The following is a 57,671-nucleotide window of genomic DNA, read 5'->3' on the forward strand; positions in this document are numbered from 1 at the left end:
CAGCCCGCAGGGCATCTGGCAACGACCACAGCGCGGGTCCACGTGAGGGTCCGCTTCCAGCCGAAGTAGCAGGTCGGTCTCCGACGAGGATTGAGTCTCGATCAAACGAAACCCTATCCAAAATTGGGCAGCGTCAATAGCATCATGCATGAAGGCGGCGGCGGTTGAGCCGCTGTGGGTGTGAGAGCTTTCAGCTTATCCGCCATCCGCCGCCTTCACCCAACCCTTCATCTGTCAACACGATCTTTCCCGCTTACCCGCGAAGAACCTTTATTTCACCCGCAGCGTGTTGTTCGCGCGCTGTGCGTCCGGCAGCGCATGCGTCGGGTCGAGGGTGGCCGTAACCACCTTGCGCGTGCCGGCCACGCGCACCACGTAGCTGCGGTGCTGCTGCCAGGTTTCCACCGGCACGCGGATGTCCTGCTTGCTGCCGTCGTCGTAGGTCACTTCGAGCGTGGCGGGCAGCACCAGCCGGTCGAGGTTGGCCACGGTGACTTCGGCGCCGTGGCTCCAGTTGCCGTCGATCGGCGCCACCTTCTGCACCGCCATGTCGAACGTCCAGTTGTGCTCGTACCAGCCGCGCCAGAACCAGCCGAGGTCCTCGCCGGTGTCGCTTTCCATGAAGCGGAAGAAGTCCGACGGGCTGGGGTGCTTGTACGCCCAGGTGGCGATGTAGCGGCGGAACGCGGGGTCGAAGCGCTCCGGCCCGATGATCTGCTCGCGCAGCAGCACCAGGCCGAACGCGCCCTTGAAGTAGCTGATCGGGTGACGGTACTTCTCGCTCGTCATGTCGGCGCCGTTGAGCAGGGCGGGCGCGGCGGGGTCGGCCAGCACGGCGGCGATCTCGTCGGCCGGGTTGCCGCCGCCGGGCGCGTACTCGCTATCGCGCTTCGGCGCGTATTCGCCGTGGTTGAAGGCGTCGTCCTCGTAGACGTCGATGAAGGTGTTGAAGCCCTCGTCCATCCACGCGTCGCGGCGCTCGTTGCTGCCCACGATCATCGGGAACCAGATGTGCCCGATCTCGTGCGCGATCACCATGTGCAGGTTCTTGCCCTTGGCCAGCTTGTGGTCGAAGGTGATGCCCGGGTATTCCATGCCGCCGGCGGTGCCGGCCTCGTTGATCGCCACCGGCCACGGGTACGGATACCACTGCTTCGAGAAGTATTCGGTGGACGCCTTGAGGTATTCGGTGGCGCGGCCCCACGCCGCATCGCCGCCGCTCTCGGCCGGATAGACCGACATCGCCAGCGCGGTTTTCCCTTCGGGCAGGTTGATCCGCGCGGCGTCCCACACGAATGCCTTCGACGCGCCGAACGCCACGTCGCGGGTGTTGTGCATGCGGAAGTGCCAGGTCAGCGTGCCGCTCTGTTTCGGACGGCTGGACGGCTGGGTGACTTCCTCCGCCGTGCGGATCATCACGGTGGCGTCGCTGTGGCGGGCCCGCTCCAGCCGCTGCCGTTCGGCTTTCGTCAGCACCTCGTCAGGGTTCAGCAGCTCGCCGGAGCCGGCCACGATCATGTCCCACGGCACGGTGACGGCGTAGTCGAAATCGCCGTATTCCAGGTAGAACTCGCTGTTGAGGTAGGGCGCAGTGTCCCACCCGCGCAGGTCGTCGTAGACAGCCATGCGCGGGTACCACTGCGCGATCTCGAAGATCTCGCCGTGCTTGCTGGGGTTGACGTCGGTGCGCCCGCCGAATTCGCCGGGCACGGTGTAGCTCCAGGCGACGTGCAGGCGCAGGCTGCCGCCGTTGCCCTTCAGTGCCGCGGGCAGCTGCACCTGCATGCGCGTGTCGGAAACCAGCCACTGCACCGGCTGCCTGTCCCCGTGCGCGTCTTCCACTTCCACCGAGGCGATCTGGTAGCCATCGGTGAACTCGGTGGGGAACTTGCTGGTGAACGCGCCGCGGGCGTCGCGGCGGTAGCGGTTCTGGTCCAGCTGCAGCCACAGCACGTCGAGCGCGTCGGGGCTGTGGTTGGTGTAGCTGATCACCTCGCTGCCGCGCAGCTGCCGCGTGGCCGGGTCGAGCGTGGCCTCGATCCGATAGTCGGCGCGGTTCTGCCAGAACAGCGGGCCGGGCTTGCCGCTGGCCGAGCGGTAGGCGGTGGCCGGCTGCGGGTAGCTGTACGGGGCGAACGCCTGCAGCGGATCGAAGCGCGCGGCCGCGTCGGTGGCGGCGAATGCGGGTGCCGCCAGCAGCACGGCGGCGGTGATGGCGAGGAACAGCGCGGGTTGGTTCATGCGGTGCCTTGGGGAAGGTGGGGGATCACGGCCGGCCGCCGGCACGCAGCAGCGCCAGCACGTCGTGGCAGGCGCCCATGGTGTGGTAGTCGGTCTTGCCGGCCGGGCTTTTCTCGTCGCTGTACTTGCGATTGTCGCGGGTGAGGATGCGGTACCAGGCGCCGTGGCGGTGGTCGACCAGATGCTGCCACGCGTAGGCCCACAGTTTCCCGTACCAGTCGTCATAGGCCGGCTCGCCGGTGTGCGCATGCAGCCGCGCGGCGGCGGCCAGCGATTCGGCCTGCACCCAGAAGTACTTGTCGTCGTCGCAGACGCTGCCGTCGGGCGCGAAGCCGTAGCAGATGCCGCCGTACTCGCCGTCCCAGGCGCGCGCCAGCGCGGTGTCGAACAGCTGCCGCGCGGTGGGTAGCAGCCAGTCCTCGTCATCGCCGCGCGCGCGCAGCAGCGGATCCATGGTCAGCAGCAGCTTCGCCCACTCGGTCTGGTGGCCGCTCTGGAAGCCCCACGGGCGGAACAGGTGCTTGGGGTCGTCGCGGTGGTAGTCCCAGTCGATGGCCCAGTCGCGGTCGTAGTGCTCCCACACCAGCCCGCCGGCCAGCGCCGCCTGACGGCGGGTCATGCGGTCGGCGAGGGTGTACGCGCGATCGAGATAACGCGGCTCGTGGCTGGCCTGGTAGGCGGCCAGCAGCGCCTCGCACAGGTGCATGTTCGCGTTCTGGCCGCGGTAGTCGCTGAAGTGCCAGTGCGCGTCCGCCTCGTCGCGGTACAGCCCGGCGTCGGCGTCCCAGTAGCGCAGCTCCAGCAGGCTCCAGGTCTCGTCCATCCACGCGGCAGCCTCGGCGATGCCGGCCTTCACCGCGCTGGCGCAGGCCAGCAGCACGAAGGCTGCGCCGTAGGCGTGGTTGCTGCGGTCTTCCGGCTGGCCGTCGCGGATCGTCCAGGCGTAGCCGCCGGTGTACGGGTCGCGATGCACCTCGCGCAGGTAGCGCAGGCCGTGGCGCGCGGCGTCGAGGTACTCGTCGCGCAGCGCCGTGTCGTCGCCGAATTCGATCGCCGCCATCGCGTAGTTGAAGACGAAGCGGGTGCTGCTGACCAGATGCCGGTGCGTGCGGTCGTAGATCGTGCCGTCGTCGCGGAAGTAGTGGAAGAAGCCGCCTTGCGGGTCGATCGCATGCGGGTGGTAGAACGCCATGGTCTGCGCGATGTGCCCGCGCAGGAAAGCGGCGGAGCGGAAGTCGGGAGTAGCGTTCATGCCTGGCGTTCCATGAAGGCCAATACCTCTTCGCCGCGCGGCATCGCGACGAACGAGCCCTGGCGGGTGACGGTGAGTGCGCCGCAGGCGGCGGCGAAGCGCAGCATCGCGTGCAGCCGCGGCAGCGCGACGACCAGGCGGTCGAGCCGGTCCGGGGTGGCTTCCAGCTCGGCCAGGCAGCACAGCAGGCCGCCCATGAAGGCATCGCCGGCCGCGGTGGAGTCGACAGTCTCGACCGCGTAGCACGGCAGCTCGCCTTCGGCTTCGGGGTGGAACCAGCGCAGCGGCCGGGCGCCGTCGGTCACCACCACCAGGCGGGTGCGGCCCAGCCACAGCCGGTCCAGCGCGGCCTGTTCGCCGTCGATCGCCAGCCAGGCGAATTCCTCGGCGGAGAGCTTCACCACGTCGGCCAGGTGCAGCGCCGGCCACAGCAGCGGGTGTGGATCGGCATCGGCCGGCCACAGCGCAGGACGCAGGTTGAGATCGAAGCTGACCAGGGCGCCGGCGCCGTGCGCGCGCTGCATGCCTTCGCGGGTGGTCGCGGCCAGCGCCGGATCCGTCATGCTGTTGGAGCAGACGTGGAACACGGCGACGTCGCGGAAGCCGTCGGCGCGGAAGTGCGCCGGGCGGAACAGCAGGTCGGCGGTGTGGTCGCGGTAGAAGCCGAAGCTGCGCTCGCCGCGCGCGTCCAGCGTGACGAAGGCCAGCGCGCTGTTCGCCGCCTCGGTGCGCACCACGTCGGCGGTGCCGACGCCGGCCTGCTGCAGGCTGTCGAGCAGGAAGTCGCCGAAGCGGTCGCGCGCGAGCATGCCGGCGAAGCGCGCGTGTCCGCCCAGCCGCGCCGCGGCGACCGCCACGTTGGCCGGCGCGCCGCCGGCGAACGGCACGAAGCGCGCCGCGAAGCCGCGCGGGTCGAGGCCGTCGGCATGCAGGTCGATCAGTGCCTCGCCGAAGCACAGAATGGGCCGTGGCGGCATGTCAATGGATTCCGCTGGCGTCCGCTGCCGGCAGGCTGCGGATGCGCGAGCCGCGCAGGCCGTAGAACACGATGTACAGGTAGCACAGCAGCGGCAGGAAGAACGCGTGCTGCAGGCCGATGTGGTCGGCGAACAGGCCCTGTAGCGGCGGCATGATCGCGCCGCCGACGATGGCCATGATCAGCAGGCTGGACGCCTTGCTGGTCATCGGCCCCAGCCGCTCGATGCCCAGCGCGAAGATGGTCGGGAACATGATCGAGTTGAACAGGCCGATCGCGATGATGCTGTACATCGCCAGCGCGCCGCTGCTCGACATGGTGGTCAGCACCAGCAGCGCGTTGATCGTGGCAAACGCGGCCAGCAGCTTGCGCGGCGAGAACTTCGCCATCAGCGCCGAGCCGGCGAAGCGGCCGACCATCGCGCCGCCCCAGTACCAGGATACGTACTTCGCCGCCTGCTGTTCGCTCAGGTGGCCGATCTCCGGCATCGACAGGTAGTTGACCATGAAGCTGCCGATCGACACTTCCGCGCCGACGTAGAAGAAGATGCCGAGCACGCCGAACAGCACGTGCGGGTGGCGCAGCACGTCGGCGAAGCCGTGGCGCGCGTGGTCGCCCTTGTCGGTGGCTTCGCTCAGCGCCGGCAGGCGGAACAGCCACACGAACACCGTCAGCAGGAACAGCACCACCGCCAGGCCGATGTACGGCCCCTGCACCGCCTGCGCCTGCTGGGTGTCGTAGAGCAGGCGCTGCGCCGGTTCCAGCGCGGCTAGCTCGGTCGGACTCTTCACCACGTTGGACAGGATCAGCAATCCGCCGAACCACGGCGCCAGGAAGGTGCCGAACGAGTTCAGCGCCTGCGCCAGGGTCAGCCGGCTGGAGCTGGTCTTCTCCGGGCCGAGCAGGGCCACGTAGGGGTTGGCCGCCACCTGCAGCACGGTGATGCCGGTGGCCAGCACGAACAGCGCGCCGAGGAAGGCCGGGTACAGGTGCAGTCCGGCGGCTGGCCAGAAGCCCAGCGCGCCGACGCCGGCAATCGCCAGCCCGGCCACGATGCCCTTCTTGTAGCCCAGCGCGGCGACCAGTCGGCCGGCCGGCAGCGCCATCAGGAAGTACGCGCCGAAGAAGGTGAACTGCACCAGCATCACCTGCGCGTAGTTGAGCTGGAAGATCGACTTCAGGTGCGGGATCAGGATGTCGTTGAGGCAGGTCAGGAAGCCCCACATGAAGAAGATGGTGGTGAGCACGCCCAGCGCCATCGGGTGGCTGGTGTAAGGCTCGTGGCCGGCGTGCTCCGGCGTGGGCGCGGGCGTGGAAGACGGTGCAGCGGCAAAGGCCATGGCGGTATTCCGGTACGGGGGTGGTCGAGGGTTGGGCGGAATCGGGCGCGGGACACGCCGCGGCGTCAATGTAACCGTTTTCACCGGCATGCCGATCGCGCGCCGCAACATGCCCGCGCGGTGCTATTTTCAGCGCCTTGCCCACCGCCGACCGAGGTAGCCCATGTCCCGCACCATCGCGATGATGCTCGCCCTGCTGGGGTTCATGGCCAGTGCGCCGGCGCTGGCCGCGCGCGGACATGCGGCCGACGTCGACCCGCGCATCGGCACCGGCGGCGATGGCCATACCTTTCCCGGCGCCACCGTGCCGTTCGGCATGATCCAGCTGTCGCCCGACACCGCGATGCCGGATTTCAGGCACGCCTACCACTGGGCTGCCGGCTACCAGTACGGCGACGGCAGCCTGCTGGGTTTCTCGCATACGCATTTCTCCGGCTCCGGCCATTCGGACCTGGGCGACGTGCTGGTGATGCCGATCGCCGGCGACGTGCGGCTGGAACCGGGTGACCCGGCCAAGCCGGGCAGCGGCTACCGCTCGCGCTTCTCGCACGCCAGCGAGGTGGTGCAGGCTGGCTACTACGCGGTGACGCTGAGCGATTACGGCGTGCGCGCCGAACTCACCGCCGGGCGCCGGATCGGCTGGCACCGCTACAGCTTCCCCGCCGGCAAGCCGGCCCACCTGCTGCTGGACCTGCGCCCGAGCATCTACGACTACCCCGGCAAGGTACTGTGGGCCAGTCTGCGCGTGCATGCGGACGGTACCGTCAGCGGCTGCCGCAGCACCCGCGGCTGGGCACCGGGGCGCGAGCTGTGCTTCGCCCTGCGCTTCTCGCAGCCGATGACTTCGCGCGAGCTGTACAACCGCGAGACCGACATCACCTACAAGGGTTTCAAGGGGCCGGGCAACCAGGCCGAGGACCGCGACGCGCAGGGCGGCCGCGCGCTGCTCGGCGTGTTCGATTTCGGCAAGCTGAAGCAGCCGCTGGAGGTGAAGGTGGCGATCTCGCCGGTGAGCGAAGCGAACGCGATTGCCAATCTCGACCAGGACGGCGCCGGCTGGGACTTCGACGCCCGTCGCGCCGAGGCGAAGGCCGCCTGGGACCGGGCGCTGGCGGTGGTCGACGTGGACGCGCCGAAGACCGCGAAGACCCAGTTCTACACCGCGCTGTACCACGCCATGCTGTCGCCCACGCTGAGCATGGACGCCAACGGCGACTACCGCGGGCCGGACCACGCGGTGCACCGGGCCGAAGGCTTCGACTTCTACTCCACCTGGTCGCTGTGGGACGTCTACCGCGCGCAGCAGCCGCTGATGGTCCTGCTGCATTCCGAGCGCAGCACGGATTTCATCCGCTCGCTGATCGCCGCGCGCGAGGCCAGCCCGTTCGGCATCCTGCCGGTGTGGGCGTACCAGGGGCTGGAGACCTGGTGCATGATCGGCTACCACGCGGTGCCGGTGATCGCCGACGCCTACGTCAAGGGCGTGCGCGGCTTCGATGCGGACAAGGCGCTTGAGGCGATGGTGGCCAGCGCGACCTATGCGCCGTACGGCGACCTGGCCGACTACATGAAGCTCGGCTACGTGCCGATCGACAAGGAGCCCGAAGGCGCCTCGAAGACGCTGGAATACGCCTACGACGACTGGTCGCTGGCGCAGATGGCGAAGGCGATGGGCAGGGCCGACATCGCCGCCACCTTCGGCAAGCGGGCGGCGAACTGGCGTCATGCATGGGATCCGCAGACCGGCTTCATGCGCGCGCGGCTGGCCGACGGCACGTTCCGCGAGCCGTTCGATCCGGAGGCCGCCGGTTACGGCAGCGACTACACCGAGGGCAACGCGTGGCAGTACTCGTGGTACGTGCCGCAGGACGTGGCCGGGCTGATCGGCGCGATGGGCGGCGACGCGAAGTTCGTGGCCAGGCTCGATGCGCTGTTCGAGGCGAAGGTCGACCCGTCGCACTTCAAGCATGTCGAGGACATCACCGGGCTGATCGGCTGGTACGCGCACGGCAACGAGCCCAGCCATCACATCGCCTATCTGTACGACTACGCCGGCGCGCCGTGGAAGACGCAAGCCAGGCTGAAGCAGATCATGGACAGCCAGTACGCAGCGCGTCCCGACGGCCTGAGCGGCAACGACGACCTCGGCCAGATGTCGGCCTGGTACGTGTTCACCGCGCTCGGCGTCTACCCGGTGACGCCGGGCAGCGACGAGTACGCGATCGGCCGGCCGTTCGTGGCGCGCGCCGCGCTCCACCTTGGTCACGGCCGCACCTTCACGATCAGCGCGTCGCCGCTGGACGATGCGCACCCCTACGTCGGCGCGGTGACCCTGAACGGCCAGCCGCTGCAGCGCAGCTACCTGCGCCACGGCGAGATCGTGGCCGGCGGCGAACTGCATTTCACCATGCAGGCGCAGCCGAACCGGGAGTGGGGCAGCGCGGCGTCGGCCCGGCCGGCGGCGATGAGCCGCTACGGGCAATGAACGGCGCGTCCGGCGACGCGCGGATGAAACATGCCAGAATGCAGCGCGAACCCTCCATCATGGGCCTGCCGATGCGGCGAGCGACATGACAACCCGGGACATCATGCGCTGGCGTACCGTCGGCCTGTTGCTGGCGATGCTGATCATCGTCGGCCTACCGTACATCGTCACCCTGCAGGGGGCGCGCGACACCGAGCAGGCCACCGAATGGGTGGTGCGCTCGACCGAGGTGAAATCGCTGGCCTACCGGATCGCCTACGTCGTGCACGACAGCGAGGCGGCCACCTACCGGCTGCTGGCGGGCGACGTGAACGACGCCACGCGCGTGCGCGCGGCGCGGGTCGGCCAGGAAGTGCTGCCGCTGCTGCGGCAGTTGCGCCGGATGACGCGCGACAACCCCGACCAGCAGGCCCTGATGGGCTCGCTGGCCAGCAGCGTCAACGGCCGCGTCACCCTGATGAAGCAGGCGCTGGAGCGGCTGCGGCAGGGCAATCCGGACGGCGCCCGGCAGTCGCTGCGCGACGCCGACGACCTGTTCGAGATGAATGCGCAGATCGCCAGCTTCGTGCAGATCGAGGACAACCTGCTGCTGCAACGCCAGACCGCGGCGGCGCAGCAGTCACGCAACGGGCGCATCGTGCTCTCGGTCACCGCGCTGGCGCAGCTCCTGCTGCTGACCATCATCGTGATCACCTCCGAGCGGCAGATCGGCCGGCGCCAGCTGGCCGAGACCCGCGAGGGCCGGGCGGTGCTGCGTTCGCAGCTGATCCTCCAGGCGGTACGCGAGCCGATCGCGCTGTTCGACGAGAACCTGAACAGCCTGCTGGTGAACAACGCCTTCAGCGAGCTGTACGGCATGGATCCCCGGCAGCGTTCGATACCGCTGGTGCAGATCGGCAAAGGTGCATGGAGCGACGGCGTGCTGCTGCAGCGCCTGAACGACGTGCTGTTGCGCGACCGTGAGCTGTGGGATCACGAACTGGTCCAGCGCACCGTCGACGGCATCGACCGGCACGTGGTGATCAACGCGCGCCGGCTGCAGCAGCAGGACGGCGGCACGCCGGCACTGCTGCTGACGGTCAGCGACGTCACCACGCGCGCGCTGGCCGAGCAGCAGGTGAACGAGCTCAACCGCCAGTTGGAAGGCAAGGTGGCGCAGATCTCCGACGTCAACCGCGAGCTGGAGGCGTTCAGCTATTCGGTGTCGCACGACCTGCGCGCGCCGCTGCGCCACATCGCCGGCTTCGCGCGCAAGCTGGAGCAGCACCTGGGCGACCGGATCGACGAGAAATCCGCTCATTACATCGAGGTGATCGCCGGTTCGGCGCAGCGCATGGCCGTGCTGATCGACGACCTGCTGGTGTTTTCGCGGCTCGGCCGCGGCGCGCTGCGGCTGCAGGCGGTGGACATGCAGTCGCTGCTCGACGAGGCGCGCGCGCTGGCCGAATCGGGCGTGTCGGGTCGGCGTATCGTGTGGGACGTCGCACCGTTGCCGATGGTGATCGGCGATGAGAACATGCTGCGCACGGTGTGGCAGAACCTGCTCGGCAATGCGGTGAAGTACACCGGGCATTGCGAGGTGGCGCGTATCGCGGTGAGCGTGCGGCAGGGCCGCAACGGCGACTACGAATTCACGGTAAGCGACAACGGCGCGGGGTTCGACATGCAGTATGCGGACAAGCTGTTCGGCGTGTTCCAGCGCCTGCACCGCGCCTCGGAATTCCCGGGCAACGGCATCGGGCTGGCCAACGTGCGACGGATCGTGGCGCGCCACGGCGGCCGCGTCTGGGCCGAGGCCGAATCTGGCCGGGGCGCCCATTTCCATTTCTCGCTGCCGGCCACCGATGCGGCCGGCACACGCACCTGAGAGCGAAGCATGAACAAGAGGGACCTACGCACCATCCTGCTGGTCGAGGACAGCATGGCCGACGCCGAGATGGCGATGGACGCGCTCGGCGAGGCGCACCTGGCCAACCCGGTGGTGCACGTGGAGGATGGCGTGGAGTGCATGGATTATCTGCACGGTCGCGGCGCGTGGTCCTCGCGTGAGCCGGGCGATCCGGCGGTGGTGCTGCTGGACATCAAGATGCCGCGCATGAGCGGGCTGGACGTGCTGACCGCGATGCGCGGCAACGACAAGTTGCGGCGGATCCCGGTGGTGATCCTGTCCTCCTCGCGCGAGGAGAGCGACCTGGCGCGCAGCTGGGATCTGGGCGCCAACGCCTACGTGATCAAGCCGGTCGACGTGGACCAGTTCTTCGACGCGGTGCGTACGCTGGGGCAGTTCTGGGCGGTGCTGAACCAGGCACCCGAGCCGGAATGAACGAATGGAACGCGGCGGCCGCCCTGAACCTCCGCGGCGGGCGGCGCAAACGCACAGCGCAGCAGGGAACCCTATGCCAAACGGACAAACACGGGCGATGCCGACCATCCGGGTGCTGCAGGTCGAGGACAGCCGGCTCGATGCCGAGCTGGTGCTGACCGAACTCGAGGCCGATCACCTCGCCTGCGAGGTGCGCCTGGTCGACGACGAGCCGGGCTTCCTCGCCGCGCTGGATGACTTCAGGCCGGACATTGTGCTGTCGGACCTCAGCATTCCGGGGTTTTCCGGCCAGCACGCGCTCGAGCTGCTGCGCCAGCGCGACGAGGACCTGCCGTTCATCTTCGTCTCTGCCACGCTGGGCGAGGAGGCGGCGATCGAGGCACTGCGCAACGGCGCCACCGATTACATCCTGAAGCAGAACCCCGCGCGGCTGGCCAGTGCGGTGCGCCGCGCACTGAGCGAGGCCGAGGCGCGCCGGGCCAGCCGCCGCGCCGAGGCGGAGCTGATCCGCGCGCAGCGCTTCGAGAGCCTGGCGATGCTCGCCGGCGGCCTGAGCCACGACCTGCGCAACCTGCTGCAGCCGCTGCTGCTGGCCGGCGACAGCCTGCAGGATTACCAGGATGACCCGCGCCTGGCGCGGCTGGGCAAGCTGGTACGCGACTGCGGCAAGCGCGGCCTGGACATGGTGCACTCGATGCTGTCCTTCGCCAGCGGTGCGCGCCGCGCGGAACAGGTGCGGCTGGGCACGCTGTTCAGCGCGTTCGACCTGCTGATGCAAGGCAGCGTGCCGCACACGATGACGATGGAGCTGGCGATCGACGATCCGGAACTGTCGTTCGACGGCAACCACACCGAGCTGCAGCAGTGCCTGCTGAACCTGTGCCTGAACGCGATCCAGGCGATGCCGGACGGCGGCCACCTGCGCGTCGAGGCCGCGCAGACGGCGTTGCCGGCAGACTTCTTCCTGCCGGGCGAGCAGCCGCGGTCGGGCCGTTACCTGTGTATCAGCGTGGTCGATGACGGTCCCGGCATGGAGCAGGCGGTGCTCGATCAGATATTCGAGCCGTTCTTCACCACCAAGGAAAACGGCACCGGGCTCGGCCTGCTCTCGTGCAAGCGCATCGTCGGCAGCCACGGTGGCGTGATGCGGGTGGACAGCCAGCCGGGCCGCGGCACCCGCTTCGACCTGTATTTTCCGCTGGAGCAGCGCGCCGCCGAGCGCGACCAGGACGACCGCAGCTACCTGGAAGGTGCCGCCGAGCGCGTGCTGGTGGTGGTGGAAGAGGCCGGCCAGCTGTCGTTGCTGGCCGATACGCTGGACGCCTGGGGCTACCAGGCCCACGCCAGCCAGAGCGGTACCGCCGCGCTGCAGTGGATCGAGGCCGCCGGGCTGCCCGACCTGGTGGTGCTGGATGCGGACATGAACCTGTTCACCGGCGCGCGCACGCTGGCGGCGCTGACCGAACAGGGCTACGGCAACGCGGTGATCCTGCTGGCGCGCCCCGGTGCGACACCGGACCTGCACGAGCTGCCGCCGCTGGAGCATCTCTACGTGGTCGACAAGCCGGTGACCACCCAGGTACTGCTGCGCACCTTGCGCAAGGCCAGGCAGGCCGACGGCCGCGGCAGTTGACCGAGTCGTTTCGCGCGGCCGCTCAGGGGGCGACCTTGTTGACGTATTACTTCGATCTGGCCTGGCGCAGTTGCCGGCGCAGCAAGGCGCTGACCGCGCTGGTGGTGCTGCTGATGGGCTGTGGCGTGGCCACCTGCATGGTCTCCTTCGCGGTGTTCCGCGCTGCCGCGGCCGACCCGATCCCGTGGAAATCGCACCAACTGTTCGTGCCGCAGGTCGACAGCTTCGGCCCGGCGCACAACTGGCAGGGCGAGCCGCCGATCCTGCTCAGCTATACCGATGCCGTGGCCTTGCTGCACGCGCGGCAGGCGCGTCGGCAGGTGCTGATCTACGGCGGCAAATGGACGGTGCTGCCGGACGACGCACGGCAGCAGCCGTTCCCGCAGGAAGGCGATGCGGTCAGCAGCGATTTCTTCGCGATGTTCGACGCGCGCTTCCGCTACGGCGGCGGCTGGTCGGTCCATGACGACGAGCAGCGCGCGGCGGTGGTCGTCATCAGCAGCACGCTCAACCGGAAACTGTTCGGCGGCGCCGACAGCGTGGGCCGCGAGATCGAGCTGGACGCGCATGCCTATCGCATCGTCGGCGTGCTGGACGACTGGGAGCCGCGCCCGCGCTTCTTCGACGTGAGCAGCACGTGGTATCCCTTCAGCCGTCCGCGGCAGCTCTACCTGCCGTTCAGCCGTGCCATCGACCTGCAGAAAGCCACCGCCGGCCAGTTCTATTGCAGCACGAATACCGTCGATCCCGACCTGCCGAACTGGGACAGCGTGCTGCACAGCGAGTGCGCGTGGATCGCCGCATGGGTGGAACTGCCAACCCATGCCGATGTCGGCCGTTACCGCGACTGGCTGCGCAACTACGCGGCCGAGCAGCAACGCCTCGGCCGTTTCGGCTGGGCACCGAACGTGCGCCTGTCCGACGTCATGCAGTGGCTGCGCCAGGACAGCTTCAACGTGGTACCGAAGTCGTCGGCGCTGGCGCTGGTCGTTTCGGTGAGCTTCCTGCTGATCTGCCTGGTCAACGTGGTCGGCCTGATGCTGGCCCGCTTCATGCGCCGCGCGCCGGAGATCGGCGTGCGCCGCGCGCTGGGCGCGTCGCGCGGGGCGATCCGCCGCCAGTTCCTGGTCGAGGCGACGGCGATCGGGCTGGCCGGCGGTGCACTGGGGTTGCTGCTGACGGCGCTGGGCATGGCCGGCATCGGCAAGGTGTTCGAGCCGGAGATCGCCAAGCTGGCGCGGCTGGATACGTCGCTGTTGCTGCTGACCGTGCTGGTCGCGGTGGCGACCAGCGTGATCGCCGCGCTGTATCCCACCTGGCGCGCCGCCCAGGTGCAGCCGGCCTGGCAGCTGAAGGTGAACGGATGAACACGGCCATGCAGCTGCGCCCGATCCTCGCCGCGCTGCGCCGGCACAAGATGGCCACGCTGCTGATCGTGCTGCAGATCGCGCTGACCCTGGCGGTGGTCAGCAACGCGTTGTTCATCGTCAAGACGCGAGTGGTGCACCTGTCGCGCCCGAGCGGCACCGACGAGGCACACCTGCTCGCGATCAGCAACCAGTGGATCGGCCAGCCGGACGTGCCGCACATCCATGCGCAGATGCAGGCCGACCTAGCGACCTTGCGCAAGCTGCCGGGCGTGCGCGACGCGTTTGCCAGCCAGGCCTATCCGCTGCAGGAAGGTGGCGGCGGGCTGGTGCGCATCAAGCAGCGGGTCGAGCAGAAGAAGCTGCAGCTGGCGCTGTCCTATTTTGCCGACGAGCACGCGATCGATACGTTCGGCATCGCACTGGTGGCCGGCCGCAACTTCCGCGCCGACGAGATTGGCAGCCTCGGCCCGTACGACAAGCTGGTGCCCGCGGCGATCATCATCACGCGTGACCTGGCCCGCAAGCTTTTTCCGGACGGCGCGGCCGTGGGGCAGCGCGTCTATCTCAGGGACGACGGCCCGAGCACGATCATCGGCGTGGTCGACCGGCTGCAAGGCAGTTACGCCGGCAGCAGCACGCGTTCGATCGACGAAGACACGGTGCTGCTGCCGGCACGTTACGCCAGTGCCGACGACGGGGCGGCCTATGCCGGCGGGGTGGTCTATCTGGTGCGCGCGCAGCCGGGCCGACTGGCCGCGTTGCTGCGCGCGGCGCCGGCGGCGCTGCTGGCGCAGAACCGCATGCGCCTGATCAGCCCGGAAGACGGGGTGGTCACGCTGGCGCAGGCGCGCGAGAAGGCCTATGCCACCGACCGCGGCGTGGCGATCATGATGGGCGCGATGTGCGCCTTGCTGCTGCTGGCGACGGCCGGTGGCATCGTGGGCCTGAGCAGCTTCTGGGTCGGCCAGCGGCGGCGGTCGATCGGCGTGCGCCGTGCGCTGGGTGCGACGCGCGGCGACATCCGGCGCTACTTCCAGGCCGAGAACGCGCTGCTCGTCGGCATCGGCGTGGTGCTGGGCGTGGCGCTCGGCATCGCCGCTAACCTGGCGCTGATGGCGCACTACGAATTGCCGCGGATGCCGCCGTGGCTGCTCGGTGTCGGTGCGCTGCTGCTGTGGCTGCTCGGTCAGCTGGCCGTGCTCGGCCCGGCGCGGCGCGCCGCCGCGGTGCCGCCAGTGGAGGCGACGCGCTCGGTGTGATGACGTGACCTGGTTGGCCGCCGGACATGCGGTTCCAGCCAGTGCTCTTGCTACTCCCCTGCAAGGTAAGGGGAGGTTGGAAGGGGGCTTCTTCCATCAAGATCAAGAGCGACCCCTCCCCAACCCTCCCCTGCAAGCAGGGGAGGGAGTAAAGCCGGCGGCTCAGTCGATGCCGAGCTTCTTCAGCTTGTAGCGCAGCGCGCGGAAGGTGATGCCGAGTTTGCGGGCGGCGGCGGTCTTGTTGTAGCGCGATTCTTCCAGCGCCTTGACGATGGCGGTGCGCTCCAGGTTGCTGATGTAGTCGTCGAGGCCGCCGTCCGCGCCGGCGGCGGCCGCGACGGGTGTCGGCGGCTGTCCCGCTGCGGCCGGCTCGTGGCTGATCCGCGCGCTGCGCTGCGGCAGCATCAGGTCGGCCGCCTCGATGGTGCTGCCGTCGCACATCGCCATCGCGCGTTCGAGGATGTTCTCCAGCTCGCGCACGTTGCCGGGGAAGTCGTACGCCTCCAGCGCCTCGCGCGCGGACGGCGACAACTGGCCCACGCTGTCGCCGCTCTTGCCGGCCAGCGCCTTGAGGATGAATGCGGACAATTGCGGCACGTCGCCGCGGCGTTCGCGCAGCGGCGGCACGCGCAGCTCGATCACGTTGATGCGATAGAACAGGTCCTGGCGGAACTGGCCCTGTTCGACCAGCTGGCCGAGGTTCTTGTGGGTGGCGGAAAGAATGCGCACGTCGACCGGGATCTCGTCGCGGCCGCCGATCGGGCGCACCGCTTTTTCCTGGATCGCGCGCAGCAGCTTCACCTGCATGTGCAGCGGCAGCTCGGCCACCTCGTCGAGGAACAGGGTGCCGCCCTGGGCGGCCTGGAACAGGCCTTCCTTGTCGGTGCTGGCGCCGGTGAAGCTGCCCCTGCGGTGGCCGAAGAACTCGCTTTCCATCAGCTCGGACGGGATCGCGCCGCAGTTGACCGGCACGAACGGGCCGCTGGCGCGCGGACCCTGCTCGTGGATCAGCCGGGCCACCAGCTCCTTGCCCACGCCCGATTCGCCGGCGATGTACACCGGCGCCTGGTTGCGCGCCAGCTTGCCGATGGTGGCGCGCACCTGCTGCATGGCGGTGGAGTCGCCGATCAGGCGGTCGCTGGAGTCGCCGGTCTTCGCCGCGGCGGCGCCGGTGCGCCGTTCCTCGGCGAGGCGCAGCGCGGTGCGCACCAGCCCGCGCAGCATCTGGATGTCGACCGGCTTGGAGACGAAGTCGAACGCGCCGGCCTTCAGCGCGTTCACCGCGGCGTCGACGTTGCCGTAGGCGGTGATCATCGCCACCGGCATGTCGGGATGCTCCGCGGCGATCAGCTCGATGACCTCGTGGCCGCTGCCGTCGGGCAGCCGCATGTCGGTGAAGCAAAGGTCATAACTGCGTTCGGCCAGTGCGCGGCGCGCCTCGGCGACGGTGCCGACGGCGTCGACCTGCAGGTCCATTCGCCCCAGCGTGATGGTCAGCAGTTCGCGGATGTCGCGTTCGTCATCGATGACCAAAACGGTCTGGGGGTTCATGGCACGGCGCGTGGCAAACGATGCGACAGAGAATACCCGGCCCCGCCCCGCGGGGCAAAGACCGCCAGCGTCGCAGGCGGTCCCCGCAACCCGTTGCGACGGCACGCGGCGGCCGCGATCCGCTCGGGCCGGCGCCGCGTCCGCGATGCCGGACGGCGCGACGGCGGTTTCAGCGCGGCTCGCGAAGCAGCCGCGGCTTGCCGTCGACGCCGCGGTCGATGCGGATGTCGTAGTGCCTGCCGCGGAACGCGACGTTCTTCAGGGTCAGCGAGCGCCACGTCGGCGGCAGCACCGGCGCGTACGCCTGGACCAGGCCGTCGTCCTCGATGCGCAGGCCGCTGAGGCCGTAGACGAAGCTCTGCACGAAGCCGGCCGAGCTGGCCAGCAGGTAGCCGGCGTTGTTGGCGACGGTCTCGGTGCGCACGTTGAACGGCGGCTTCAGGAAGCCGACCAGGTTGCGCCGGATCCAGTCGTCGGCGGCCTTGCCGTCGCCCAGCTCGGCGGCGCCGACGGCGAGCATCACCATCATCATCTCGTTCGGGTCGTCGCCGTGCACCTTCAGCTCGTGCAACTGGAATGCGAAGTCGTTGCGGCGCACCTGCGGCGACATCGGCAGGTCCAGGTTCGGGTACATCAGCCAGGCCAGCGACGAACCCATCCAGGTGATCTTGTCGTGCGGCACCGAGGCGTCGAAGTCGAGGTGGCGCTGGTTCTTCTGGTCGAACGGGAGGTACATCTTCGCGGCGATCGCGGCCCACTGCGGATCGGGCGCGGCGCCGACGAGCTTCGCCGCCTTGATCGCGATCTGCAGCGACTTGCGCGCCGCGGCGTTGGTGAACGAGTCGTTCGGCACGTCGTCGTAGGCCTCGTCGGGCGAGGTGACGTGGTGGATCTCGTAGCGGTCCTGCGCCTTGTCGTAGGTGACCCGGCTGACCCAGAACTGCGCGATCTCGCGGATCACCGGCCAGCCATGCCGCTTCAGCCAGGCGTCGTCGCCGGTGGCGAGGTAGTACTGCCACTGCGCGATCGCGATGTCGGCGTTGACGTGGATCTCGCGGAACACCCCGTAGGCGAAGTGCGGCGTGTGGTCGACGCCGGTTTCCGGGTCGGCCTCCCACGGGTACATGGTGCCTTTCACGCCGTACTGCTGGGCCCGCTCGCGCGCGGGCTGCATGGTGCGCGCGCGGAACATCACGATCGGCTTGGCGCGTTCCGGGTGCAGCAGGAGCAGGGCGGGGAACACCCACGAATCGCTGTCCCAGAAGGCGTGGCCGGCGTAGCCCGGGGTCAGCGCGCAGGCGCCCATCGGCCAGGCCGTGCCCACGGTGGAGTTGGACAACAGGTAGTACAGGTCCGAATGCACGGCGCGCTGCACGTCCGGATCGCCGTCGACCACGATGTCGGACTTCCACAGCTCGTGCCAGGCGGCCTGGTGTTCGGCGAGCAGCGCGGCGAAGCCCTTCTGGCGCGCGGCCTTGGCCAGCGCCACATTGTCGCGGGCGTCGCCACCCCAGTTCTGCCGCGACGCGGCGATGTACTTGGTGAAGACGTAGGTCCTGCCCTTCTGCACCCTGGCGGTGAGGTTGAGCGACAGCTTGTACGGGCCTTTTTCCAGCTTCACGCTTTCGATCGCGAGGCCCGGCGGCAGCCCGATCGCGGCCGCCTCGGCCATCGTCAGGCCGTGTTCGGCGCGGCCGTCCAGCCACAGCATCAGTTCCTTGGTGTCGCCGTCGCTGGCCAGCACGCGGGTGTAGCCGGGATACCACACGGCGGCGCGGTCGGGCGTCGGCACCGGCTTGTTGTCCAGCGTCTGGCCGCTGGCGATCACCGCGGCGATCATCTCGTCGCCGCTCATGCTGGCGATCGGGAAGCGCGGCTGGTGTTCGGACCACAGCCGGATCGGAAAGGTCAGCTGCACGCTGCCGTCGAACTGCGGGGTGATGGAGAGCTGCGTCGCGGCCAGGTGAGGCGAAGCCTGGCTGACGAAGGTCGTCACTTTCACGTCGCTCGACTTGTTCGCGTACGCGAAGCGGTAGCTGGTCGACAGCGTGCCGTCGTGCATGTCGAGCGTCTGCGCATAGTCGGCGAAGATCGTCTTGTCGATGCGGGTCGAATTGAGCCAGCCGCCGCCGGGGTTGTAGTCGATCTCGCTCCAGCCGGGGATCGCGGCGGGACGCGCGATGTCGCCGGGCTTGTAGTCCATGAACGCGACCATGTACGCACGGTTGCCCTCGGTGCCGCGCACCGAGGTCATCGTGGAGAAGTAGCCGTTGGCAAGGTAGCTCGGAAAGTAGCTGCCGAAATTTTCCGCCGTGCCGGTGAGCAGGAAGCTGGGGTCGGTGGCGGCATGCGCCGGCACGGCGAGCGCGGCGACGAGCAGCAGCAGGCCGGCGAGGGAGGCGTGGCGTGGTTTCATGATCGCTCCGGGTGGCGGGCTATTTCGCGGCAAGCCGGATCGCCGCCGTGGCGTCGGCGCCGGCGCGGTCGGTCTCGCGCTTGAAGAAGAACAGGGTGAGCAGGATCAGGCTCATCGGCAGCAGCGAGAAATAGAACGCGTGGATGCCGTCGAAGCTGGCGAACACGCGCGCGGTGATGTACGAGCCCAGCGTGCCGCCGAGCGCGGAGAACACCACGATCAGCCCGGTCATCGCCGCGTGCATCGGCTTGGGCAGCGAACTCAGCGCCACCGAATTGATCACCGGGTAGATCGGCGCCATCAGCAGGCCGAGCAGCGGGATCAGGTACGCCGCCCGCGGTGCGTCGAACCAGCCGACGTCCGGCCGCGCCACCACGCCACGCGCCAGCGGCAGCACCACCACGACCAGCACTCCCATGCCGAGCACGCAGGCGTTGAGCAGGGTGTACCAGCGCACCCGCTTGAGCACGACACCGGCCAGGATACGGCCCAGCGCGGTCATGCCGGCGAGGATGCTGGCGAACTGGATGCTCATCGCGTTCGGCAGCTTCAGGATCTCGTTGTTGAAGGTGGGCAGCCAGGTGCCGAAGCTCTGCTCGATCAGCACGTACAGGAAGGCGGAGGCGAGGAACACGTAGACCAGCGGGCGCACGAACAGGCGCAGCATCTCCATGATCGCGTCGCTGAAGGAGTCGTTGTGCCCGTGCGCATGCGCGGCGCTTTCGTCCAGGGCGCTGGTGGCCAGCAGCGCGATGGTCAGCGCGCAGGCGCCGGCGAGCAGCCAGTACACGTTGAACCATGCCGGGTCGCCCGGGTTGGCCGGGTTGATATAGGCGCTGAAGATCCAGTTGCCGGCCAGCACGCCGAGCATGAACAGGCCTTCGATGGTGTTGGTCAGGCGCGAGTGCGCGGTGCGGTCGGCGGTGAGCAGGCCGATCGATGAATACACCGCGACCTTGGCCAGCGCGAATGAAAAACCCACGCAGGCGAACAGCAGCCGCGTGGTAGGGAAACTCGGGTAGAGCGGCATCAGCACGCAGGCGCCGCCGACGATCGCCAGCGCCAGCATCATCGAACGCCGGTAGCCGAACATCGGCAGGAACGAGGCGACCAGGAACGAGGTGAACGCGATGGTGAGGTCCTTGTAGCGTTCCAGCGCGCTGGCTGCGGGCTTGTCGATGCCGAAGGTGACGATCGACTGCAGGATCACCGTGCCGACGCTGTTGAGCAGGATCGCGAAGATCATGTAGATCAGCGCCAGCGCGACGATCATGCGGATTCGGTTCATGGCACCTCCGGCGTTACGGCGTGTGCAGTTTCGCGAAAAACGCGGCCCGGATCGCTCTGAGGTTTCGATCCGGACCGCGCACCCTGCAACAGCACTGCTCAGAACAGGTACTTCACCGTCATGTTGACCTCGCGGCCTTCCAGCGGACGGGCCAGGATCACGCCATCGGTGCCGGAGGCGGAGCCGAAGATGCGCGAGTTGCTCTCGGTCAGGCCCAGTTCGTTGCTCATGTTGGTGCCCTGCAGGCGGATCTGCCAGTTCTGCTGCACGTTGGCGACCACACCGAAGTCCCAGGTGGCGTAGCTGCCCAGCTGCTGCAGGGCGGACTGGTCCTGGGTGTGCGCGCCGACGTGGGTGTAGGTCACGAAGGCGGTGATGTCGCCCCAGTCGAACGGCACGCGGTAGCTCGGCGTGAGCATGTAGCGCACCTTCGGCTGACGCTGCAACTGCTTGCCGTTGATGCCGAGGCACTGGCTGGTGCCGCTGACCAGGTCGGTGTACACGAAGCAGGAGTTGTTGTGCGAGTAGTGGCCGTCCAGGTAGTTGGCGACCACCTGCAGCTTGAAGTTCTCGAACGGCGTGACCGCGCCGGCGAGGTTGACGCCCTTGGAGTCGGAGCCGTACAGCGCCTGCGCGCCGACCGGTACGCCCTGGCCGTTGGTGGGCTGGTAGGTCAGGCCGTTGAACTGGCGGTGGTACACGCTGATGTCGGCGTAGAACAGGTCGGACTGGTACTTGAAGCCGCCCTCGAAGTTCTGCACCTTCTGCAGCGGCGGCGTGTTGCCGGTGGTGTTGCCGCGCAGCGCGTTGTCGAAGTCGCCGAAGTGCGCGCCCTTGTTGGCGCGCACGTAGACGCTCATGTTGTCGGCCAGCTCGTAGTTCACGCCGACGGTCCACGACGGATGGGTCTTGTCGTAGCGGGTCCGCGCGTAGGTGCCGTTGCACACCGGCACGCTGTTGTCGTACAGCGTGTTCAGGTTGCCGTCGAGGTTGACGTTGCTGAGGTTGCACACGTTGTTGGTGGCGTTCTCGTTCTCGACCCGGCCGGACACGTCGATCAGCCACTTGCCGATGCGCCACACGTCGGACAGGTAGAACGCCTTGTTGGTGGCGCTGCCGTGCTGGGCGATGTTGTAGCCGCCGTAGTCGAGGAAGCCCTGGCCGTCGGTGAGGTACTTGGTCTGGCCGTTGTCGACGTAGCTGACCTGGATCGGCTGCGCGTTCGGCGTGTTGGTCATCAGCATCTGGTTGCCCAGCGCCCACTTGTCGTTCATGGTGTAGTGGGTCAGGTAGAGGCCGCCGGTGAGCGTGTTGCCCTCGAACAGTTCCTTGCTCAGGCGGAAATCGTTGCTGACGTTCTTCAGGTGCTTGTGGATGTACCACCAGCCCTGGTGGATCACGCTCTGGTTCGGGTTGACTGCGCCGCCGCCGTCGACGTAGCTGGCGGTGGCCGAGCCGGCGGGCAGGTTGAAGGCGCCCATGCTGGCGGTGTTGGTGTACAGCATGTCGTTCAGGCTGCCGGGGTTGTTGCCCGAGAACAGCGCGTTGGTGTCGGCATCGCCGCCGTCGAACAGGAACTTGTCCGACAGGTTCCAGCCGTCGCCCAGGTCGTAGTCGAAGTTGCCGCCGAAGAAGCTGAACTTGGCGCCACGGCCGTTGGCCAGATTGGCGTCGGTGCCGCCGCCGGGGTAGCCGGGCAGGTGCACATGCTGGATCGCCTTGCTGTAGTAGGTGTCGGTCAGCGGGTCGAAGCCGGGGTAGGCGCTGAACTGGTCGGTGCCGTGCTGGATCAGCGGCACCGGCGTGATGAACTGGTTGCGGTCGTTGAGCTGGCGTGCGTACAGGGTCATCGTGCCGTTGTCGCTGTCGTGGCTCAGCGTGGCGGTGAGCTGGCCGCCCTTGTCCGCGGCGAACTGCGGATCGCGCACGCCGTCGGAAGTGCGCCAGAAGCCGCCGACGCTGCCGTACCAGCTCTCGGCGATCGGGAAGCCGAAGAAGCCGTCGACGCGACGCAGGTTCTCGTTGCCGTAAGTGACGCCGACGCTGCCGCTGGGCACGTCGGTGCCGGTCTTCAGCATGAAGTTCGCGGTGGCGCCGATCTGGCCGTCGCCGAACACCACCGACGGGCCGCCCTGCAGGATCTCCACGCGGTCGACGGTGTCGTCGAGGCGGAAGATCGAGGTGGTCTCGAAGAACGACAGCGTGGGCATGCCGTACAGCGGTGAGCCCATCAGCTGGGTGGAGAAGTAGGGCGCGTCGCCGCCGCCGGGGAAGCCGGCGATCTCGATGTTGGCGCCGGTCTGGCCGCCGGTGGATTCGGGCCACATGCCGGGCGAGATCTTCAGCAGGTCCGCCGTGCTCTTCGGGTTGGCCATCTTGATCTGCTCGGCCGAGGCGGTGGTGACCGAGTAGCTGGTGTCGATCTTCTTCAGGCCGCCGGTGGCGGTGTTGCCGGTCACCACCACCTGTTCGAGGGTCTTGGCCTTGGCGGCTTCGGCTTTCTGCTGGGCCACGCTCTTCTTCGCCGGCGCCTGGGCGGCTTGTGCCGGCGCGGCGTCCTGCGCGATGGCCGCGCCGCAGAGCAGGATGGCGGCGATCGCCACCGGAAGACTCAGTCTGGACAGCTGTTTGTTCTTCATTTCCGTCACTCCCCACCAGTTGGATTGGATTGTTTTGGCCGCGCAACGCAGCGTGCCGGCTGCGCGGAATGGCCGCTCACGCGATGAAACGGCTGATGTCGAACGCGGCAATGTCCGGCAGCAGCACATCCGCCTTGTCCAGCTCCTGCGCGCGGCCGATGCCGACCGCCGTCATGCCCGCCGCGTGCAGGGCGGCGATGCCCGCCGCGGCGTCCTCCACGCCGAGGCATTCCTGCGAACTCAGGCCCAGCCCGCGCGCCGCCGCCAGGAAGATCTCCGGGTCGGGCTTGGAGCGGGCGATGCGACCAGCGTCGACCACGTAGTCGAACAGCGTGGCGATGCCCAGCCGGTCCAGCAGCTGCGGCGCGTTGCGGCTGGCCGAGGCCAGCGCGGTCTTCAGCCCGGCGCGGCGCACGGACTCCACCGCGGCGCGCGCGCCGGGCAGCAGGTCCTGCGGGCCGAGGCGCCCGATCAGTTCGACGTAGTAGCTGTTCTTGCGTGCGGCGAGCGCTTCCTTCTCCGCTTCGCTGTAGGAGCGCGGCGCGCGTTCCAGCAGGATGTCCAGCGAACCGCGGCGGTCCACCCCCTTCATGCGCCCGGCGGTGGCCTCGTCGAGCGGCGCGCCGATCTCGTCGGCCAGCCGCTGCCACGCCGCGCGATGCAGCACGGCGGTGTCGGCGAGCACGCCGTCGAGATCGAACACCACGGCCTTCAACGGCGTCGGCGCGACGACGCCCGCGCAGGACAGGCGCAGCGGCTGGCCGGCATGCAGGCGTTGCGGCAGGCCGTCGTGCAGGAAGGTGAGCGCGTTGCCTTCGGTAAGCGTGTACTGCACGCCGTCGCCGTCGACCTCCACACGCAGGTGCGCGTCGCGCCAGCGCAGGCCGAAGCGGTAACTGCGCCATGCCGCCGGCAGCCGCGGCGCCAGCGCGGGCAGGCCATCGTGCACGCGCAGGCCGCCGTAGCCCCAGGTCAGCGCCAGCCAGCTGCCGGCCATCGCCGCCATGTGCAGGCCGTGCGCCGCGTTGCCGTGCAGGTCGTCCAGGTCGACGCGCAGGGTGTCGCGGAAGTAGCGGAATGCCTTGTCGGCATGGCCCACCTCGGCCGCGATCACCGCGAAGGTGGAGGCGGACAGGGTGGAGTCGTGCACGGTGACGCCTTCGTAGTAGTCGAAGTTGCGCCGCTTGGCGGCCACCTCGACCTGCTCGCCGGCCAGCATCAGCGCCAGCAGCACGTCGGCCTGCTTGCATACCTGGTGGCGATAGATGCCGAGCGGGTGCAGGCGCAGCAGCAGCGGCTGTCGGTCCGGCGTGGCGGCCAGTTCCGCCGGCAGCCGCGGCTTGTCGAGGAAGCCGTCGTCCTGCGGAAAGATGCCCAGCACGGCATCCACCGGCAGATGCATCGCCCGCGCCGCGGCCTGCCACTGCGCCGGCTCGTCGGCCCCGAGGCCGATCCGCGCGGCCAGTGCGGCGTAGTCGGCCGGGTGGCTCAGCGCCATCCATTCGGCGGTGGCGGCGGCATCGCGCAGGTGCCGTTGCGCCATGCGGTTGGTGTAGTGGTTGTTGTCGACCAGGGCGGAGTACTCGTCCGGGCCGGTCACTTCGTGGATGCAGAACGCACCGCCGCGGCGCGGATTGAAGTGGCCGATCTCCAGCCAGATCCGCGCGGTCTCGAAGATCATCTCGGCGCCCCCTTCGAGAAGGAAGGCCTGGTCGCCGCTGGCGTCGACGTAGAGGCGCACCGCCCACGCCACCGCGGCATTGATGTGGTACTGCGCCGAGCCGCCGGGAAAGTAGGCCGAGCATTCGTCGCCGCCGATCGTGCGCCAGGCGTACAGCGCGCCGCGCGGATGGCCGAGTTCGCGTGCGTGCCGGCGTGCGTGGCCCAGCGTGCGGTGGCGCCAGGCCAGCATGGCGCGCGCCAGTTCCGGGGCCAGGGTGACCAGCGCCGGCAGCATGAAGGCTTCGGCGTCCCAGAAGTAGTGGCCTTCGTAGCCCTCGCCGGTGAGTCCCTTGGCGGCGGTGCTGCTGCGGCCGTCGCGGCCGCTGGACTGGAACAGGTGGAACAGGTTGAGGCGCAGCGCCTGTTCGGTCGCCGGGTCGCCCGCGATGGCCAGGTCGGCCTGCGCCCAGAATCCGGCCAGCACCCGCGCCTGCCGTTCGAGCAGCGCCGGGTAGCCGAGTGCGATCGCTGCGGCGAGCGTGGCCTCGGCCCGGGCCGGCAGGGCGCCGGCGGCATCCGTGGCGAACGGCGCGGTGAAGGCGTAGGCGACGTACTTGTCCAGGCCGACCGTCTGGCCCGGCGCCAGCGTGCCGGCATAGGCCTGCATCACCCCGTCCGCGGTCCGGCCGGCATCGCGGAAGACGAGGCCGGCGGCCTGTTCGTGGCGCTGCACGCAGGCCAGCCGGATGCCGCTGTGGGTGGTCTGCTGGCCGACCCAGGCCGAGGCCTTGTTTGCCTGCGCGGCCCAGGTGGTGAGGCCGCCCGCGAGGCGGCTGCCGATGCGCGGGTCATCGCCCTGTCCGACGGCCTCGCGCCCGCAGCCGATCGACGACTCCAGCGTGACCGGGCCGCGGTAGTCGATCGAACGCACGCGGTAGCGGATCGCCAGCAACCCGGCCTCTGCCAGGCTGACGAGGCGTTCGGCCTCGATCTCCAGCGTGGCGCCTTGCGGCGAACGCCAGCGCAGCCGCCGCCGGTAGCAGCCGTGGCGCAGGTCGAGGGTGCGCTCGAACTGCAGCCATTCGCCCTGGTCCAGCCGCACCGGCGTGTCGCCCAGGCGCAGCCGGATGTGCGTGGCGTCGGCGACCGGGATGCGCGTGTCGGTATGGCTGGCGAAGCCGGGAAAGCGCTCGTGGTACTCGATCGGGGTGCGTTCCCATACTCCGGACAGCAGGGTGGCTTGGCTGGCGCTGTCGGCTTCCTCCAGGTTGCCGCGCACGCCGAGCGTGCCGTTGGCGAGGGCGAACAGGCTCTCGTCCCGGGCGAAGCCGGCCGGGTCGGTGCCATGGCGGACCAGCAGCCACGGATCCTCCACGGCCGGCCTCTCGGGCGGCCGGGCATCGACGCTCGCTGCTGCCGTCATCTGGTGTTCCACGATAAATCTCCCCGATTCGCATGGCATGGGCCGTCCCGCACCCGGCTGGCAGGGAGCTTGGCATCAAATGTTATCGGTATCAAGATACCGATAACATTTGATGTGGCAGACTTGTCCGGACCGTTCCGTGGCGAGGGAGAAGGGCATGGGTGCGTGCTTTCCGCTTGCCTCGGCGCGCTGCCGGCGGGCGCGCGGGGCGAGGTTGCATCGGCAAGGCGAATGTCGACACACTGCAGGCGCCGGTGCCGGCCATTGCCGCAGCCCGGCGGCGCCACGGCAGCGGATCGGCCAGACCAACAGGGAATCGGATAGTTGAGCAAGAAGGGCACGCGCAGGCACCTGTCGGGCGGTCCGACCATGGCCGACTTGGCGCAACTGGCCGGGGTATCCAAGATCACCGTCTCGCGGGCGCTGGCCGACAGCCCGCTGGTCAATCCGGAAACCCGCGAGCGGATCCAGGCACTGGCGCGCGAGCGCGGCTACAAGCTCAACATCAGCGCGCGCAACCTGCGCCTGCGCCGCAGCCACACGGTGGCGGTGATCGTGGAGATGAAGCCGTCCACCGACCGCACCATGTTCGACCCGTACCCGCTGGTGCTGCTGGGCGGTATTTCGCAGGAACTGACTGCGGCCGGCTACAGCGTGCTGCTGACCACCCGCCAGGGCGCCAGCGCGGCGGCGGTGCAGGCGGCGGACGGGCTGATCCTGCTGGGCCAGGGCGCGCACCAGGACGCGGTGCGCCGGTTCGACAAGCTGAACCTGCCGATGGTGGTGTGGGGCGCGCAGTCGGCCAGCGATGTGCACGTGGTGGTGGGCAGCGACAACCGCCTCGGCGGCGCGGTGGTGGCGCGGCATTTCATTGCGCTGGGCCGGCGCCGGCCGGTGTTCATCGGCAATCCCAGCCATCCGGAAATCTTCGAGCGCCTGAACGGTTTCATCGACGCGCTGGCGCTGCACGGGATCAAGCCGCTGCTGATGCGGCGCGACGAGTTCACCGTGGACTCCGGCATGGACGCGGTGCGTTCGCTGCATGAGCGCAAGGTCGGCTTCGACGCGATCTTCGCCTGCAACGACCTGCTGGCGATGGGCGCGATCCGCGCCACGCTGGACCTGGGGCGCTCGGTGCCGGCCGATGTCTCGGTGGTCGGCTACGACGACATGCCGCTGGGCGCCAGCTTCCTGCCGCCGCTGAGTTCGGTGCGGCAGGACTGGCAGGAGGGCGGCATGTTGCTGGCGCGCAAGGTGCTGGCGCTGATCGAGGGCGAGCCGGCCAGCTCGGAGACCCTGCCGGTCAGCCTGATCGTGCGCTCGACCTGATCCGCCCGCGCTGCTAGCGCGTGGCGGCGGCCTGGGTGGTTTCGGCAGCGTCGGCCGGACTGCGCGCCGGCGGGGTCAGCACCAGCCGGAAGCAGCTGCCGCCGCCGGCCACGCGCACGTATTCCAGCGCGGCCTGGTTCGCGTCGCTCATCTGCCGGGCCAGGTACAGGCCCAGGCCGGTGCCGTATTCGTGGGTGGTATAGAACGGCTCGAAGATCTGTGCGGCCACCTTCGGCGCGATGCCGGGGCCGCGGTCGATCACTTCCAGGATCGGCACGCCGTGCTCGCCCTGCCGGGTCACCACCATCACCCGCGCCGGCTCGCCGGGCAGGCGACCGTAGCGCAGCGCGTTCTGCACCAGGTTCCACACCACCTGCTGCAGCTGCTGCGGGTCGGCCACCGCCGCCACCGGGGTGCCGCCGTTGGCGATCGCGCGCAGCGAGTCGGCGCCGAGGTCGTTGCCCTGGCAGTATTCCTCGACGAAGGCCTGCGCCCAGTGGCCCAGGTCCAGCGTCTCCGGGCGCGAGCGCTCGCGCCGCGACAGCTGCAGGATGTTCTCGATGATCTCGTTGAGCCGGATGCAGTGGTTGTTGATGATCTCGACCATGCGCTGGTCGGTGGCGTCCATGCTGGTCGACTCGGCGAGCAGTTGCGCCGAGTAGCGGATCGCCGCCAGCGGGTTGCGGATTTCGTGCGCGATCGAGGCCGACAGCCGGCCCAGCGAGGTCAGCGTGAGCTCCTCGGCGCGGCGCGACAGCAGCGAGGTGTCGTCGAGGAAGATCAGCACGTGCGAGTCGTCGTTCGGCGCCAGCCGGGTGAAGCGCGGCACCACCTCGGGCACGCCGTCGGCGAGCTGGGTGGCGGTCTCGTCCAGCTTGCCGGAGGTCATCCAGTGATACAGCCGGCGCGACAGCTCCGGCGCCAGCTGGCCGAGGTCGCGCTGGTCGGCGCCGGGGTTGCCCATCAGCATCCACGCCGACTCGTTGATCTGGTGGATGCGGTTGGCGTCGTCGACCAGCAGCACACCGGTCTTCATGCGGCGGATGATCAGCTCGTTGACCTGGGCCAGGTTGGCCAGGTCGGTGCTGCGCTGCTCGGCCAGCGCCTCGGTGGCGCGCAGCTGCCGGCCCAGCACGTGGCACAGCGTGGTGGTGGCGAAGTAGGCCAGGCCGAACAGTGCCGCCTCGAGCAGGTCGCGGTCGCCGGGGCTGCCGCCGGGGTTGCCGAACAGGGTGTGCCCGAGCATGCCCAGCGTGGCCAGCGCGGCGAAGAAGCTGGACAGCCGCAGCGGCAGGATCAGCGCGCCGGCGCTGAGGTTCACCGCCAGCATCATGGCGATGCCGATGCGCGCGTCGTGCATCGCGGCGATCGTCAGCACGGCGGCGGCGATGTCCACCGCCAGGGTCACCGCCACCATCGTGCGGGCGTACGGCATGCTGCGCCGGTTGAACAGCAGCGCGAGCAGGGCGAACACCAGGTACAGCGTGGTCACGCCGCGGGCGAAGTCGGGCATCGCCAGCTCGGGCCAGCCCAGGCCCGGTGGACTGAACGCCAGGCCGGCGTAGACCAGCGCCTGCACCAGCCGGAACGCGTTGAGGAACGTCAGCTCGTGGCGGATCGTCGCCGTTCCCGCGCGCTGGGCGTTCAGGGGTGCTGTGCTGGACATCGTGCGGCCTGTACGGGAGGGATGTACTGGAAGAATCAGCGCATTTCCTGGGGTCGGGGGTGAGTATAGACGGGCTGCTTGGCGCTGTGAGCGGGGCAGAAATCGCATGGGATCGGCCTGTGCGGGCGTTCCGGGCCGGCGGCCCTTTCCATCGGCGCCCGCTTCCGCGAAAATAGGCGGCCGTATTGCGCGGTTTGCCGGTTCGGTCCGGCAGGCGCACTGCATCCCGGCAGCGCGTCCATCCGCCGTCCGACCTTCCTGACCCACGCTGGTGCGCCGCGTGCGGCCGCCATCGTTTCTCCGTTCGCTCGAGGTATCGAATGAATTTCCACGAATACCAGGCCAAAGAACTGTTCGCGCAGTACGGCATCGCCGTGCCGCCGGGCAAGATCGCCAGTTCCCCCGACGCCGCCGTCGATGCCGCCAAGGCGCTCGGCGGCTCGCAGTGGATGGTCAAGGCGCAGATCCACGCAGGCGGCCGCGGCAAGGCCGGCGGCGTCAAGTTCTGCAGGAGCCTGGACGACGTCCATGCCGCGGCCAAGGGCATGCTCGGCACCCGCATGGCAACCTACCAGTCGGCCGGCCGCGCGCTGCCGGTGAACCTGGTGCTGGTGACCGACGCCACCAACATCGCCAAGGAGCTGTACCTGTCGGTGCTGGTGGACCGCGACTCCAAGGCCGTGTCCTTCATCGCCTCCAAGCACGGCGGCGTGGACATCGAGCAGGTCGCCAAGGACACGCCCGAAGACATCCACACCATCGTGGTCGACTTCGTCGAAGGGCTGCAGCCGTACCAGTGCCGCCAGCTCGGCTTCGCGATGGATCTCAACGCCAAGCAGGTCAACCAGCTGACCAAGATCATGCTGGGCCTGTACAAGCTGTTCAACGAGAAGGACCTGTCGCTGGTCGAGCTGAACCCGCTGGCCATCCTCGAGGACGGCAACCTGGCCGCGCTGGACGGCAAGGTCAACTCCGACGACAACGCCGACTTCCGCCACCCCGAGCTGGTCGCCATGCGCGACCTGACCCAGGAAGATGCCGCCGAGGCGGCCGCGGTGCAGAACAACCTCAACTACGTGACGATGGACGGCTCGATCGGCTGCATGGTCAACGGCGCCGGCCTGGCAATGGCCACCATGGACGTGATCAAGCTGGCGGGCGGCGAGCCGGCCAACTTCCTCGACGTCGGCGGCGGCGCCACCAAGGAGCGCGTGACCGAGGCGTTCAAGCTGATCCTGTCCTCGGACAAGGTACGCTGCATTCTGGTCAACATCTTCGGCGGCATCGTGCGCTGCGACCTGATCGCCGAGGGCATCATCGCCGCGGTGAAGGAAGTGGGCCTGAAGATCCCCGTGGTGGTGCGCCTGCAGGGCACCAATGTCGATCAGGGCCGCGAACTGCTGGCCAACTCCGGCCTGGCGATCACGCCGGCGGACGATCTCAACGACGCGGCGCAGAAAGCCGTGGCAGCCGCGAAGTGAGGAGTTACTAAGTCATGTCAGTTCTCGTCAACAAAAATACCAAGGTGCTGGTGCAGGGCTTCACCGGCCAGCAGGGCACCTTCCACGCACAGCAGTGCCTCGACTACGGCACCCAGGTGGTCGGCGGCGTCACCCCGGGCAAGGGTGGCTCCCAGCACATCGGCCTGCCGGTGTTCAACTCGGTCGACGAAGCGGTGCTGGAAACCGGCGCCGACGCGTCGGTGATCTTCGTGCCGCCGCCGTTCGCGGCCGACTCGATCCTGGAAGCGATCGATGCCGGCATCAAGGTGATCGTGGCGATCACCGAAGGCATCCCGGTGCTGGACATGCTGCGCGTGAAGAACGTGCTGGCGCAGCATCCGGAAACCATCCTGATCGGGCCGAACTGCCCCGGCATCATCACCCCGGGCGAGTGCAAGATCGGCATCCAGCCGGGCCACATCCACATGCCGGGCAAGGTCGGCATCGTGTCGCGTTCGGGCACGCTGACCTATGAAGCGGTGTTCCAGACCACCAACGAGGGCCTGGGCCAGTCCACCTGCATCGGCATCGGCGGCGACCCGATCAACGGCCTGAACTTCATCGACTGCCTGAAGCTGTTCCAGGACGACCCGCAGACCGAAGGCATCATCATGGTCGGCGAGATCGGCGGCAGCGCCGAGGAAGACGCCGCCGAGTTCATCGGCGAGTACGTGACCAAGCCGGTGGTGTCGTTCATCGCCGGCGCCTCGGCCCCGGCCGGCAAGCGCATGGGCCATGCCGGTGCGATCATCTCCGGCGGCAAGGGCACCGCCGCGGCGAAGTTCGCCGCGCTGGAGAAGGCCGGCGTCACCACGGTGAAGTCGCCGGCCGACCTGGGCAAGACGCTGGCGAAGCTGATGAAGTAAGTCGGCGCCGCCGTGCCGTAAAATGCGAAGGCCGCGATACGTCGCGGCCTTCGTCGTTTTCCGGAGCAGGAAGTCCATGGCAAAGCTGCGTGTGGCGCTGGCCCAGTTCGATTTCGCGGTCGGTGCGGTGGCGGCGAATGCCGCGAAGGTGGGCGAGCTGATCGCCCGGGCGCGCGCCGGCGGCGCCGCGCTGGTGGCGTTTCCCGAGCTGACCCTCTCCGGCTATCCGCCGGAGGATCTGCTGCTGCGACCGAGCTTCCTGGCTGCCTGCGCCAGCGAGCTGGCCACGCTGGCGGCGGCGAGCCACGGCGTTGCCGCCCTGGTCGGCCACCCGTACAGCGAGGGCGAGGTGTTCAACGCGGCCAGCCTGCTGCGCGACGGCAAGGTGGACTGCACCGCACACAAGCAGGCGCTGCCGAACTACGGCGTGTTCGACGACAAGCGCTATTTCCGCCCGGGCCACGCCTCGGTCACGACCATGATCGACGGGGTGAGCGTCGGCCTGCTGATCTGCGAGGACGTGTGGCAGCCGGAGCCGGCGGCGCAGGCTGCGGCGGCCGGTGCGGAGCTGCTGGTGGTGATCAACGCTTCACCGTGGGACGAGCGCAAGCAGGCCGAGCGCGAGGCGGTGCTGGCCGCGCGCGCGAGAGAGACCGGTTGCGCGATCGCCTACCTCAACCTGGTCGGCGGCCAGGACGAGGTGGTCTACGACGGCGGCTCGCTGCTGGTGGACGGCGACGGCATGGTCGCCGCGCGCGCGCCGGCCTTCGTCGACGCGCTGCTGTGGGCCGGGTTCGATCCGGCCACGCGCCGCTGGTCGGCGGACGACTGGCCGGTCGCCGCCGACCCATCGCTGGAGGCGACGCTGTACGCCGCCCTGGTGCGCGGCACCCGCGACTACATCGACAAGAACGCCTTCAGTGGCGTGCTGCTGGGCCTGTCTGGTGGCATCGACTCCGCACTGACGCTGGCGCTGGCAGTCGACGCGCTGGGCGCCTCACGCGTCACCGCGGTGATGATGCCCACCCGCTACACCTCGCAGCTGTCGCTGGACGGCGCACGCGCGCAGGCGCAACGGCTGGGCGTGGACTACCACGTGATCGACATCGAGCCGACCTGCCAGTCGTTCGTCGCGGCACTGGCGCCGGCGTTCGCCGGCAAGGCGGCCGACACCACCGAGGAGAACCTGCAGTCGCGCACGCGCGGCGTGATGTTGATGGCGCTCTCCAACAAGCATGGCAAGCTCTTGCTCGCCACCGGCAACAAGAGCGAGATGGCAGTCGGCTACTGCACGCTGTACGGCGACATGTGCGGCGCCTACGCGCCGCTGAAGGACGTCTACAAGACCGTGGTGTACCGGCTGGCGCGCTGGCGGAATGGGGCCGGGAGTGGGGAAAACAACGCGGCGGGACGAGCCATTTCCGATTCCCGGTTGCCCATTCCCCCCGAAGTCATCGACCGCCCGCCCTCGGCCGAGCTGCGCGACAACCAGACCGACCAGGACTCGCTGCCGCCGTACGACGAGCTGGATGCGATCCTCGAACGCTTCATCGAGGGCGAGCAGTCGCAGGCGGAGATCGTGGCGCAGGGCTTCGATGCCGACGTGGTGCGCCGGGTGGTGCGGCTGGTGCTGCTGAACGAGTTCAAGCGGCGGCAGTCGGCGCCGGGCCCGCGCGTGACCACCCGCGCGTTCGGTCGCGAGCGGCGCTATCCGATTACTTCGGGCTGGCATTGACCCTCGAAGCGAAGGGTCGCCGCCATATCGACGAAGCCGAACCCGCACGGCACGGTTGCTCGCTCTCCCTCCGGCGACCGAAGGGAGTCCCCTTGCGGGTGAGAGGCTTGGGGTGAGGGTGCGGGGCTGGCGAGATCCCCATGAAAAAAGCCGGCGCGGACGCCGGCTCTCTTGTGGACGGAGCAGTCGGCAAAGCTCAATGATGCCCCGAGAACGGCACCATCTTGCGCAGCATGGACGGCGCATGCGGCCACTTGGCGTCGCTCAGGTACGGGTGGTTCGGGTAGTTCAGCGCCAGCACCTGGCGGCTCTGGTCGGCCAGGGTCTTCTGGTCCAGCGCCAGGTAGCTGCGGGTGAGGATGGCCAGCGCATCGCCGGTCTGCGATGCCTGCTGGTAATGCTCGATCACGTACTGCGCGCGGTCGGCGGCGGCGACGTAAGCCTTGTTGCGCAGGTAGAACTCGGCCACGTTGATCTCGTGCTCGGCCAGGATGTTGCGCAGGTAGATCATGCGCTGGCGCGCATCGGCGGTATACGCACTGTCCGGGAAGCGCCGCGACAGCTCGGCGAAGTCGTCGAACGACTGCAGGTTGTAGCCCTGATCGCGGCGTGCCTGCGAACCTTCGCGGTTGATGAAGCGCTCGATCACGCCGCTGGTGCGGTCGAAGTTGATCAGGCCGCGCAGGTAGTAGGCATAATCGACGTGCTTGTTGGCCGGGTAGGTCTTGATGAAGCGGTTCACGGTCGACAAGGCATCATCCGGCTGGTTGTCCTTGTATTGCGCGTAGGCCATCTCCAGTTGTGCCTGCTCGTTGTATTCGCCCGACGGGAAGCGCGCGATCAGGCGCTGGTAGGCCTTGGTGGCGGCTGCATAATCGGCGTTCTGCAACGAGGCGTGCGCGTTGTCGTACAGCGCGACCAGCGGCATCGTGTCGATGGTTTCGCGTTTCGACTTGAACATCGAACAGGCGCTCATCGACACGACGAGCATCAGCACCACAAGCACTTTGAGTACAGGCAATTTGGGCATCGGCAGCCAGGGCGGGTCGATCGTTGGGCGCATAAGGAAGGAGTTCGGATGTTTGAGCGAAAAGGCATGATAGCCGAAACCGGCCACAGCCCGTGGAGGCCGGCATGACCACGATCCGGCACGAGGCGGAGGTGCCGCTGGGGGCGGCGGGACGCAGGTTCGACCAGGCGCTGGCCGAGATGTTCCCCGATTATTCGCGTTCGCGGCTCAGCGGTTGGATCAAATCCGGCGCCGTGACCCTGGACGGCGCGCAGGCGCCGCCGCGGCAGCTGCTGCGGGGCGGCGAGCGGGTATGCCTTGAGGTCGAGCTGGAAAACGAGGTGTCCAGCGCGGCGGAGGACATCGCGCTGACCATCGTGCACGAGGACGCGCACCTGCTGGTGCTGGACAAGCCGGCCGGGCTGGTGGTCCATCCCGGCGCCGGCAACCCGGCCGGCACCCTGCTGAACGCGCTGCTGCACCACGACCCGCAGCTGGCCGAACTGCCGCGCGCCGGCATCGTGCACCGGCTGGACAAGGACACCTCCGGCCTGATGGTGGTGGCGCGGACCCTGCCGACGTACACCGCGCTGGTCGACCTGCTGTCGCGCCACGAAGTGGAGCGCCAGTACGAAGCGGTGGTGCTGGGCACGCTGGTGGCCGGCGGCACGGTGGATGCGCCGATCGGGCGCAGCATGGGCGACCGCCTGCGCCAGGCGGTACGCGACGAGGAAGACGGCAAGCGCGCGGTGACCCACTATCGCCTGCGCGAGCGCTTCCGCGCGCACAGCCTGCTGCAATGCCAGCTGGAAACCGGCCGCACCCACCAGATCCGCGTGCACCTGGCGCATATCGGCCATCCACTGATCGGCGACCCGCTGTACGGCGGCGGCCTGAAGCTGCCCAAGGGCGCCAGCGCGGAACTGGCTGCCACCCTGCGCGGTTTCCGCCGGCAGGCGTTGCATGCCGAGAAGCTGTCGTTCATCCACCCGGCCAGCGGCGAGGCGCTGTCGTTCGGCGCGCAGCGGCCGGCCGACCTGCAGGCGCTGATCGAGGCGCTGCGCGCGGACCTGGCCGAGCACGGTTCGGATCACTACTGAGGGCAAGCGCCAAGGAACGCCGCCGGTGCCTGTGCGATGCTTCCCGAATCCCGAATCCCGAATCCCGAATCCCGAATCCCGAATCCCGAATCCCGAATCCCGAATCCCGAGAAAATGACCGAAACCTGGATCTTCCCCGACTGGCCGGCCCCGGCCCGGGTCCACGCGGCGATCACCACGCGACAGGGGCCAGGCATTTCGGCGCCGCCGTTCGACCGTTTCAACCTCGGCCTGCGCAGCGGCGACGACATCGACGCCGTGCAGGCCAACCGCAGCGCGCTGCAGCAGGCACTGCGACTGCCGTCGGCGCCACGCTGGCTGCGTCAGGTGCACGGTACCGGCGTGGCCGAACTGGGGCCGCTGCCCAGCGCGGACGAGCCGCAGGCGGATGCGGTGGTGTCGCACATTCCCGGCACGGTGCTGGCCATCCTCACCGCCGATTGCCTGCCGGTGCTGTTCTGCGCCGACGACGGCAGCGAGATCGGCGTGGCCCACGCGGGCTGGCGCGGGCTGGCCGCCGGCGTACTGGAAGCCACGCTGACCCAGTTGCAAACGCCACCGGCGCGCCTGCTGGCGTGGTTGGGGCCGTGCATCGGCGCAGCCTCGTACGAGGTGGGCGAGGAAGTGCGCGCGGCCTTCACGGCTACCGACGCCGCGGCCGCCGCCCACTTTGCGCCGACGCGTCCCGGCCACTGGCGCTGCGACCTCGCCGCGCTGGCGCGGCGCCGGTTGCAGGCGTCCGGCGTCCGGCATGTCCACGGCGGCGGCTTCGACACGCTGGCCGATCCGCGCTTCTATTCCTACCGCCGCGACGGCGCCCGCAGCGGCCGCTTCGCCAGCCTGGTCTGGCTGGACCACGCCTGATGTTCCGTTGCTGCCCCGACCGGCCCGGCCTTTCACGCCGCTTGCTTGAATCGCCTGCCACAGTCCGCATCTAAGCGGGCAGTGGCGGCATGGCCCGCCAGAACCATTCATCTCTTGCGGGGATCATTGCGATGCGGATGGACAAGCTCACCTCGCGTTTCCAGCAGGCGCTGGCCGACGCACAGTCGCTGGCCGTGGGCCGCGACCACAACATGCTCGAACCGGTGCACGTGATGGCCGCGCTGCTGGCCCAGCAGGGCGGCTCGACCGCGCCGCTGCTGACCCAGGCCCAGGTCAACGTGCCGCTGCTGACCCAGCGTGTCAACGACCTGCTGGAACGGCTGCCGAAGGTCAGCGGGCAGGAAGGCAACATCAACCTGGGCAACGACCTCAATCGCCTGCTCAACCTCACCGACAAGCTGGCGCAGCAGCGCGGCGACCAGTTCATCGCCAGCGAACTGTTCGTGCTGGCGGCGCTGGAGGACAAGGGTGAACTGGGCGCCGCGCTGAAGGCGGCCGGTGCGACCAGAGCGAACCTCGAGGCGGCGATCGAGCAGTTGCGCGGCGGCGAGAAGGTGCAGAGCGAGAACGCCGAGGAGCAGCGCCAGGCGCTGGAGAAGTACTGCATCGACCTCACCGCGCGCGCCGAGTCGGGCAAGCTCGATCCGGTGATCGGCCGCGACGAGGAGATCCGCCGCACCATCCAGGTGCTGCAGCGGCGCACCAAGAACAACCCGGTGCTGATCGGCGAGCCCGGTGTGGGCAAGACCGCCATCGTCGAGGGCCTGGCCCAGCGCATCATCAAGGGCGAGGTGCCCGAGGGCCTGCGCGACCGCCGAGTGCTGGCGCTGGACATGGGCGCGCTGATCGCCGGCGCCAAGTTCCGCGGCGAATTCGAGGAGCGGCTGAAGGCCGTGCTGAGCGACCTGTCCAAGCAGGAAGGCCGGGTGATCCTGTTCATCGACGAGCTGCACACCATGGTCGGTGCCGGCAAGGCCGAGGGCGCGATGGACGCCGGCAACATGCTCAAGCCCGCGCTGGCGCGCGGCGAGTTGCATTGCATCGGCGCCACCACGCTGGACGAATACCGCAAGTACATCGAGAAGGACGCCGCGCTGGAACGGCGCTTCCAGAAGGTCTTCGTGGGCGAGCCGAGTGTCGAGGACACCATCGCGATCCTGCGCGGGTTGAAGGAACGCTACGCGGTGCACCATGGCGTGGAGATCACCGACCCGGCGATCGTCGCCGCGGCCACGCTGTCGCATCGCTACATCGCCGACCGCCAGCTGCCGGACAAGGCGATCGACCTGATGGACGAGGCGGCCAGCCGCATCCGCATGGAAATCGACTCCAAGCCGGAGGAGCTGGACCGGCTGGAGCGCCGGCTGATCCAGCTGAAGATCCAGCGCGAGATGCTGAAGAAGGAGAAGGACAGCGAGTCGAAGCAACGCCTGGCCGATCTGGAAACCGACATCGGCAAGCTCGAGCGCGAGTTCTCCGACTTGAACGAGATCTGGAAGTCCGAGAAGGCCGCGCTGCAGGGCACCACCAAGGTGAAGGAGCAGATCGAGCAGGCGCGGCAGGAACTCGATGCCGCCCAGCGCCGGCAGGACTACGCCAAGATGAGCGAGATCCAGTACGGCAAGCTGCCGGAACTGGAAAAGCAGCTCGCCGCGGCGCAGGCCGCCGAGACGCAGGACTTCAGGCTGGTGCAGACCCGCGTCACCGCCGAGGAGATCGCCGAGGTGGTCAGCCGCTGGACCGGCATCCCGGTCAACAAGATGCTGGAAGGCGAGCGCGACAAGCTGCTGCACATGGAGGACGCGCTGCACCAGCGCGTGGTCGGCCAGGACGAGGCGGTGCACGCGGTGTCCGACGCGATCCGCCGCTCGCGCGCCGGCCTGTCCGACCCGAACCGGCCGAACGGTTCGTTCCTGTTCCTCGGCCCCACCGGCGTGGGCAAGACCGAGCTGTGCAAGGCGCTGGCCGAGTTCATGTTCGACACCACCGACGCGATGGTGCGCATCGACATGAGCGAGTTCATGGAGAAGCACTCCGTCTCGCGCCTGGTGGGCGCGCCTCCCGGCTACGTCGGCTACGAGGAAGGCGGCTATTTGACGGAAGCAGTGCGCCGCCGGCCGTACAGCGTGATCCTGCTCGATGAAGTGGAGAAGGCGCATCCGGACGTGTTCAACATCCTGCTGCAGGTACTCGACGACGGCCGCCTGACCGACGGACAGGGCCGCACCGTGGATTTTCGCAACACCGTCATCGTGATGACCTCGAACCTCGGCTCGCAGATGATCCAGGACGCGGCCGAGGGCAACGGCGACGCCGAAGAGCAGTACACCCAGATGAAGGCGTCCGTGCTAGGCGTGGTGCAGGCGCACTTCCGCCCGGAGTTCATCAACCGGCTCGACGAGATCGTGGTGTTCCGCCCGCTGGACAAGAGCCAGATCCGCGCGATCGCGAAGATCCAGCTGGAATACCTGGAAAAGCGCCTGGCCGAGCGGCAGCTGAAGCTGGACGTCGGCGACGATGCGCTGGCCCTGCTCGGCAACGTCGGCTTCGATCCGGTGTATGGCGCGCGGCCGCTGAAGCGGGCGATCCAGCAGCAGCTGGAGAACCCGCTGGCCAAGCAGATCCTCGAAGGCCGCTTCCAGTCGGGCGACACGGTGCAGGTGGTCGCCGATGGCGGGAAGCTGCTGTTCCGCAAAGTCTGACGCAGGCCCCGGGGACGATGGTCGTCCCCGGGACGCCGTGCGACGGCCGGGGTGGTTCCGGCCTGCCGCACGGATCGCCGCCGATGGTCAGTCGAGGTCGAGCGTGTCCTTGCTGCCCTGGCGGCGGCGCTGTTGCTTCTGCTGGTAGCGGGCTTCGCAGCCGTCGCGCTTGACCATGGTGCAGTCCAGATAATCGGTGGCCTCGATCAGCGCCGCGCGCACCGCCTTGCTGGCCGGGGTCTTCTTGGCATGGGCGAAGTCGCCGCCGACGCCGCTGACGTAGCCGCGCAGGTTGACGCCGCCGTTGGAGCTGCGCCCTTCGACGGTGCGCGAATACACTACTTCCGAGGTCTCCGCGTCGACCACCCGCAGGTCGATCGCGACATAGGCCTTCGACTTGCCGCCGCCCACGCGGAAGCCGGCGATGTTGAGGCCGCCGGTGTTGGAGGTGTCCTCGGTGTACGCCGCGACGCTGCCGGTGACCGGGTACTGCGGGCCGGTGATGTTGCCGGTGTGCGGGCTGCTGCCTGGGCGCATGTGCGAGCAGGCGGGAAGGTCCTGCTCGGCCAGCACGGCGTCGATCTTCTGCCGCTCGTGGTGTCGTTGGTGAAGTCGATCACGGCGACGGTCATGGTCGGCGCCTCGCGCGCCATCGTGACGCCTGCGCTCAGGGTCAGGGCCAGGGCCGCGCCCGGCATGCTTGTACGGTTCACGGGTTTCATGAACTCCCCTCCAGTCGATGACGCACTGCGTTTCCCATTGGTTGTCGATCCACACTCGCCGCTGGCGGCACAAGCCGTCAGCGAAATCCGTCAACGGATGGCGGCAGGGACGACGCAAAAGGCGGTGGGGAGGCCAGCCATGAAAAAGCCCCGGACTGGCCGGGGCTTTGGGTCCAATGGCTTGCGTCGATTTACCAGCGGTACGCCACCTTGCCGTAGACGTAGGCGCCGTTGAAGCCGAACGGCGAACTCGAGCTGTACGGCAGGATGCCCGAGGTGCTGTTGGCGGCGATCACCTTGTCCGGGTATTCGTCGAACACGTTGTCCGCGCCGAGGGTGAAGGTCCACTGGTCCAGCGTGTAGTCGCCGGCCAGGTCCAGCACCCACTTGGCGGCGAAGGTCTGGTCGTTGGCCGCGTTGTTGTTCAACACGGTGAACTTGCCGTAGCGCGACAGCGTGGAGCGCAGGCCCCAGTGGCCGAGCGTCCAGTCGCCGCCGAGGGTGAACTTGTCGCGCGGCGCGCCGACCGTGATGCGGCCTTTCTCGGTGCGCCCCATACGCTGCAGGTTGAGCCCGTTCTGGGCCAGGATCGCCGGGTTCGGCCGGGTGTTGAGGATGTCGGTCTTGTTGTAGTTGTAGCCCAGCGTCAGGTTGAGCCCGCCGCCGGCCAGTTCGGTGCGCCAGCTGCCCACGATGTCGACGCCGCGGGTGCGCGTGTCCACCGCGTTGGTGAAGTAGCGCCCGCCGGTGACGCCGGGGAAGCCGTGCGCGGTGAGGTAGGTGGTAACCGCGCTGCCGGTGAGGTTCTCCGACAGCACGATGCGGTCGCCGATGCGGATCTGGTAGGCGTCGACGGTCAGCGCGGTGCGGTCGGTGGGCTGCAGCACCAGGCCCAGGCTGTAGTTGACCGATTTCTCCGCCTTCAGCGGCTCGGCGCCGAACGCGCGTCCGACCGGGCTGTTCACCGGGAACGTGCGCACCTCGTAAGGCACGCTGCTGATGAACACGGTGGAGGTGGTGGAGTAGTTCTGCTGGGCCAGCGACGGCGCGCGGAAGCCGTTCGAGGCGGTGGCGCGCAGCGCGACCTTGTCGGTGAACGCATAGCGCGCGGAGAGCTTGCCCGAGGTGGTGTTGCCAAAGTCGCTGTATTTCTCGTGGCGTACGGCCAGCGAGCCGCTCAGCTTCTGGGTAAGGTCCGCGTCCAGCTCGCCATACACGGCGTAGCTGTGGCGGCTGTTGGAGTTGGCATCGGACGGACGGAAGCCGGGGAACACCTGCGAACCGCCGCCGAAATACGAGGTGGGGTCGCCGGCGTCGATGGCGTAGTTCTCGTGGCGGTACTCGCCGCCGAACGCCAGGGTCAGCGGGCCGGCCAGGCCGCCCACGTCGAAGTCGCGCGAGAAATCCGCGTTGAGCAGTTTCTCGGTGTTGTTCAACCTGCCGGCGTAGAAGTGGGTGGGGCTGGTCGGGCCGAGCTGGGTGTTGAGGCTGTGGTTGACGTCGAACTGCAGGCTGTTCTTGCCGTAGTTGCCGCTGAGGTCCCAGTGCCAGTAGTTCGCGGTGGTGCCGCGGATGCCGGCGACGAAGGCGCGGTCCTTGGAGGCGGTGGCGATCAGCGGCAGGAAGCCGTCGGGGTAGATCGCGCGGATGTTGCGGCTGTCCAGGCCCGGACGGTAGAAGCCGGCGGATTCCGCGTTGCGATTGTTGGCGTTGGCGAACGCGTAGACGTTGACGTTCGGCGACAAGTCGTACTGGCTGTTGAGGAACACCGACTGGTGGGTGACCTCGGGGTCGCCGAAGCGCTGGTTGACGCGGGCGTAGCTGGGGTCGGCCGGGTTGCGCAGGTCCGGCCCGGCGCGGTCGGTGTAGCCGTCCTTGCCCACCGCGGCGGCCACGCGCAGCCAGCCGTCCTGGCCGAGGTGGAAGCCGATGTCGCCGCTGCCTTCGCGCTGCAGGCCGTCGCCGGCGCTGTACTGGCCCACGCTGGCGGCCACGCTGCCGCCGTCGGCGCCGTCCTTCAGCACGATGTTGACCACGCCGGCGATCGCGTCGGAGCCGTATTGCGCGGCGGCGCCGTCGCGCAGCACCTCGATGCGCTTCACCGCGGTGATCGGGATCGCGTTGAGGTCCACCGGCGAGGAGCCGCGACCCTGGGTGCCGTTGAGGTTGACGATCGCGCCGGTGTGGCGGCGCTTGCCGTTAACCAGCACCAGCACCTGGTCCGGCGACAGGCCGCGCAACTGCGCCGGGCGCGAGCCGTCGGTGCCGTCGGTGAGCGAGGGGCGCGGGAAGTTCAGCGAGGGCAGCAGGCGCGACAGCGCCGTGGCCAGCTCGGTGGTGCCGGTACCCTGCAGGTCGGCGGGGCTCAACACGTCGATCGGCGCCAGCGACTCGCCGGCGGTGCGGTTGGACACGCGCGTGCCGGTGACCACCACGGAATCGAGGTTCTTGGCCTTGGCCGGGGTGGCTTGGCTGGCATCCTGTGCGGCGACATTGCCGGCCAGGGCCAGCAGCACCGCAGCGGGAAGCCACGCCAGGGCGATCGGGTTGGAACGTTTGCTCATGGAAGCTCTCCGGTTCGTGGTTTGCCGCATCGCAGCAAATGCAGACTAGTGGTGCGCCATTGCTCCGTCAATAGACGTATAGACGTCTATCAGTCCAAATGCCGCAACGACCCCTTCGTGTGTGCTGGGGGAACATGAGTCGGCAGGCCGGCCCGGGTTCGTCCCTGATCCGCAGGCTACTACCATGGGCAAGGCGCCCGCCATGCGCCGCCTGCTACATTGAAATCCTGCCGCACACGCCGATAATGGCCTGTTGCCGGCCCCGCGATGGCCGGCGTGCCCGGAGTTCCCATGCCCATCTACGAATTCGAATGCAGCCATTGCGGTCACCGCTTCGACCGCCTGCAGAAGTTGTCCGATACCGACCCCACCGTCTGTCCCGCCTGCGATGCGCCGCACCTGCGGCGGATGGTCAGCGCACCGTCGTTCCGGCTCGCCGGCAGCGGCTGGTACGAGACCGACTTCAAGAAGAGCGGCGAGAAGAAGCACAACCTGGCCGGCGATGCCGGCCAGTCCGGCACCGCGGCGGCTGCCCCCGCGGCTGCCCCGGCGCCGGCCTCCGGCGACTCCGGAAGCAGCGCCAGCTGAACCGCTGGGATGCCCGGCCGGTTGCCGCGTTCGGACGCGGGATATGCTGATTCCGAACGACTCCGGCGCGGTGCCGGGGCGGCATGAACGAGGAGGCGGAGCATGCGGGCAGTCGGCAGGTGGGCGGTCGGGATCATCGTGGCCGGACTGGGGGGCGGCCTGCTGGGAGTGGCCCCGCCGGCGCAGGCGCAGTCGGATGCGCCGGTGCGCTGCGTGAGCAACGACGGCCACTACGCGCGCTGCGCCGTGCCGTGGCGGTACGTCGAGCTGTACAAGCAGGAGTCGAAGGCCGCCTGCCTGCGCGGCGAGAGCTGGGGCATGGACCACGGCACGCTGTGGGTCGATCGCGGCTGCCGCGGCCTGTTCGGTCCGGCCGAGCGCGATGACTACGCCTACGGCAACCGTGATCGCGGCCGTTACGACGGCCGTCCCGGCGATCGCGACGACGACGCCTGGGGCGATCGCCGGGACGAACGTTACGACGACCGCGACGACGACCGGGGCGACTGGCGCCCCGGACCCGGCTGGGATCGCCGGATCAGCCTGCAGTGCGACAGCAACCAGAAGAAATACCAGATGTGCCAGGTCGACGTGGGCCGCCACGGTCGCGTGCGGTTGGGCCGGCAGCTTTCCGACGCGAATTGCGTGGAGGGCTACAGCTGGGGCTGGAACCGCGCCGGAGTGTGGGTGGCGCACGGTTGCCGCGGCCAGTTCCTGGTCGACCGGCGCTGGTAGCGCGGCCCGCCGCGGTGCGCGGCAGTGGTAGACTTTGCGGTCTTTTCCCTTGCCTGAAGTCGCCGCGGCGACGCCGGAGTTCCAACGCATGCGCACGCATTACTGCGGCCTCATCGACGAGGCGCTGATCGGCCAGACCGTCACCCTGTGCGGCTGGGTCAACAAGATCCGCCTGCAGGCGCACGTGGCGTTCGTCGACCTGCGCGACCACGAGGGGCTGGCCCAGGTGGTGATCGATCGCGACAATCCCGCCGCGTTCGCCGTCGCCGGCGAGCTGGGCTACGAGTACTGCGTGCGCGTGACCGGCACGATCCGCCCGCGGGTGTCGGTCAACGACAAGCTGAAGACCGGTACGGTCGAGTTGCTGGCCGACACGGTGGAGGTGCTCAACGCCGCGAAGGACCTGCCGTTCGCGCTGCACGAGAACCCGAACGAGGACCTGCGGATGACCTACCGCTACCTCGACCTGCGCCGCCCCGAGATGCAGGCGATGATGCGCAAGCGCATCAAGCTGGTGCAGGCGCTGCGCCGCTACCTCGACGCGCGCGGATTCCAGGACGTGGAGACGCCGATCCTGACCAAGGCCACGCCGGAGGGCGCGCGCGACTACCTGGTGCCCAGCCGCGTGCATCCGGGCCAGTTCTACGCACTGCCGCAGTCGCCGCAGCTGTTCAAGCAGATCCTGATGGTGGCCGGCTTCGACCGCTACTACCAGATCGCCCGCTGCTTCCGCGACGAGGACCTGCGCGCCGACCGCCAGCCGGAGTTCACCCAGCTCGACCTGGAGTTCGCCTTCGTGGAAGAGAAGGACGTGCAGGACTTCGTGGAGGAACTGATCCGCCACGTTTTCCGCGAAGTGCAGAGCGTCGAGCTGGACGCGGCGTTCCCGCGCATGACCTGGATGGAGGCGATGCGCCGCTTCGGTTCGGACAAGCCGGACCTGCGCATCGCGCTGGAGCTGGTCGACGTGGCCGACGCGGTGAAGCACGTCGAGTTCAAGGTGTTCGCCGAGCCGGCCAACGACCCGGCCGGCCGCGTCGCCGCGCTGCGCGTGCCGGGCGGCAGCACGCTGTCGCGCAAGGACATCGACGGCCTGGCCGAGTACGTCGCGCGTTACGGTGCGAAGGGCCTGGCCTGGCTCAAGGTCGAGGATCTGGCCAAGGGCCGCGACGGGATCAATTCGCCGGTGGCGAAGTTCCTCGACGACGCGGCGCTGAATGGCGTGCTCAAGGCGACCGCTGCGCAGACCGGCGACATCGTGTTCTTCGGCGCCGGTGCGTGGAAGACCGTGTCCGACTTCATGGGCGCGCTGCGGCTGAAGGTCGGCAAGGATCGTGGCCTGGTCGCGGACGGCTGGAAGCCGCTGTGGGTCACCGACTTCCCGATGTTCGAGTACGACGCCGAGGAACAGCGTTTCGTGGCCCTGCATCACCCGTTCACCGCGCCGAAGGTGGATGACGCCGCCCAGCTGCGCGCCGACCCGCACAACGCGGTGAGCCGCGGCTACGACATGGTCTTGAACGGCAACGAGATCGGCGGCGGCTCGATCCGCATCCACCGCCCGGAGATGCAGAGCACGGTGTTCGAGCTGCTTGGCATCGGCGCGGAGGAGGCGGAAATGAAGTTCGGCTTCCTGCTGAAGGCACTGAAATTCGGTGCACCGCCGCATGGCGGCCTGGCCTTCGGCATCGACCGCATCGCCGCCTTGATGGCCGGCACCGAGTCGATCCGCGACGTGATCGCCTTCCCCAAGACCACCAGCGCGCAGGACCTGATGACCGATGCGCCCTCGCCGATCGCCGCGGCGCAGCTGAAGGAGCTGCACGTGCGCGTGGCGACCGACGGCGAGGCTGCCGGCTGAGCCGCCGGCAGTTGCGCTCGCGTCACGGCGGCGGTACGCCATGAGCGATCACGTGATCCTGCTGCACGGTCTGTGGATGCGCGGTTTCGCGCTGTCCATGCTGCACCGCCGGCTGATGGAGGCAGGCTTCCGTGTGCACCGCTTCGATTACCTGAGCGTGGCGGCCACCCAGCAGCGCATCCTGGACCGGTTGCAGGCACGCATGGCCGCGCTGGCCGGGGAGGCCGACGCGGTGCACCTGGTCGGCCACAGTCTGGGCGGCTTGCTGGCCTTGCGCGCCTGTCTCGACGGCACCCCGCCGCCCGGTCGCATCGTCTGCCTGGGCTCGCCGCTGAAGGGCAGCGCCGCGGCGCGCGGTTTCGCCGCCTGGGGCCGCGGCGGCGAGGTGCTGCTGGGGCACAACCGCGAACTGCTGGAACAGGGCTTCGAACGCTGGGACGGGCCGCGCGAGGTCGGCGTGATCGCCGGGCGCCTGCCGCTCGGCCTGGGCGCCATGCTCGGCCACTTCGCCGGCGAGCACGACGGCACGGTGGCAGTGGAGGAAACCCGCCTGGCGGGGGTGACTGCGCACCGCGTGGTCGAAGCAAACCACACCGGCCTGCTGTTCTCGCAGGAGGTGGCGCGACTGGTGGCGGAATTCCTGCGCCACGGCCGGTTTCCGCCCGCCGCGGCCTGAGGCGTCATGCCGCGGTTCGGTGGGGCGGCGTGGCCGGCACGCGGGCCGAATTCAGGTAAAATTGAGCGCTTGTCCACTCGCTTCGTGCAGGAATCGTCATGGGTAGAGGCCCGTCCATCGAAGGTCGCAAGAACGCCGAAGACGCCAGGCGCGCCAAGGTGTTCACCAAGCTGATCCGCGAGATCACCGTCGCCACCCGTTCCGGCGTCGCCGACCCTGGCGGCAACCCGCGCCTGCGTGCGGCAATCGACAAGGCCCTGTCGGCGAACATGACCAAGGACACCATCGAGCGCGCGATCAAGCGTGGCTCCGGCACCGACGGCGGTGCCGACATGCAGGAACTGCGCTACGAAGGCTACGGCCCGGCCGGCATCGCGCTGATCATCGAGTGCTTCACCGACAATCCCACCCGTACCGTGGCCGACGTGCGCTACGCGCTGACCAAGCATGGCGGCAACCTTGGTACCTCCGGTTCGGTGGCGTTCCAGTTCACCCGCTGCGGCGAGCTGGTGTTCGCCACCGGCGACGACGCGGCGGCCGAGGAAAAGGTGCTGGAGGCGGCGCTGGAAGCCGGCGCCGACGACGTGATCAACGAGCACGGCGAAAGCACCGTGCTGTGCACACCGGAGAGCTTCGAGGCGGTGCAGCAGGGCTTGATCGCCGCCGGGCTGAACGCCCAGCACGCCGGCGTGGTGATGCGCCCGAACAACCGCGTCGAGGTGCCGGAGGAGGCGCTGGAGCAGTTGCTCGACCTGCTGGAGAAGCTCGACGCGCTGGACGACGTAAGCGAGGTGTCGCACAACGCCGCCTTGCCGGCGGCCTCGTGACGGGATTCGTGGACCGGGGGGCGAGATTCGGTACGAGCAAAAAGTCGGGCGGTTCGGCGCGACTCCATCCACCAAAGAAGTGAAGGCGCCCGCTGTGGCTTCTCCCGAATCCCGAGTCCAAAATCCCGAATTCCGGCATGTGCGGATCATCGGCATCGACCCCGGCAGCCAGCGCACCGGCGTGGGCATCATCGACGTGGACGATGCCGGCAGGCTCAGCCACGTCTTCCACGGCGCGCTGGCGGTGGCCGGCGAGGCCAGCTTTCCGCTGCGCCTGAAACGCATCTTTGACGAACTGTGTGACATCATCGCGACCCACCAGCCGGCCGAGTGCGGGGTCGAGCGCGTGTTCATGGCGCGCAATCCGGATTCGGCGCTGAAGCTCGGACAGGCGCGCGGCGCCGCGATCTGCGCGGTGGTCAGCCAGGGGATCGTGGTGCACGAATATGCAGCAACCGAAGTGAAGCAGTCCGTGGTCGGCAGCGGTCGCGGCGACAAGACCCAGGTACAGCACATGATCGGCGTGCTGCTCGGCCTCAAGGGACCGCTGCAGGCCGATGCCGCCGATGCGCTGGCGGTGGCGGTGACGCATGCGCACACCCGCGCCAGTCTGGCCCGCGTCGGCATTCCGCGCACGGCCTGGAGGCGGCGCCGGTGATCGGGCGCCTGCGCGGCACCCTGATCGGCAAGCAGCCGCCGTCGCTGCTGGTCGAGGTCGGCGGCGTCGGCTACGAGGTCGAGGCGCCGATGTCGACCATCTACGACCTGCCGGGCCTCGGCAAGGAAGTGGTGCTGCTGATCCACCACGCGGTGAAGGAAGACAGCATCACGCTGTACGGCTTCCTGCACGAAGCCGAACGCACGCTGTTCCGCAACCTGCTGAAGGTCAGCGGGATCGGCGCGAAGATCGCGCTGGCGGTGTTGTCCGGCGTGTCCACCGACCACTTCGCGCGGCTGGTGCAGGCCGGCGACGTGGTCGCGCTGACCAAGATCCCCGGCATCGGCAAGAAGACCGCCGAGCGCATCGTGGTGGAGTTGCGCGATCGCCTCGATGGCATGTCGGGCATTCCCGGCGCCACGCCGCGTGCGGCCGGTGCGCCGCTGGATGCCACCGGCGAAGCGACCGTGGCGCTGCAGCAGCTGGGCTACAAGCCGGTCGAGGTGAGCCGGCTGGTGCAGAAGGTCGCCGCCGAGGGCGACGACGCCGAAGCGATCATCCGCAAGGCGTTGCGCGCGGCGCTCGGGGGCTGATCGTGGGCCGGCAGAACAACCCGATCGAGACTGCGTCGGACGCCCGGCGCCGGTTGCGGACGCTGGCGCTGGGCGCGATCGGCGTGGTGTTCGGCGACATCGGCACCAGCCCGCTGTACACCATGAAGGAAACCCTCGGCACGCACGGCATGACGCCGACCGAGCCGGCGGTGCTGGGCGTGCTTTCGCTGGTGTTCTGGTCGCTGATCATGGTGGTCTCGCTGAAGTACGTCACCTTCGTGATGCGTGCGGACAACAAGGGCGAGGGCGGCATCATGGCGCTGATGGCGCTGGCGCAGCGTTCGATGAGTGGCTCGGCGCGCGCGCGCTGGGTACTGGCCGGCTTCGGCATCTTCGGCGCGGCGCTGTTCTACGGCGACGGCGTGATCACCCCGGCGATCTCGGTGCTCGGCGCGGTCGAGGGCCTGCAAGTCGCTGCGCCCGGCCTGGGCAAGTACGTGGTGTGGATTGCGCTGGCGATCCTGCTCGGCATGTTCGCGGTGCAGCGGCACGGCACGCACAAGGTCGGCAAGGCGTTCGCGCCGGTGATGACGCTGTGGTTCGTGGTGCTGGCGGTGCTCGGCGTGCGCCAGATCATCGCCAACCCGCAGGTGCTGTACGCGATCAATCCGCTGCATGCGGTGCGTTTCTTCCTCAGCCACGGCAATACCTCCTTCATCGCGCTCGGCGGCGTGGTGCTGGCACTGACCGGCGCCGAGGCGCTGTATGCCGACATGGGCCACTTCGGCAAGAAGCCCATCCGGCTGGCCTGGTTCGGCTTCGTGCTGCCGGCGCTGCTGCTCAACTATTTCGGTCAGGGTGCGCTGCTGCTGGCCGATCCGCTGGCGATCTCCAGCCCGTTCTACCTGATGGTGCCCGAGTCGCTGCTGTATCCGATGATCGTGCTGTCGGCGGCGGCGGCGGTGATCGCCTCGCAGGCGGTGATCTCCGGCGCGTTCTCGATGACCCGCGAGGCGATGTCGCTGGGCTATTCGCCGCGGCTGGCGGTGGTGCACACCTCGCGCGAGATGTCCGGGCAAATCTTCGTGCCGTGGGTCAACCGGATGCTGATGGTGCTGGTGATCCTGGCGGTGCTCGGCTTCCGCAGCTCGGACAACCTGGGCGCCGCCTATGGCATCGCGGTGACCGGCACCATGACCATGACCACCTTGCTGGCGCTGGTGGTGGCGCGCAAGCGCTGGCACTGGAGCTGGCTGACGGTGGTGCTGGTCGGCGTGCTGTTCCTGATCATCGACCTGTCGTTCTTCGGCGCGAACCTGCTGAAGGTCGCGCATGGCGGCTGGTTCCCGCTGGTGCTGGGCGTGGTGCTGTTCACGGTGATGACGACCTGGCGCCGCGGCCGCGAGCTGGTGGTGCGCGAGATCAAGCAGGGCGGGCTGGCGCTGGCGCCGTTCATCGAGAACATCGCCGAGCACCCGCCGTTGCGCGTGCCGGGCACGGCGATCTTCCTCACCGCGAACCAGCATGCCGTGCCGCATGCGCTGCTGCACAACCTCAAGCACAACAAGGTGCTGCACGAACGCAACGTGCTGCTGACGGTGGAGACGCTGGAAACGCCGGTGGCCGAGGCCGACGAGCGCATCGCGATCACCCCGATGGCCGGCAACTTCTTCGGGCTGGAGCTGCGCTTCGGCTTCGCCGAGGATCCGAACATCCCGCTGGCGCTGACCCAGTGCACACGCGAGGGACTCGGCTTCGACATGATGGACACCACCTTCTTCCTGTCGCGCGAGACCATCGTGGCCGACGCACGTCGCCCCGGCATGGCGCTGTGGCGCGACAAGCTGTTCGCGTTCCTGTCGCGCAACGCGATGCCGGCCACCGCGTTCTTCCAGATCCCCGGCAACCGGCTGATCGAGCTGGGCGCGCAGGTCGAAATCTGAGCCGACCTTGTAGGAGCCCGCTTGCGGGCGATGCTCTTGCTTCGGAGCCCGCGGCGGAAAGGCATCGCCCGCAAGCGGGCTCCTACAAGTGCGTGGCCGGCCTGCCATAATGCCGGCATGACCGACCACCGCATCATCACCGCCGCCGCCCAGCTCGACGACGAGGCGCTGGAAGCCACCATCCGGCCGAAGCGGCTGGCCGAGTACCTGGGCCAGCAGGCGGTGCGCGAGCAGCTGTCGATCTACATCGAGGCGGCGAAGAAGCGCGGCGGCGCGCTGGACCACGTGCTGGTGTTCGGCCCGCCGGGGCTGGGCAAGACCACGCTCAGCCACGTGATCGCGAACGAGCTGGGGGTCAACCTGCGCTCCACCTCTGGCCCGGTGCTGGAGCGCGCCGGCGACCTGGCCGCGCTGCTGACCAACCTGGAGGCGAACGACGTGCTGTTCGTCGACGAGATCCACCGCCTGTCGCCGATCGTCGAGGAAGTGCTGTACCCGGCGATGGAGGACTTCCAGATCGACATCATGATCGGCGAAGGCCCGGCCGCGCGCTCGATCAAGCTGGACCTGCCGCCGTTCACCCTGATCGGCGCCACCACCCGCGCCGGCATGCTCACCGCGCCGCTGCGCGACCGCTTCGGCATCGTGCAGCGACTGGAGTTCTATACCGCCGACGAGCTCACCGCGATCGTGCGCCGCGCCGCGAAGATCCTCGGCATCGCCTGCGCGCCGGAAGGGGCGCAGGAAATCGCCCGTCGCTCGCGCGGCACCCCGCGCATTGCCAACCGCCTGCTGCGCCGGGTGCGCGACTACGCCGAGGTGCGTGCCGGCGGCGAGATCACCCTGGCGGCGGCGCAAGCCGCGCTGGACATGCTGAAGATCGACCCGCAGGGCTTCGACGAGCTGGACCGGCGCCTGCTTGGCCTGATCATCGAGAACTTCGACGGCGGCCCGGTCGGGGTGGAGTCGCTGGCCGCTGCGCTGAGCGAGGATCGGGGCACGCTGGAGGACGTGGTCGAGCCGTACCTGATCCAGCAGGGCTATCTGATCCGTACCGCCCGTGGCCGCATGGTCAGCGCCAGAGGGTGGCGCCACCTGGGACTGACCCCACCGCCGCGGCAGGCGCCGCCCGCCGACCTGTTCGATGCCGGAACCGACGATGCCTGAATCCGCTCCCGAACCGCCCTTCAGCTGGAACGTACGGGTCTACTGGGAAGACACCGACGCCGGCGGCGTGGTCTACCACGCCGGCTACCTGCGCTTCATGGAGCGCGCCCGCAGCGAGTGGATGCGGGCGCTGGGCGTCGACCAGATGGCCTTCAAGCAGGCCACCGGGCTGGCCTTCATGGTGCGCGACATGCACATCGACTTCCTCAGGCCCGCCCTGCTGGATGATGAACTGTCGGTAACGGTCGAAGTCAAAGAACGGCGCGCAGCCAGTATCCTGTTCGCCCAGACGATCACGAAGAAGGACGGCAGCTGCCTGATCCGCGCCAGCGTGCGGGTGGCCTGCGTCGACCTCCAGCGCATGCGGCCGGCGCCGATTCCGGCCGACCTGATCCCGCAACCCGCACCTCAAGACAACCCAAGCCGATAGGCGGAGAACCTGCAAGCAATGAACGGTGGACTGAATGTTTTCACGCTGATCGCGGATTCGAGCGTGCCGGTAAAACTGGTGCTGCTGATCCTGCTGGTGTTCTCGTTCCTGTCCTGGGTCATCATCATCCGCAAGTACTCGCAGACCAAGGCGGCGATGGAGAATGCCGAGGAATTCGAGGAACGCTTCTGGTCCGGCGGCGATCTGGCCCAGTTGTTCCGCGAGGTCAGCAACCGCCACGGCGGCACCGGCGGCATCGAGAACATCTTCGAGTCGGGCTTCCGCGAATTCGCCCGCCAGCGCCAGCGCAAGACGCACGATACGCGCAGCGCCATCGAGGGCTCCGAGCGCGCCATGCAGGTGGCCGGCACGCGCGAGATCGGCCTGCTCGAGCGCAACCTGGAGTTCCTCGCCAACGTCGGCTCGATCAGCCCGTACGTCGGCCTGTTCGGCACCGTGTGGGGCATCATGGGCGCGTTCCAGGGCCTGGGCGAGATGAAGGACGTGACCATCGCGGTGGTCGCGCCGCACATCTCCGAGGCGCTGATCGCCACCGCGATGGGCCTGTTCGCGGCGATCCCGGCGCAGTGGGCGTACAACCGCTACGCCACCAAGGTCGAGCGCATCGCCTCGCGCTACGACGTGTTCCAGGAAGAGTTCTCCTCGGTACTGCAGCGGCAGATCCAGACCGACGACGTCGCCTGAGCGGAGAGCAGCCATGCGAACCTCCGGGCGCCAGCGGCGCTACAAGCTCAAATCCGAAATCAACGTGGTGCCGTACATCGACGTGATGCTGGTGCTGCTGATCATCTTCATGGTCACCACGCCGATGATGAACTCCAGCGTCGACGTGCAGCTGCCGCAGGCCAACGCCAAGTCGCTGCAGCAGAAGAAAGACCCGGTGCTGGTCTCGGTGCTGCAGGACGGCCAGCTCTACCTGACCCTGAGCGGGGCGAAGAAGGAACTGGTCGATGCCGACACGCTCAAGCTCAAGGTAGGCGCGTTCGTGCGCGAGAACCCCGAGGTCAGCGTGCTGGTTGGCGGCGACGAGCGCGGCAGCTACGGCGGCGTGTTCAAGGTGCTGGCCGACCTGCAGCAGGCCGGGGTGGCCAAGGTCGGCCTGATGGGCCAGCCGGGCGAGCCGGCCGGCCAGGGCAAGAGCCCCTCCGATGGACGAAAGTAAGGCGACGCCGAAGGCGGTCGTACTTTCCGCCATCCTGCACATCGGCATCGTGGGGTTCCTGTTCCTCGCGGTGCTGCCGTGCTCGACCTACGAGAACGTGTTCAACGCGCTGCACCTGCCGGCGTGGATGAACCCGATCACCTGTTCGAAGCCGCTGGAACTGCAGGGGCCGATCATCGAGGCCACCCTGATCGGCCCCACCGGTAGCCCGCCGCCGAAGGCGGTCAAGGCCAAGCCGGTGCCCGACTCCACCCCGCCGCCGCCCACCGTGCCGCCGCCGACGCCGCCCAAGATCGAGGCGCCGGAGGTGAAGACGCTGCCGCCGCCGCCCAAGCAGCCCGACCTCAAGGATCAGGAGCGGGTGGTGGAGGAGGCTGCGCTGAAGGCTGAGGAGGCCAAGCAGCTGCAGGAGGAAAAGCAGCGCCAGCGGCAGGCCGAGCTGGATGCGCAGGCGGTCAAGCAGAAGCAGGAAAAGCAGAAGCAGATCGAGGACCTGTTCGCCAAGATGGACGCTGCCGCGCAGCAGACGCGCAAGCTCGACAACAAGGCCAAACAGGCCAAGCAGCAGTTGGAGGATCTGAAGAACGCCCAGGACAATGGCGCCCCGGACCTGCCCAACGCGGCGCAACGCCAGACCGGCAACAACAGCCCGAACAGCAACCTCGCCGACGAATATGCAGCGGCCATTCAGAATGCGGTCACGCCGAACTGGTTAAGGCCGGATAACATACCGGCAGTTCCGTGTCAGGTTCATATCGTGCAGTCGCCCGGCGGTGACGTGATGAGTGCCACCGTCGATTCCAGCTGTCCGTACGACGATGCCGGCCGGCGTTCGGTCGAGAATGCGGTATTGCGCACCAAGACCTTGCCGTACAAGGGTTTCGAAAGCGTGTTCCAGCGCAACCTCACCTTCACCTTCAGGCCGCAATGATCAAGCCCATGCGCAAATTCAGCCCAAGCTTCGCCGCCATCCTGTTGGCCGTGGTGGCGTTGTTCGCCGGCCCGGCCGCTGCCCAGTCGCTGAATGTCGACATCGTCGGCGGCGTCAAGACCGCCACCCCGATCGTGGTGGTGCCGTTCGCCCAGGCCGGCGGCGCACCGCTGTCGACCGACGTCGCCGACGTGATGCGCAACGACTTCAACCGTTCTGGCAAGTTCCGCTCGCTGGCCAAGAGCGACATCGTGGAGTTCCCCTCCAGGGGCCAGGACATCAAGTTCCCGACCTGGCGGTTGCTCAAGCAGGACTATATCGTGGTCGGCAACATCACCGACGCCGGCAACGGCATGGTGCAGGTTGAATACGAGCTGTGGGACGTCAACAAGCAGCAGAGCCTGCTGCACCAGCAGATGCCGCCGACCCCGCTGGGCGACCTGCGCGGGGTGGCGCACCAGATCGCGGACATCATCTACCAGAAGATCACCGGCGTGCGCGGCGCGTTCTGGACCCGCATCGCCTACATCACGGCGGTGGGCCTGGGCAACCACACCACCTATTCGCTGATCGTGGCGGATTCGGACGGCTACAACCCGCAGGTGGTGGCGCGCTCGAAGGAATCGCTGCTGACCCCGGCGTGGTCGCCGGATGGCCGCAAGCTTGCCTACGTCTCGTTCGAGAGCGGCAATTCGTCGATCTACGTGCAGGACATCACCACCGGCTCGCGGCAACTGGTGGAATCCCACCCGCGGGGCATCAACGGTGCGCCGGCGTGGTCGCCGGACGGCAGCAAGCTGGCGGTGGCGCTGTCCTACGTCGGCAACCTGGAGCTGTTCGTGCTGGACGTGGCCAGTCGCCGCGAAACCCGGCTGACCAACAGCCTTTCGATCGACACCGAGCCGGTCTGGGCGCCGGACGGCCAGAGCATCTATTTCACCTCCGACCGTTCCGGCCGGCCGCAGATCTACCAGGTCCCGGCCAGCGGCGGCACGCCGCAGCGGATCAGCTTCCAGGGCCAGAGCAATCTGAATGCCGACGTGAGCTACGACGGCAAGCAGATCGCCATGGTGCAGGGCAACGGGAACGTGTATCGTATTGCCATCATGGATCGCAGCCTGGGTGACCAGGTGCGTTTCCTCTCGCCGGGCCCGATCGACGAGTCCCCGAGTTTTGCTCCGAATGCCAGCATGCTGCTGTATGCCGCTACCGAAGGACGTCGCGGCGTGCTGTATGCCGTATCGGCTGACGGTCTGGTTCGCCAGCGCCTCGTGCTTTCCGATGGCGACGTGCGCGAGCCCGCCTGGGGGCCGTACCGGCAACGTTGATTTTCCAGGCTGCTGCACGCGAGTGCGGCAGCCTGATGCCCAGGGAGTGGGCCCGAACGGCGCCGCGAGGCGCGTTTCGGTTTCCGGCTGTGGCGCTTTGCCGCGTCAAAAGCCAGTCAGGGCGATGGTGCAGTATCACGTATCGTCGATCTTTCAAGTGTCAAAATAACAGCCGGACAACCGGCGTCAGCTGTCCCGTAACCTCAGTCGTCATCGTTTGTCGGAACTCAACCCGTAAGGAACGTCACCATGAATAAGACCGTTCGCGTCGCCCTGGTTGCCCTGCTCTGCGTAGGCGCGGCCGCTTGCTCCAAGAAGCAGGAAGTCAAACCCCAGCCCGCCCCGGAGCAGGCTGCTCCGGCCCAGGCACCCGTCTCCGACGGCAAGTACACCCCCGCCGACCTCGATACCGATGCCTGCCTGCGTCAGCGCGTCGTGTACTTCGACTTCGACAAGACCGAGATCAAGCCGGAGTTCCAGCAGATCATGGCGTGCCACGCCAAGTACCTGCAGGATCGCCCGACCTCGCACATCCGTCTCGAAGGCAACGCCGACGAGCGCGGTTCGCGCGAGTACAACCTCGGCCTCGGCGAGCGCCGCGGCAATGCCGTCTCCGACGCGCTGCAGGCGAACGGCGGCTCGGCCAGCCAGCTGGAAGTGATCAGCTACGGCAAGGAAAAGCCGGTGTGCCGTGAGCACAACGAGGATTGCTGGAGCAAGAACCGCCGCGTCGAGATCGTCTACACGGCGCAGTAATGATGAAGCGACTGGCTAACAGCTTTGCAGCCAGGTGCAGCATGGCGGGCGCGATCGCGTCCGCCATGCTGTTCGCGTTCCCGGCCTTCGCGCAGGACTCGCGGTTGAGCCTCGCCGATCGCGTCGCGCGGCTGGAACAGCAGGCACAGAACAAGGACCAGTCCGGTACCGGCCTGGTCAACCAGATGCAGCAGCTGCAGGCCCAGGTGCAGCAGTTGCAGGGGCAGGTCGAAGAGCTGCAGCACCAGTTGCAGACGCTCGACGACAAGAACAAGGCCCAGTACACCGACCTCGACGCCCGCCTCGGGCGCCTCGAGGGTGGCCGTGCGGGTGCCGCCGCCGCGGCAGGCAGCAACCCGCAGGCGCAGGCCGGCAACCCGGCAGCGGCAGCGAGCGTCGTTGCCGCCGCCAATCCGGCGGCTGGCCGACCGGCCGCGAATGCGGGCAGCAACAGCGCCACCGCCGGCGATCCGGCCGCGGCCCAGACCGCCTACGACGTGGCCTTCAAGGCGATTCGCGCGGGCAATTATGTGGAAGCCTCGCGCGAGTTCCGCAGCTTCATCCAGCAGTATCCGAACCATGCGCTGGCGCCGAACGCCTGGTACTGGCTCGGCGAGTCGTACTACGCCACCACCAACTACCCGGTGGCGCTGGAATCGTTCCAGCAGTTGCTCAGCCAGTTTCCGCAGAGCGACAAGGCACCCGACGCGCTGCTCAAGGTCGGCTACAGCCAGCTGGAACTCAAGCAGACCGCGGCAGCGAAAGCCACGCTGACCCAGGTTGCCAGCAAATACCCGGGCTCCAAGGCGGCCAGCCTGGCCCAGGAACGCCTGCAGCGCCTGCAACTGCAGTCGGGCAACTGAGTAGGTAGCGGATGAGCGGCGATGACGCGCGCAAGGCGTCCGGCACGCCTGCCGCGGCGGTTGCCGAGCGGCTGCGCATCACCGAGATCTTCCATTCGATCCAGGGCGAAGCCGACGCGATCGGCTGGCGCACCGTGTTCGTGCGCCTCACCGGCTGCCCGCTGCGCTGCGTCTGGTGCGATACCGAGTATTCGTTCTACGGCGGCAACTGGCACGCGATCGACGATATCCTCGCCGAGGTCGCCACGCACGGCGCGAAGCACGTCTGCGTGACCGGCGGCGAGCCGCTGGCGCAGAAGCGCTGCCTGATCCTGCTGCGCCGGCTGTGCGATGCGGGCTACGAGGTTTCGCTGGAAACCTCCGGCGCGCTGGACGTTTCTGCGGTCGACCCGCGCGTGCGCAAGGTGATGGATCTCAAGGCGCCCGGCTCCGGCGAAAGCGCGCGCAACCTGTGGTCGAACCTCGACCACCTGTTGCCGCATGACCAGATCAAGATTGTCCTCGCCAGCCGCGCCGACTACGAATGGGCGCGTGCGGTGCTGGCCGAGCATGCGTTGGCGGATCGCTGCATGGTGCTGTTCTCGTCGGTCTGGGGCAAGGTCGAGCCGCGTGAGCTGGCCGAGTGGATCATCGCCGACAAGCTGCCGGTGCGTTTCCAGTTGCAACTGCACAAGCTGCTGTGGAGCGACGCACGAGGGAAATAGGCGAGAAGTGAGTGCAGAGGAATGAGAGGTGAGCGGCAAGCGCGCCGTGCACGCTCACTCCTCACTCCTCTCCACGCACTCCTGTTTTACGCGCCGTGGCCTGTGTCGCTGCATGCGCTTTCCGGCCGGTGACCGGCTGTACCCCAGTGGATGAACCCCATGTCTGAAACACCTCCCCGCAAGGCCGTCGTGCTCGTCTCCGGCGGCATGGATTCGGCCGTTACCATCGCCATCGCGCGAGAGCAGGGTTACCAGGTGCATGCGCTGAGCGTGGCCTACGGCCAGCGCCACAGCTCGGAGCTGGCTGCATCCGACCGCGTGGCGAAGATGCTCGGTGCGATCGAGCACAAGACCGTCGGCATCGACCTGCGCAGTATCGGCGGCTCCGCGCTGACCGCCGACATCGACGTGCCGCTGGATACCGCCGACAGCGACGCCATTCCGGTGACCTACGTGCCGGCGCGCAACACCATCATGCTGTCGATCGCGCTGGGCTGGGCCGAGGTGCTCGGCTCCAGCGACATCTGGT

General features: G+C 68.4%; 44 protein-coding genes (1 of these 44 running past the window's edge). 31 read left to right on the forward strand and 13 right to left on the reverse strand.

Going from position 1 to position 57,671, the window contains the following annotated elements; translation table 11 throughout:
- Positions 1-270: 270 nt before the first annotated feature.
- From RHOOR87_RS0113625 to fucP, 4 genes are read right to left on the reverse strand one after another with little or no spacing between them, the layout of a single operon-like run.
- Complete coding sequence (locus RHOOR87_RS0113625; protein ID WP_007507380.1) at positions 271-2,241, reverse strand: M1 family aminopeptidase; 1,971 nt, start codon at positions 2,239-2,241, stop codon at positions 271-273.
- A 25-nt stretch (positions 2,242-2,266) separates the two neighbouring features.
- Positions 2,267-3,493, reverse strand: coding sequence for an AGE family epimerase/isomerase (locus RHOOR87_RS0113630; protein ID WP_007507378.1), 1,227 nt, complete (start codon positions 3,491-3,493; stop codon positions 2,267-2,269).
- Positions 3,490-4,470 (reverse strand): carbohydrate kinase, encoded by a 981-nt coding sequence (locus RHOOR87_RS0113635; RefSeq protein ID WP_007507376.1) that lies wholly within the window; start codon positions 4,468-4,470, stop codon positions 3,490-3,492. Before RHOOR87_RS0113635 ends, RHOOR87_RS0113630 begins: the two co-directional genes overlap by 4 nt.
- A 1-nt stretch (position 4,471) precedes the next feature.
- Positions 4,472-5,809 carry an L-fucose:H+ symporter permease gene (gene fucP, locus RHOOR87_RS0113640; RefSeq protein ID WP_007507375.1) on the reverse strand — a complete coding sequence of 446 codons (1,338 nt, stop codon included), beginning with the start codon at positions 5,807-5,809 and terminating at the stop codon, positions 4,472-4,474.
- Positions 5,810-5,990: 181 nt separating this feature from the next.
- On the opposite strand from fucP, the gene RHOOR87_RS0113645 reads away from it, so the two are divergent.
- From RHOOR87_RS0113645 to RHOOR87_RS0113670, 6 genes are all read left to right on the forward strand, one after another.
- A complete protein-coding gene (locus RHOOR87_RS0113645; RefSeq protein WP_231381799.1) occupies positions 5,991-8,294 on the forward strand; it encodes a GH92 family glycosyl hydrolase in 2,304 nt (767 codons plus the stop codon).
- A gap of 85 nt (positions 8,295-8,379) precedes the next feature.
- The gene (locus tag RHOOR87_RS0113650; RefSeq protein WP_015446875.1) at positions 8,380-10,161 is read left to right on the forward strand and encodes an ATP-binding protein; all 1,782 of its coding nucleotides are present in this window, start codon (positions 8,380-8,382) and stop codon (positions 10,159-10,161) included.
- Between the two features lie 9 nt (positions 10,162-10,170).
- Positions 10,171-10,617: a response regulator gene (locus tag RHOOR87_RS0113655; RefSeq protein ID WP_007507367.1), complete on the forward strand. Its 447-nt coding sequence runs from the start codon at positions 10,171-10,173 to the stop codon at positions 10,615-10,617.
- Positions 10,618-10,714: 97 nt separating this feature from the next.
- Complete coding sequence (locus RHOOR87_RS0113660; RefSeq protein WP_007507365.1) at positions 10,715-12,250, forward strand: response regulator; 1,536 nt, start codon at positions 10,715-10,717, stop codon at positions 12,248-12,250.
- Positions 12,251-12,285: 35 nt separating this feature from the next.
- Positions 12,286-13,617 carry an FtsX-like permease family protein gene (locus RHOOR87_RS0113665; protein ID WP_015446876.1) on the forward strand — a complete coding sequence of 444 codons (1,332 nt, stop codon included), beginning with the start codon at positions 12,286-12,288 and terminating at the stop codon, positions 13,615-13,617.
- Positions 13,614-14,879 carry an FtsX-like permease family protein gene (locus tag RHOOR87_RS0113670; protein WP_015446877.1) on the forward strand — a complete coding sequence of 422 codons (1,266 nt, stop codon included), beginning with the start codon at positions 13,614-13,616 and terminating at the stop codon, positions 14,877-14,879. The genes RHOOR87_RS0113665 and RHOOR87_RS0113670 overlap by 4 nt, the downstream gene beginning before the upstream one ends.
- A gap of 162 nt (positions 14,880-15,041) precedes the next feature.
- Here the strand turns inward: RHOOR87_RS0113670 and RHOOR87_RS0113675 are convergent, their stop codons facing one another.
- From RHOOR87_RS0113675 to pgmB, 5 genes are all read right to left on the reverse strand, one after another.
- Positions 15,042-16,430 carry a sigma-54 dependent transcriptional regulator gene (locus RHOOR87_RS0113675; protein ID WP_015446878.1) on the reverse strand — a complete coding sequence of 463 codons (1,389 nt, stop codon included), beginning with the start codon at positions 16,428-16,430 and terminating at the stop codon, positions 15,042-15,044.
- Positions 16,431-16,599: 169 nt separating this feature from the next.
- Positions 16,600-18,846 (reverse strand): glycosyl hydrolase family 65 protein, encoded by a 2,247-nt coding sequence (locus tag RHOOR87_RS0113680; protein WP_027485332.1) that lies wholly within the window; start codon positions 18,844-18,846, stop codon positions 16,600-16,602.
- Between the two features lie 19 nt (positions 18,847-18,865).
- Positions 18,866-20,134: an MFS transporter gene (locus RHOOR87_RS0113685; RefSeq protein WP_027485333.1), complete on the reverse strand. Its 1,269-nt coding sequence runs from the start codon at positions 20,132-20,134 to the stop codon at positions 18,866-18,868.
- 98 nt (positions 20,135-20,232) lie between these two features.
- A complete protein-coding gene (locus RHOOR87_RS0113690) occupies positions 20,233-22,773 on the reverse strand; it encodes a TonB-dependent receptor (protein ID WP_007507353.1) in 2,541 nt (846 codons plus the stop codon).
- Between the two features lie 76 nt (positions 22,774-22,849).
- On the reverse strand, positions 22,850-25,858 hold the full coding sequence (gene pgmB, locus RHOOR87_RS0113695) for a beta-phosphoglucomutase (RefSeq protein ID WP_155950268.1): 3,009 nt from the start codon (positions 25,856-25,858) through the stop codon (positions 22,850-22,852).
- A gap of 324 nt (positions 25,859-26,182) precedes the next feature.
- Here pgmB and RHOOR87_RS0113700 point away from each other — a divergent pair, with 324 nt between their 5' ends.
- Positions 26,183-27,187 (forward strand): LacI family DNA-binding transcriptional regulator, encoded by a 1,005-nt coding sequence (locus RHOOR87_RS0113700; RefSeq protein WP_007507348.1) that lies wholly within the window; start codon positions 26,183-26,185, stop codon positions 27,185-27,187.
- 13 nt (positions 27,188-27,200) lie between these two features.
- Here RHOOR87_RS0113700 and RHOOR87_RS0113705 read toward each other — a convergent pair whose 3' ends face one another.
- Positions 27,201-28,853, reverse strand: coding sequence for a HAMP domain-containing sensor histidine kinase (locus RHOOR87_RS0113705; RefSeq protein ID WP_007507346.1), 1,653 nt, complete (start codon positions 28,851-28,853; stop codon positions 27,201-27,203).
- 194 nt (positions 28,854-29,047) lie between these two features.
- On the opposite strand from RHOOR87_RS0113705, the gene sucC reads away from it, so the two are divergent.
- The 3 genes from sucC (at position 29,048) to RHOOR87_RS0113720 (ending at position 32,956) form a co-directional block, all read left to right on the forward strand.
- Positions 29,048-30,334, forward strand: a complete 1,287-nt coding sequence (gene sucC, locus RHOOR87_RS0113710; protein WP_255325565.1) for an ADP-forming succinate--CoA ligase subunit beta — start codon at positions 29,048-29,050, stop codon at positions 30,332-30,334.
- A gap of 14 nt (positions 30,335-30,348) precedes the next feature.
- Positions 30,349-31,221, forward strand: a complete 873-nt coding sequence (gene sucD / locus RHOOR87_RS0113715; RefSeq protein ID WP_007507344.1) for a succinate--CoA ligase subunit alpha — start codon at positions 30,349-30,351, stop codon at positions 31,219-31,221.
- Positions 31,222-31,297: 76 nt separating this feature from the next.
- The gene (locus RHOOR87_RS0113720) at positions 31,298-32,956 is read left to right on the forward strand and encodes an NAD+ synthase (protein WP_007507341.1); all 1,659 of its coding nucleotides are present in this window, start codon (positions 31,298-31,300) and stop codon (positions 32,954-32,956) included.
- A 196-nt stretch (positions 32,957-33,152) separates the two neighbouring features.
- Here RHOOR87_RS0113720 and RHOOR87_RS0113725 read toward each other — a convergent pair whose 3' ends face one another.
- Positions 33,153-33,986, reverse strand: coding sequence for an outer membrane protein assembly factor BamD (locus RHOOR87_RS0113725; protein ID WP_037115710.1), 834 nt, complete (start codon positions 33,984-33,986; stop codon positions 33,153-33,155).
- 104 nt (positions 33,987-34,090) lie between these two features.
- Between RHOOR87_RS0113725 and rluD the strand changes: the two genes are divergently transcribed.
- The 3 genes from rluD to clpB all read left to right on the forward strand — a co-directional run bounded on the left by rluD (position 34,091) and on the right by clpB (position 38,652).
- On the forward strand, positions 34,091-35,065 hold the full coding sequence (gene rluD, locus RHOOR87_RS0113730; RefSeq protein WP_027485338.1) for a 23S rRNA pseudouridine(1911/1915/1917) synthase RluD: 975 nt from the start codon (positions 34,091-34,093) through the stop codon (positions 35,063-35,065).
- Between the two features lie 114 nt (positions 35,066-35,179).
- A complete protein-coding gene (gene pgeF / locus RHOOR87_RS0113735; RefSeq protein ID WP_007507335.1) occupies positions 35,180-35,929 on the forward strand; it encodes a peptidoglycan editing factor PgeF in 750 nt (249 codons plus the stop codon).
- A gap of 131 nt (positions 35,930-36,060) precedes the next feature.
- Positions 36,061-38,652, forward strand: a complete 2,592-nt coding sequence (gene clpB, locus RHOOR87_RS0113740; RefSeq protein ID WP_027485339.1) for an ATP-dependent chaperone ClpB — start codon at positions 36,061-36,063, stop codon at positions 38,650-38,652.
- Between the two features lie 87 nt (positions 38,653-38,739).
- Here the strand turns inward: clpB and RHOOR87_RS19275 are convergent, their stop codons facing one another.
- On the reverse strand, positions 38,740-39,225 hold the full coding sequence (locus RHOOR87_RS19275; RefSeq protein WP_231378426.1) for a CsgG/HfaB family protein: 486 nt from the start codon (positions 39,223-39,225) through the stop codon (positions 38,740-38,742).
- 340 nt (positions 39,226-39,565) lie between these two features.
- A complete protein-coding gene (locus RHOOR87_RS0113750) occupies positions 39,566-41,938 on the reverse strand; it encodes a TonB-dependent receptor (protein ID WP_015446891.1) in 2,373 nt (790 codons plus the stop codon).
- 291 nt (positions 41,939-42,229) lie between these two features.
- On the opposite strand from RHOOR87_RS0113750, the gene RHOOR87_RS0113755 reads away from it, so the two are divergent.
- From RHOOR87_RS0113755 to queC, 18 genes are all read left to right on the forward strand, one after another.
- On the forward strand, positions 42,230-42,526 hold the full coding sequence (locus RHOOR87_RS0113755) for a zinc ribbon domain-containing protein (RefSeq protein ID WP_007507329.1): 297 nt from the start codon (positions 42,230-42,232) through the stop codon (positions 42,524-42,526).
- A gap of 102 nt (positions 42,527-42,628) precedes the next feature.
- Positions 42,629-43,261, forward strand: coding sequence for a DUF3011 domain-containing protein (locus RHOOR87_RS0113760; RefSeq protein WP_027485340.1), 633 nt, complete (start codon positions 42,629-42,631; stop codon positions 43,259-43,261).
- Positions 43,262-43,349: 88 nt separating this feature from the next.
- The gene (aspS, locus tag RHOOR87_RS0113765) at positions 43,350-45,122 is read left to right on the forward strand and encodes an aspartate--tRNA ligase (RefSeq protein WP_027485341.1); all 1,773 of its coding nucleotides are present in this window, start codon (positions 43,350-43,352) and stop codon (positions 45,120-45,122) included.
- A 40-nt stretch (positions 45,123-45,162) separates the two neighbouring features.
- Positions 45,163-45,798: an alpha/beta fold hydrolase gene (locus RHOOR87_RS0113770; RefSeq protein ID WP_007507324.1), complete on the forward strand. Its 636-nt coding sequence runs from the start codon at positions 45,163-45,165 to the stop codon at positions 45,796-45,798.
- Positions 45,799-45,896: 98 nt separating this feature from the next.
- Positions 45,897-46,625: a YebC/PmpR family DNA-binding transcriptional regulator gene (locus RHOOR87_RS0113775; protein WP_007507322.1), complete on the forward strand. Its 729-nt coding sequence runs from the start codon at positions 45,897-45,899 to the stop codon at positions 46,623-46,625.
- A 139-nt stretch (positions 46,626-46,764) separates the two neighbouring features.
- Positions 46,765-47,283 (forward strand): crossover junction endodeoxyribonuclease RuvC, encoded by a 519-nt coding sequence (gene ruvC, locus RHOOR87_RS0113780; RefSeq protein WP_007507320.1) that lies wholly within the window; start codon positions 46,765-46,767, stop codon positions 47,281-47,283.
- On the forward strand, positions 47,280-47,876 hold the full coding sequence (gene ruvA / locus RHOOR87_RS0113785) for a Holliday junction branch migration protein RuvA (RefSeq protein WP_027485342.1): 597 nt from the start codon (positions 47,280-47,282) through the stop codon (positions 47,874-47,876). The genes ruvC and ruvA overlap by 4 nt, the downstream gene beginning before the upstream one ends.
- Before the next feature lie 2 nt (positions 47,877-47,878).
- Entirely contained in the window at positions 47,879-49,780 is a 1,902-nt protein-coding gene (locus RHOOR87_RS0113790; protein WP_015446897.1) for a potassium transporter Kup, read from the forward strand.
- A 117-nt stretch (positions 49,781-49,897) separates the two neighbouring features.
- Positions 49,898-50,947, forward strand: a complete 1,050-nt coding sequence (gene ruvB / locus RHOOR87_RS0113795; protein WP_007507315.1) for a Holliday junction branch migration DNA helicase RuvB — start codon at positions 49,898-49,900, stop codon at positions 50,945-50,947.
- Positions 50,940-51,377 (forward strand): tol-pal system-associated acyl-CoA thioesterase, encoded by a 438-nt coding sequence (gene ybgC / locus RHOOR87_RS0113800; RefSeq protein ID WP_007507313.1) that lies wholly within the window; start codon positions 50,940-50,942, stop codon positions 51,375-51,377. Before ruvB ends, ybgC begins: the two co-directional genes overlap by 8 nt.
- An 18-nt stretch (positions 51,378-51,395) precedes the next feature.
- Positions 51,396-52,082 carry a protein TolQ gene (gene tolQ / locus RHOOR87_RS0113805; protein ID WP_007507311.1) on the forward strand — a complete coding sequence of 229 codons (687 nt, stop codon included), beginning with the start codon at positions 51,396-51,398 and terminating at the stop codon, positions 52,080-52,082.
- 13 nt (positions 52,083-52,095) lie between these two features.
- Positions 52,096-52,560 carry a protein TolR gene (tolR, locus tag RHOOR87_RS0113810; RefSeq protein WP_007507310.1) on the forward strand — a complete coding sequence of 155 codons (465 nt, stop codon included), beginning with the start codon at positions 52,096-52,098 and terminating at the stop codon, positions 52,558-52,560.
- On the forward strand, positions 52,547-53,491 hold the full coding sequence (locus RHOOR87_RS0113815) for a cell envelope integrity protein TolA (RefSeq protein ID WP_015446901.1): 945 nt from the start codon (positions 52,547-52,549) through the stop codon (positions 53,489-53,491). The genes tolR and RHOOR87_RS0113815 overlap by 14 nt, the downstream gene beginning before the upstream one ends.
- A gap of 8 nt (positions 53,492-53,499) precedes the next feature.
- The gene (tolB, locus tag RHOOR87_RS0113820; protein WP_007507306.1) at positions 53,500-54,819 is read left to right on the forward strand and encodes a Tol-Pal system beta propeller repeat protein TolB; all 1,320 of its coding nucleotides are present in this window, start codon (positions 53,500-53,502) and stop codon (positions 54,817-54,819) included.
- 249 nt (positions 54,820-55,068) lie between these two features.
- Entirely contained in the window at positions 55,069-55,575 is a 507-nt protein-coding gene (gene pal, locus RHOOR87_RS0113825) for a peptidoglycan-associated lipoprotein Pal (protein ID WP_007507303.1), read from the forward strand.
- A gap of 41 nt (positions 55,576-55,616) precedes the next feature.
- Complete coding sequence (gene ybgF / locus RHOOR87_RS0113830) at positions 55,617-56,438, forward strand: tol-pal system protein YbgF (protein ID WP_043795622.1); 822 nt, start codon at positions 55,617-55,619, stop codon at positions 56,436-56,438.
- Positions 56,439-56,449: 11 nt separating this feature from the next.
- Positions 56,450-57,142: a 7-carboxy-7-deazaguanine synthase QueE gene (gene queE / locus RHOOR87_RS0113835; protein ID WP_007507299.1), complete on the forward strand. Its 693-nt coding sequence runs from the start codon at positions 56,450-56,452 to the stop codon at positions 57,140-57,142.
- A 159-nt stretch (positions 57,143-57,301) separates the two neighbouring features.
- Positions 57,302-57,671: the 5' portion of a 7-cyano-7-deazaguanine synthase QueC gene (queC, locus tag RHOOR87_RS0113840; RefSeq protein WP_015446905.1), read on the forward strand. The gene runs 317 nt beyond the window's last position; 370 of the gene's 687 nt are visible here — the first part of the coding sequence; the start codon lies at positions 57,302-57,304; its stop codon lies beyond the right edge, outside the window.

The organism is Rhodanobacter sp. OR87 (genome assembly GCF_000473345.1).
GTDB classification, from domain to species: Bacteria; Pseudomonadota; Gammaproteobacteria; order Xanthomonadales; family Rhodanobacteraceae; genus Rhodanobacter; species Rhodanobacter denitrificans.

Bases quoted from the DNA above. Each gene is read 5' to 3' on its own strand.
- fucP (WP_007507375.1), bottom strand. From the start codon at position 5,809: ATGGCCTTTGCCGCTGCACCGTCTTCCACGCCCGCGCCCACGCCGGAG.
- ybgF (WP_043795622.1), top strand. From the start codon at position 55,617: ATGGCGGGCGCGATCGCGTCCGCCATGCTGTTCGCGTTCCCGGCCTTC.
- RHOOR87_RS0113755 (WP_007507329.1), top strand. From the start codon at position 42,230: ATGCCCATCTACGAATTCGAATGCAGCCATTGCGGTCACCGCTTCGAC.
- tolB (WP_007507306.1), top strand. From the start codon at position 53,500: ATGCGCAAATTCAGCCCAAGCTTCGCCGCCATCCTGTTGGCCGTGGTG.
- RHOOR87_RS0113770 (WP_007507324.1), top strand. From the start codon at position 45,163: ATGAGCGATCACGTGATCCTGCTGCACGGTCTGTGGATGCGCGGTTTC.
- ruvB (WP_007507315.1), top strand. From the start codon at position 49,898: ATGACCGACCACCGCATCATCACCGCCGCCGCCCAGCTCGACGACGAG.
- RHOOR87_RS0113720 (WP_007507341.1), top strand. From the start codon at position 31,298: ATGGCAAAGCTGCGTGTGGCGCTGGCCCAGTTCGATTTCGCGGTCGGT.
- RHOOR87_RS0113760 (WP_027485340.1), top strand. From the start codon at position 42,629: ATGCGGGCAGTCGGCAGGTGGGCGGTCGGGATCATCGTGGCCGGACTG.
- queE (WP_007507299.1), top strand. From the start codon at position 56,450: ATGAGCGGCGATGACGCGCGCAAGGCGTCCGGCACGCCTGCCGCGGCG.
- RHOOR87_RS0113675 (WP_015446878.1), bottom strand. From the start codon at position 16,430: ATGAACCCCCAGACCGTTTTGGTCATCGATGACGAACGCGACATCCGC.
- RHOOR87_RS0113705 (WP_007507346.1), bottom strand. From the start codon at position 28,853: ATGTCCAGCACAGCACCCCTGAACGCCCAGCGCGCGGGAACGGCGACG.
- tolR (WP_007507310.1), top strand. From the start codon at position 52,096: ATGCGAACCTCCGGGCGCCAGCGGCGCTACAAGCTCAAATCCGAAATC.
- RHOOR87_RS0113750 (WP_015446891.1), bottom strand. From the start codon at position 41,938: ATGAGCAAACGTTCCAACCCGATCGCCCTGGCGTGGCTTCCCGCTGCG.
- clpB (WP_027485339.1), top strand. From the start codon at position 36,061: ATGCGGATGGACAAGCTCACCTCGCGTTTCCAGCAGGCGCTGGCCGAC.
- pal (WP_007507303.1), top strand. From the start codon at position 55,069: ATGAATAAGACCGTTCGCGTCGCCCTGGTTGCCCTGCTCTGCGTAGGC.
- pgmB (WP_155950268.1), bottom strand. From the start codon at position 25,858: ATGACGGCAGCAGCGAGCGTCGATGCCCGGCCGCCCGAGAGGCCGGCC.
- ybgC (WP_007507313.1), top strand. From the start codon at position 50,940: ATGCCTGAATCCGCTCCCGAACCGCCCTTCAGCTGGAACGTACGGGTC.
- RHOOR87_RS0113685 (WP_027485333.1), bottom strand. From the start codon at position 20,134: ATGAACCGAATCCGCATGATCGTCGCGCTGGCGCTGATCTACATGATC.
- RHOOR87_RS0113655 (WP_007507367.1), top strand. From the start codon at position 10,171: ATGAACAAGAGGGACCTACGCACCATCCTGCTGGTCGAGGACAGCATG.
- RHOOR87_RS0113660 (WP_007507365.1), top strand. From the start codon at position 10,715: ATGCCGACCATCCGGGTGCTGCAGGTCGAGGACAGCCGGCTCGATGCC.
- RHOOR87_RS0113680 (WP_027485332.1), bottom strand. From the start codon at position 18,846: ATGAAACCACGCCACGCCTCCCTCGCCGGCCTGCTGCTGCTCGTCGCC.
- RHOOR87_RS0113690 (WP_007507353.1), bottom strand. From the start codon at position 22,773: ATGAAGAACAAACAGCTGTCCAGACTGAGTCTTCCGGTGGCGATCGCC.
- tolQ (WP_007507311.1), top strand. From the start codon at position 51,396: ATGAACGGTGGACTGAATGTTTTCACGCTGATCGCGGATTCGAGCGTG.
- aspS (WP_027485341.1), top strand. From the start codon at position 43,350: ATGCGCACGCATTACTGCGGCCTCATCGACGAGGCGCTGATCGGCCAG.
- RHOOR87_RS0113670 (WP_015446877.1), top strand. From the start codon at position 13,614: ATGAACACGGCCATGCAGCTGCGCCCGATCCTCGCCGCGCTGCGCCGG.
- RHOOR87_RS0113625 (WP_007507380.1), bottom strand. From the start codon at position 2,241: ATGAACCAACCCGCGCTGTTCCTCGCCATCACCGCCGCCGTGCTGCTG.
- RHOOR87_RS0113815 (WP_015446901.1), top strand. From the start codon at position 52,547: ATGGACGAAAGTAAGGCGACGCCGAAGGCGGTCGTACTTTCCGCCATC.
- RHOOR87_RS0113650 (WP_015446875.1), top strand. From the start codon at position 8,380: ATGACAACCCGGGACATCATGCGCTGGCGTACCGTCGGCCTGTTGCTG.
- RHOOR87_RS0113635 (WP_007507376.1), bottom strand. From the start codon at position 4,470: ATGCCGCCACGGCCCATTCTGTGCTTCGGCGAGGCACTGATCGACCTG.
- RHOOR87_RS0113645 (WP_231381799.1), top strand. From the start codon at position 5,991: ATGATGCTCGCCCTGCTGGGGTTCATGGCCAGTGCGCCGGCGCTGGCC.
- sucD (WP_007507344.1), top strand. From the start codon at position 30,349: ATGTCAGTTCTCGTCAACAAAAATACCAAGGTGCTGGTGCAGGGCTTC.
- RHOOR87_RS0113725 (WP_037115710.1), bottom strand. From the start codon at position 33,986: ATGCCCAAATTGCCTGTACTCAAAGTGCTTGTGGTGCTGATGCTCGTC.
- rluD (WP_027485338.1), top strand. From the start codon at position 34,091: ATGACCACGATCCGGCACGAGGCGGAGGTGCCGCTGGGGGCGGCGGGA.
- RHOOR87_RS0113775 (WP_007507322.1), top strand. From the start codon at position 45,897: ATGGGTAGAGGCCCGTCCATCGAAGGTCGCAAGAACGCCGAAGACGCC.
- RHOOR87_RS0113630 (WP_007507378.1), bottom strand. From the start codon at position 3,493: ATGAACGCTACTCCCGACTTCCGCTCCGCCGCTTTCCTGCGCGGGCAC.
- pgeF (WP_007507335.1), top strand. From the start codon at position 35,180: ATGACCGAAACCTGGATCTTCCCCGACTGGCCGGCCCCGGCCCGGGTC.